We start from the raw sequence: 47,065 nt of genomic DNA, 5'->3' as shown, positions 1-47,065 counted from the left end.
GACGCCACAGTTTCAACAATCAGCTGTCACCGGTAGAGTTTGAAAAGCGTTACGCAGCGAGCCTGGAGAGTGTCTAGAAAACCCGGGGCGATTCACACCCCCACCTTGAACATCGATTTAGCAAGCGTTGGGATTATCGGAGCAACGTTCAGGTCGAGCGAGAGCGTCGAGTGAAAGACCCGGTCGGCAAGGTGTTTGTTATCCGATTTTGATGTGTCGAAAGCCTGTGAATTGGCTTTCTTGGCGGTTTACCGCTTAGTCCGGCATCTGACAGCTTTGCGCTGACGCACTCCGAACGAGGAGAACGGTGAGGCCTGGATTGGGGGTCCAGGCCGTTTCATGATTGAATCCAAGCCTATCTTTGCGGGAGATGATGCCTAGATCCGCAACCCGCCATCCAGCTCCAGAATGCGCCCGGTGTAGTAGTCGTTTTCAAAAATGTACGCTGCCGAATGAGCGATTTCTTCAACCTTGCCCATACGCTTGAGCGGAATGCCCGAGGTCATTTTTTCGAGGGCTTCGGGTTTCATGCCCAGGGTCATTTCGGTTTCGATAAAGCCCGGTGCAATCCCGGCTACTCGAATGCCGTAACGCGACAGTTCCCTGGCCCAGGTCACGGTGGCAGCAGCAACCCCGGCCTTGGCCGCCGAGTAGTTGGTCTGGCCGACATTGCCGGCACGGGAGATCGACGAGATATTGATGATCGCGCCCTCGCTGTTGAGCTCGATCATTTTCGCCGCTACCTCACGGGTGCACAGGAAAACCCCGGTCAGGTTGACATCAATTACCGCTTGCCATTGCGCCAGGCTCATCTTGGTCATAACGCCATCCTTGACCTTGAGCAGCAGGCCGTCACGCAAAATGCCGGCGTTGTTGACCAGGCCGTTGATCGCACCAAAATCTTCTGCAATTTGGCCAACGGTTTGCGTAACCTGTTCTTCGTCAGCGACGTTGCACAGGTAGGCTCGGGCCTCGACGCCGTGCGCCTGGCAGGCTGCCACCGCCAGTTCGAGTTTTTCCGGGTTGAGGTCGACCAGTGCCAGTTTGGCGCCCTTGGCAGCCAGGTACTCGGCCATGGCGCGACCCAGCCCCTGGCAGCCGCCAGTGATAATGATTACTTTGTCTTTAAGTTGCATGAGTGCCCTGATCTCGACCGTTATCTACGGATTTTTATTAAGGAGTCATAAGTTGAGCGTTGAAGCTGCCAAGCATGCCCGAGAATTACTGCTCAAGGAATACCGTGGCGCCCTGGCTACCCAGTCCAAGGCCATGCCGGGATTTCCCTTCGGCTCCGTGGTGCCTTATTGCCTGGATGAGCTGGGGAGGCCACTGATCCTGATCAGCCGCATCGCCCAGCACACCCACAACCTGCGCAAGGATCCCAAGTGTTCCCTGATGGTGGGGGAGCGGGGCGCTGAAGAGGTGCAGGCTGTTGGCCGTCTTACCGTGCTGGCTGAGGCCGTGCAATTGAGCGATCCCGCAGCCATTGAAGCCGCAGCCGAGCGTTACTACCGCTACTTTCCCGAGGCGAAGGGCTATGACACTGCCCATGATTTCGATTTCTGGGTGCTCAACCCGGTTCGTCATCGCTACATAGGCGGTTTTGGTGCCATCCACTGGCTGGACCAGGTCACGCTGGCAAACCCTTTCGCCGGGCAGGTCGAGGTGCGGATGGTCGAGCATATGAACAGCGATCACGCCAATGCCATTGAACACTACGTCAAACTGACCGGCCTGCCGCAAACAGCGCCAGCTATGCTGGTGGGCATCGACAGCGAAGGCATGCACCTGCGCATCGGCGAAGGCGTGCACTGGTTGGCTTTTCCGGAGCCTTGCAACACTTCGACACAGGTGCGCGAAGCCTTGGTTTTGCTGGCCCGTGCCAGTGAGTGGCCGAAAAAACAGACGGTCTGACCTTGAATTTGCACAAGCGCGCCGTCATCTAGTCTTGGTTGGAAGATATTCTTCCGGAGAGGAATCATTTGATGCGCGCTTTTCTATTGCTCTTTCTGTTGTTTCCAGTGCTAGAGCTGTACGTCTTTTTCAAGGTCAGCACCGCCATAGGGTTTTTCCCCGCGTTGCTGCTGATCATTGCCGGCTCCATGCTGGGTGTTCTGGTCGTTCGCGTCGCAGGCTTGGCCACGGCGCTCAAAGCGCGCGAAAGCCTGAATCGCGGCGAGCTGCCTGCTCAGCAAATGCTTGAAGGCCTGATGCTGGCGCTGGGTGGTGGACTGTTGGTTCTGCCTGGTTTTATCAGCGATGCGGCCGGTCTGTTGTTGCTGTTCCCGCCAGTTCGCCGGTTTCTGGTCAACCGCCTGCGCAAGCGTGCTGAAGAACAGGCCATCCGCCAGCGTGCGTTTGCCGAAGACTTCGAAGCCGCACGACCACGTGCCCATCAGCCTTTGGGGCGTGAGCCCAATGTGATCGAAGGCGAGTTCGAGCATCGCGATAAATAAGGCTTTGGCGTTATCAACACGGCACCTTGGGTGCCGTGTCTGTTTCAAGTGGCACGCCAGGTTAAAAATTTCGTGGGCGTGCCCTTGTAATAAGTGGATGCGCCCTTATGTAACGGACACCGCAGGGTTTTACTGGCAACAGCAAAATCCCAACCGCGAATCGCACCCGGCATTTCCGGACTTGTAAACCCAGCCGGTATTGACACCGGCCGATGAACACCTCAATTAGGAGAGATCGACAATGAAGCTTCGTCCTCTGCATGACCGCGTCGTAATCCGTCGCAGCGAAGAAGAAAAGAAAACCGCTGGTGGTATCGTTCTGCCGGGTTCTGCTGCTGAAAAAGCTAACAGCGGTGAAGTGATCGCCGTTGGTACGGGTCGCGTTCTGGACAACGGTGAAGTGCGTGCACTGGCCGTTAAAGTGGGTGACAAGGTTGTGTTCGGCCCTTACTCCGGCAGCAACACTGTAAAAGTCGACGGCGAAGACCTGTTGGTTATGGCTGAGAACGAGATTCTCGCTGTAATTGAAGGCTGATTTCCCGCTCCTTTTCCCGTTACTACAAAGTATTTAAGGAAGAACGAACATGGCTGCTAAAGAAGTTAAATTCGGCGACTCCGCCCGCAAAAAAATGTTGGCTGGTGTAAACGTCCTGGCTGACGCAGTAAAAGCGACCCTGGGCCCTAAAGGCCGTAACGTGATCATCGAGAAGAGCTTCGGCGCTCCGACCATCACCAAGGACGGCGTGTCCGTTGCAAAAGAAATCGAGCTGAAAGACCGCTTCGAAAACATGGGCGCGCAGCTGGTTAAAGACGTTGCCTCCCGTGCCAACGATGACGCTGGTGACGGTACTACCACTGCAACCGTTCTGGCTCAGTCGATCGTCAACGAAGGCCTGAAAGCCGTCGCTGCCGGCATGAACCCGATGGACCTGAAGCGCGGTATCGACAAAGCGACCATCGCTATCGTCAAAGAACTGCGTCAACTGGCCAAGCCATGCGCTGACGGCAAGGCAATTGCCCAGGTTGGTACCATTTCTGCCAACTCCGACAGCTCCATCGGCGAAATCATTGCCGAAGCCATGGAAAAAGTCGGTAAAGAAGGCGTGATCACCGTTGAAGAAGGCTCGGGCCTGGAAAACGAACTGTCTGTTGTTGAAGGCATGCAGTTCGACCGTGGCTACCTGTCCCCTTACTTCGTGAACAAGCCAGACACCATGGTGGCTGAGCTGGACGGCCCGCTGATCCTGTTGGTTGACAAAAAGATCTCCAACATCCGTGAAATGCTGCCAGTTCTGGAAGCCGTTGCAAAAGCCGGCCGTCCACTGCTGATCGTGGCTGAAGACGTTGAAGGCGAAGCCCTGGCGACTCTGGTTGTGAACAACATGCGCGGTATCGTTAAAGTCGCTGCTGTCAAAGCACCAGGCTTCGGTGACCGTCGTAAAGCAATGCTGCAGGACATCGCTGTTCTGACTGGCGGTACCGTAATCTCCGAAGAGATCGGCCTGAGCCTGGAAAGCACTACCCTGGAGCACCTGGGTAACGCCAAGCGCGTGATCCTGTCCAAAGAAAACACCACCATCATCGATGGTGCTGGCAACGATGCGGACATCCAGGCGCGTGTTACTCAGATCCGTGCTCAAGTGGCTGATACCACTTCGGACTACGACCGTGAAAAACTGCAAGAGCGTCTGGCCAAGCTGTCTGGCGGCGTTGCAGTGATCAAGGTTGGCGCTGGTTCCGAAGTAGAAATGAAAGAGAAGAAAGCCCGCGTTGAAGACGCTCTGCACGCTACTCGTGCAGCCGTTGAAGAAGGCGTGGTACCTGGCGGTGGCGTGGCACTGGTTCGCGCTCTGCAAGCCATCTCCGAACTGAAAGGCGACAACGCTGATCAGAACGTGGGTATTGCTCTGCTGCGTCGTGCTGTTGAAGCACCTCTGCGCCAGATCGTTGCCAACTCCGGTGATGAGCCAAGCGTAGTTGTCGACAAAGTGAAGCAGGGTTCGGGTAACTACGGTTACAACGCAGCCACTGGTGAATACGGCGACATGATCGAAATGGGTATCCTTGACCCGGCTAAAGTGACTCGTTCGGCTCTGCAAGCGGCTTCGTCGATTGCCAGCCTGATGATCACCACTGAGGCGATGATCGCTGAGATCCAGGAAGACAAACCAGCTGGCGGCATGCCAGACATGGGCGGCATGGGTGGTATGGGCGGCATGATGTAAGCCAGCCTTACCCCGCTACGCAAAAGCCCCGCCTGAGTAATCAGGCGGGGCTTTTTTGTAGGTCTGTTAAAAGCCCCTCACCCTAGCCCTCTCCCAGAGGGAGAGGGGCTTGACCGAGCCGATGCAGGATTCAACTCAATGCATTCAGGCTGTAGAGGGGCTGGGGTTTGCCCCAATCAGCCCCCTCTCCCTATGGGAGAGGGTTGGGGTGAGGGTCGTGGGTCAATTAGCGTTCTGAAACCTGCACATGTCCCTTTTGCGCCGGCTTCCAGCCCAGCAACTGCTGCTTGAAGCCATGACTGGCACCCTGGTAGTAGGCTATTGCCCGCTCAATCAGCGGATCAGTCGCCGCTACCCGCGATTCAATACTGGTGCTCAGCGCATCATCATGGCGGCGCAGCCCCTGACGCGGGCTGAGAATGGCCAGGTCTTTGCCGTCAAACAAGCCCAGGTGCTGGTAGTTGCCCACGACCACGCGCGGCGGCAGCGGGTTGTCCTGCAACAGGTTGCGGCCAAAGAAGGTCGACTGGTAATCCAGGTTCAGCAAGCCGAGCAAGGTGGGCGCCAGGTCGATCTGGCTGGCCAGTTGCGAGTTTTCACGGGCGTCGATCAACTTGGGCGCATAGATAAACAGCGGGATCTGATAGTTGGTGATCGGCAAGTCTTCCTTGCCGGCACTGCCCGCCGTGTGGTCGGCAACGAAGACGAAAATCGTATTGTCGAACCACGGCTTTTTGCGCGCATCGTTGAGGAATTGGCCGATGGCGTAGTCGGTGTATTTCACTGCGCCGTCGCGGCCGTTACCCGATTTGATGTCGATCCGGCCCTCAGGGTAGGTGTAAGGACGGTGGTTGGAGGTCGTCATCAGTTGCAACAAAAACGGTTTTTGTTGCGCGTAATTGGCATCGGCCAGTTTCAGGGTTTCGCGGTACAAGTCTTCGTCAGCCATGCCCCACGCATTTTTGAAGTGGATATCGGCCTCATTAACGCTGCTTTGGTCGACCACGCGGTAGCCGTTACCGCTGAAGAAGGCGTTCATATTGTCGAAGTAACCGCGCCCGCCATAGACGAACACGCTGTCATAGCCCACGCCATTGAGCTGCTGGCCCAGGCTCGCAAAGCCGCTTTCACGGCCGATACGCTTGACGATTGAACGCCCGGGCGTCGGCGGAATGGCCAGGGTAATGGCTTCCAGGCCCCGGTCGGTACGCGTGCCGGTGGCATAAAAGTTGTTGAAGTACAGGCTCTCTTTACGCAGCTGATCCAGATTCGGCGTCAGGTTGCGGCCATCACCGTTGCTGCCCAGGTACTTGGCACTGAGGCTTTCGATGGTCACCAGTACGATATTGGGCTGGCGCACAGCACCCGGGTTATCGATGTTGCGGCGGATATCCAGTGGGTCCTGGCCCACAAAGGTGGCGTTGGGCTCGGTCAGTTCGGCGCGCAACTGTTTGGCCACTACATCGGTGGGCAGGCTGGCGTAAAACTGCTGGTAATCCAGCTCGTTGTTACGGAACGCAGCGAAGAACTGGTAAGGGCCATTGCTCGCCAGTTCATGCTGGTAGGCGTTGCCGCCCTGGCCGCGCGGGCTGTCCTGGTCGAGCAGTTGCAGGCTCAGGCCCGCTACCAGCAGCAGGCCTGCAAAGGTGGCGATACGTCCACCCAGTGTCGGTAGCTCGGCATTCATGGCCGCATTGAACGGTTTACGCACTATCAGGCTCAATACAATGGCAGCCAGGGCGATGGCGCTGAGCAGGATGCCGATTGGATAGGATTCCAGTACGTTATTCAGCACTTCATCGGAGTAGACCAGGTAGTCCACGGCGATAAAGTTGAAACGCACGCCGAACTCATCCCAGAACAGCCACTCGGCCACGCCAGTAAAAAGCATGGCAAACAAGCTGACCGTCAGCAGGCCCTGCAGGAACCACTGGTGGCCGCGGCGACGCCACAGGGCTGGTGGGCATAACAGCAGATAGCCCCCCAGCGGCACGGCGGCATAGGCTAGAAAGCCAAGGTCGTAGAGCAAACCAATGCCAAACACGGGCAGCCAGTTGTTGCCGGCCTCTCCCAGGTGTGTAACTAGCAGAACGCCTCGGGTGATTAGAAAGGTCGCCAGCCAACAGCCAGTCAACAGCAGGAGATAGCGCATAGGCGCGGTGTGCAGCAGACGCATTAGTTGTTTTTCCTTAAACGCGGGGGTGCGAAAGTGTGCCGGCGCCACTGTATTGAGTTTGTGAACCGACAGTAAAAAAAATGTCATTTATGTGAGAGTCGTAACTAAATTGTCTGAGCGCCCTGTGGTGCTGGCCCTGCGGGGTTCTTGGCCTTAAGCTGCGCGGGCCAAGACGGCCGTAACTGTGAACGGAGAGAGTGCCCATGCGAATTCTATTGGTTGAAGACAACCGCGATATCCTCGCCAACCTTGCCGACTACCTGGGTCTCAAGGGCTATACCGTTGACTGTGCGCAAGATGGTTTGTCGGGCCTGCACCTGGCGGCCACCGAGCATTACGACCTGATTGTGCTCGATATCATGTTGCCCGGCATCGACGGCTACACCCTGTGCAAGCGCCTGCGTGAAGATGCCCGTCGCGATACCCCGGTGATCATGCTGACCGCCCGCGACCAGTTGGATGACCGCCTGCAAGGCTTCAAGTCAGGTGCCGATGACTATTTGCTAAAACCCTTTGCCCTGTCCGAGCTGGCTGCCCGCATCGAGGCGGTTTTGCGTCGTGCCCAGGGCGGCGGGCGACGCGAACTGCAGGTCGGCGAGTTGCGTTACGACCTCGATACCCTGGAAGTGACACGCGAAGGCCGTCTGCTCAAGCTCAATCCGGTGGGCTTGAAATTGCTGGCGGTACTCATGCAGAAAAGCCCCCATGTATTGCGCCGCGAAGTGCTGGAAGAAGCCTTGTGGGGCGATGATTGCCCGGACAGCGACAGCCTGCGCAGCCACGTCCACCAATTGCGTCAGGTCATCGACAAGCCGTTCGACAAGCCTCTGTTGCACACCGTACATGGCGTGGGCTATCGCCTCGCCGAGGTTCGTGATGGAGTTTAGGCAAAGTCTTTCCCAGCGGATCATCATCGCTTTTGCATTGATGAGCGCGCTGGTGGCAGGGACATTCGCTGTGGGCATTATTGCCACCGTGCACCTGGTCGAAGAAAAACTCATATCGGCAGGGCTGGGCGGGGATTTGCAGCGCCTGTTGCTGATGGACAACGGCGCGGAGTGGAACCATCGCCCCAAGCCGAGCCAGCTGTTTTATTTCAGTGGCGGGCGTGGCGACTTTGCCCTGCCCAAGGACCTGCGTCATCTGGATCCGGGCTTTCATGAAGTGTTCCGTGACCAGTTGTCGTATCACGCGATGGTAGAAGTGGTCGATGGCCGGCGTTATGTCCTGCTGCAAGACCAGAGCGATTTTGAAGAGCGCGAGCGCGTGTTGTTTGCTGTGGTCGCCGTCGGTTTTGTCCTGGCGCTGGCGCTGGCGGTGTTCCTGGGTTGGACCCTGGCGCGGCGAGTGATGGCTCCGGTTATCCGTCTGGCACGTCAGGTTCGCCATCGCGATCAGTTACTGGGGCTGGCGCCGCCGTTGGCCCCGGATTATGCGGCCGATGAAGTGGGCGAGCTGGCAGTGGCGTTCGATGCCACGCTGGGTCGGTTGCGCGACACCCTGACCCGCGAGCGTTTGTTCACCAGTGATGTCAGTCACGAGCTGCGTACTCCGCTGATGGTGCTGGCCAGTTCCTGCGAGCTGTTGCTGGAAAGCCCGTCGCTGGATCAGCGCAGTCGTTCACAGGTCGAGCGTATTTCCCGTGCCTGTGAGGAAATGCGCGAACTGGTGCAAACCTTCCTCATGCTGGCCCGTGCCCAGCATGAGGATGCCAACATGTCGCCTACGGTGACCTTGACTACCGTGGCCGAAGGCCTGATCAGCCTGTGGCGCGAGCCGATTGAAGCTAAGGGTCTTGAGCTGATCTACGACCCCGGCAATCCGCTGGATACCCGTTATAACGCCACTTTCCTGCATGCCGTCATGGGCAACTTGTTGCGCAATGCCTTGCACTACACCGACAGCGGGTTTATCCGGCTGACCCTGGAACCCAGCGGTTTTGTGGTGGAAGACAGCGGCGTGGGCATCCCTGAAGAAAAGCGCCAGGCGATGTTTCAGCCCTTTGTGCGCGGCAGCGAAAAACGCGGTGAAGGCCTGGGGCTTGGCCTGTCACTGGTGCAGCGCATCTGCGATAGCCAGGGCTGGCGGGTCACACTGACCACCATGGAGCCAAATGGCTGCCGTTTTCGTGTCGAGCTTGGTCCGGCCGAGGTTTGAAGTCTTTTCTGCGGCCTGCGTTCTGCAGGCCGCACACCCCGAAAGTCTGGGCGTAAGTGGCCCTGCGCCAGTACTTTCAACCTGTAAAACCTTGAAATGTTTGTATGAATGGTCTGACAGAATTTTCACCTGTCCATGACCTGATGCACACGTCCCGCTGATTAAGGTAGTGCTCATTAGCTTCTGGAGCACTTGCATGAACTCGATCATCAAACTCAAATTTTCTGAAAAGTACGACCAGCATCACGCTACGCAATACCTGATCAAGCATCAGGACGGCCTGGCCCGACGTTTGTCGCACAAGCGCGATGAACAATTGGCGCGTCGCGCTTTGCAGCTGGCAGGCGAACCTCAGGTCGTTCTCGATTTGCCTTGTGGCGCGGGCCGTTTCTGGCCGTTGCTGGCACAAATGCCAAGCCGCGAGATCATCGGTGCCGATAACTCGGCGTCCATGCTGGAGGTGGCATCTTTGGCCCAACCCGCCGACGTAGTGAAACGGGTACGGCGCTTGCAGATGTCAGCTTTTGAAATAGATTTGCCTGACAACTCGGTTGACAGTGTTTTTTGCATGCGCTTGTTGCACCACATTGGCGATGCAAGCCACCGGATGGCTCTATTACGGGAGCTTCATCGCGTTAGCCGGGACAGTGTGATTATCTCGTTGTGGGTAGATGGCAATTTTAAGGCCTGGAAACGCAAGCGTCTCGAGCGTCAACGCGCTGCAGAGGCAGATCAATACGGTTACCAAAATCGTTTTGTGTTACCTGCTGCTACAGTGGAGGCGGAATTCAAAAAGGCAGGTTTCACCGTTCAGGACCATTTGGACTTTATTCCGCTCTATGCGATGTGGCGGGTTTACGTATTACGAAAGAGATAACTCATGACCGTTGATTTTGTACAGCAATCCCCCTCTGCGACTGAAGACCCATTCGAGTTTTACTGGAATCAGCAAGGCGAATGGGTTGAAGAGCCCAATCAGCGTCGTGGTGGCGAGAGTGGTGTACAACGGATTCATGATGGTGAAGGGCGCTTGCTCTACGCCAAACGACAGGTGGGGCATACCTACCGTAGCTGGCGTTACCCGCTGGGTCGCCCGACGGTGTTGCGTGAACAGGATGCGTTGCTGGCCTTGAGCGCTTTGTCGGTTGGTGTGCCGGAGCTGGTGTACTGCGGAGCGCAACAAGCGACAGACAAGCAATGGCGTGCATTGCTGGTGACCGTGGGCCTGGAAGGCTTTGTTGAAATCGATAACTGGTACGCCGCCGGTGAGCGCGAGCGCTGCGGTGAAGCGGTACATGACCGAGTGCTTGAAGCGATAGGCCATACCTTGGCTCGTATGCACCTGGGCCGTTGGCAGCACGGCTGCCTGTACGCCAAACATGTCTTTGTACGGGTGACGGGGCAGGGCGAGGGAGCCGAGGTTGACGTGGCTTTGCTGGACCTGGAAAAAAGTCGGCAACGCCTGACGGCCCAAAAAGCCGCTTCTCACGATCTTAAGCAATTGCGCCGCCATTCGTCGTGGAGTGCAACAGAGTGGGACAGACTGATCTACTTTTATAAGACAGTGTTTGGCAGCGCTATCAAAGGTTTACGGTGATGAAGCGAGAAATAGCACGAAGTTTGTTTCTGCTGGGTGCCCTGGTCATTGCTGGCGTGGCGTTTGCCGCATGGGAACAGCCTGTGACTCGAGTGTTGAGCGGGGCCCAAATAGGGGCTCATTGTCCGTTGCCGCGGGTGGTCAAAGCTGCGGTAGCAACCCGGCCCGACCACGACCTGTTGCTGTTTATGTTTGGAATGAGCCAGGGGCTGAAGAAGTAATAGCCAAGTCCCTGTAGCAGTTGACGAGCCGTGCGAGGCTACGTCCGGCTGCGCAGCAGTCGTAAAGCCATCCAGCGTTGGTGTATCTGATACACCGTGATCTTTGGGTTTACGACTGCTGCGCAGCCGGACGCAGCCTCTTTCCTTAGGCAGCGACTACAAGTGTTTCTGCAGCTCTACATGATATGCAAATGGTTGTCCCAAAGCCCCGAGGGTAAATCCAATGGCTTGGCTATCAGCTCGCTCTGACGGCAATCGTAGAAACGGCAACGGCCCTGGCCGGACGTAACCACAAAGCCATCCTCCACTGCACCCACCCCAGCACAATCCGGTAATGGCGCATCCAGGCGCAGCACGCCACTGTCCAGGTCCCAGATAAAGAACCGATTGCCCCGCGGAGCCGTCAGCGCAACCAGACGCAACTCACTGTGAACCGCGACACTGGCGGTGTAATGGCCCATGGCGCGCAGTTGCTGCTCGGCCACCGGGAAGGGTTCAAATGGCTGGCCGGGACGCTTGATGGCCAACAGTTCCGACAACTCATGGGCATCCCCCATAAATTGCTGGCAAGCGACGATGGTGCCGTCACTGGCAATGCCCAAATGGCGCACACTGTTCATCTGCTGGCTCAGGGTTTCCTGGCTGATCAGGCTGCCATCACGGTGCATCAGCACCAGGCTGGGTTCCATCGCGTTCAGGTTCATTTCGACCCGGCTTTCGGCTTCGGTACGAATACCGCCGTTGGCCACCACCAGTGTTTCACCGTCAGGCATCCACGACACCTGATGCGGGCCGACGCCGTGGGTGGGAATTTCACCGCTGTGGATCAGGCGCTCGCCTTCAAAGCGATAAACCCCAAGCAAGCCACGGCCCGGATCAGTGGTGTCGTTTTCAGTGGTGTACAGCCACTCGCCGTCTTTATGGATGACCGCGTGCCCATAAAAATGCCTGTTGGGCCGGGACGTCAGGGTTTGCAGCAACTCCCCGTCTGTCAGGCTGATCAGGTAGCTTTCGGTACCGGGGCGCCGCGCCACGAACAGGGCAATGGGCAGTGTCGGATGGTTAATGATGTCATGGCAGCGCTGGCCGACCCGGGTGCTGAACACCTGAGTGCCATCCAGACGATAACCAACAGCCAGGTGATTGCCGTCTGCATCGTCGCGGGCACTCAGCAGCAACGGGCTTTGGCCTTTCTGTTTAAACAGTGACCAACCGCCCAGCGTGATTGCACTGAGCAATAAGCCACCAAGCTTGAGTGCTTGCCTGCGCATCATCGAACCTTCCTTTATCAATCGCCGTCGTTGGCATTAAAGCCCAGCTGGATGCCCAGGGCCTTGGCCAGTTCGCCTTCGTGCAGGCGGTGAACCACGTTGAGGCTGTCGTAGATGGCGTTGAGCTGGGCGCGCCCGGCATCGTCAGCCAGCAACTCGTTGAGGGTGCGCTGGTTGTCATTGAACAGCTTGAGCGAGGTGGCGTAGGCCGCGTCGATCTTGTCAGCCAACGGCTTTTGTTCAGCGGGTAGCAGGCTGCGCAGGCCCTTGTTGTCGACACCGGCCCAAACGGTCTGGGCTGCGGCCAGGCTGGCGGCCAGGCTTTTGAGTGACGACTCGCTGCGCCATGCATCAGCCTGGAACGGTTGCGGGATGCCTTTGCTCTGGCGGCCCATTGGCGTGCCGAGTTTTTTCTTCAGGGTATCGAGTGCGGTGACCTGCACGCGCAGCACGTCAGCGATGGCTTCGTGGGAGTCGGCGTAGCGCTGGTTGGGGAACTTGCTCATTTGCGCGAGCATGCCGTCCGTGCTGTTCCAGCTGGCCAGAATCTCTTCGGCCAGTTGCTTCTGACGTTCGCCGATGGCAGTCAGCAGCGGGCAGTAACGGGCTTTTTGCGCATCGTCGGCCAGGTTGATATTGCTGTCGAACAGAATGTATTCGTAGGCAGACAAGCCTTGCACCACAACGCTGGACTTGGCCAGGGCCGCGGCATCGATCTGCGGCTGAGCGATCACCAGTTGTTCGACCTGACGGCCGACCAGGTTCTTTTTGTCCGGCCAGAACTGTACCTGCCACGAACGATTACCCTCGGCCAGAGGCCCGATCAGCAAAGGTTGCAGCTCGGCCCAGGCTTTTTGCGCATGCAGGAAGTCGGCGCGGGCCGTTTCCAGGGTTTCCTTGCCCTGGCAGTAGGCCAGTGCGCTGACGGCCAACTGGCGGTCAGCTTCAACCCAGCGGCTGTAGGTAGGCAGGATCACTTGTTTGGCGATGGCTGCCGAGGTGACGGCCTGCGGGTCTTGTGGCGAGCAGGCCGCCAGGGCGATGGCGGCAAGGCTGGTGAACAACAGCTTGGGTCGAAACATGTCGGGGTCCCCGATCTTGTAAAGCGTTAAAGAGAGTTCAGGAACGCCAGCAACGCGGCGCGTTGCTCGGCATTAAAGCGTAACACCTGCTGCCTGGCCGGTTCGGCCTCGCCGCCATGCCAGAGCACGGCTTCCAGCAGGTTGCGGGCACGACCATCGTGCAAAAACTGGGTGTGGCCACTTACCGCCTGGGTCAAGCCGATTCCCCACAACGGCGGCGTACGCCAGTCCTGGCCGCTGGCGGCGAATTCGCTGCGGTTATCGGCAAGGCCCGGGCCCATGTCGTGCAGCAGCAAGTCGCTGTAGGGGTGGATGACCTGATTGGCCAGCTCGGGCTCGGCGGCGTTGGCCGATGTGGTGAACGTTGGCGTATGGCATGAGTTGCAGCCGGCCTGGTAGAACAGGTTTTTCCCGGCCAGCACCTGGGGTGCGCCGACATCACGGCGGGCGGGTACGGCCAGGTTACGAGTGTAGAACTCCACCAGGCGCAGAATATTGTCGCTGACCTCGGGTTCGCCACCGGGGCCATTGCCGTTGGGCGCCTCGAGGCAGGCAGTTTGGGCCTTGGTGCAGTCATCGAAGGGCCTCAGGGAAGTCGTGAGCCCCATATCACCAGAAAAAGCGTGAACATTTTGTTGATTGAGGTTCGGTTGCCCGGCTTTCCAGCCAAAACGGCCCAACACAGTCTTTTGTTGCGCGTCATCCCACACCCAGTTCGGGCGCCCGGCAATACCCTCACGTTTGTCGGCATTGGCCAGAATGGCTTCGTTGGGGATGGCCTCGAGCAGCCCCAGGCCGATCATCGGGGGTGCAATGCGGGCCGACATGCGGGTGTCGGGATGCATCGGGCCATAACCCAGCTGGGTAATCTGCAGGGTGGGCTTGCGCAGTTCGACTTCAGTGCCGTCCTTGAAACGCACGGTGACCGGCTCGTAATCGACCCGAACCTTGCCTTCGGGAGCTACACCGGGCACGGCCATATCCTGCAACTGGCCACCATAGACCGGCTCGGGCACGATGCCTGCTTGCTCGATCAGCGTGGCGTAAGCAGGGTCGTTGGGGATCGATAGGCGCACCAGCATCGACACCGAGTTCTTGGCGCCCGGAGCGGGAGGGTGGCCGCGACCATCCTTGATGTGGCAGTTCTGGCAGCCGTTGGTGTTGAACAACGGGCCCAGGCCATCACGGGCGGTTGTGGTGGACGGGGCTATGACCCAGGGGCTGCGAAAGAAGCTGTTGCCGACGCTGAAATCCAGGCGCCGGGTGGGCGACAAGTTGGCCGAGGGCATGGAAAACGAGTTCTGATCGGTTTTGCGCACCGTAGTAGCCCCGCCTGAGCGGGCTTCGCCGGGCTCGGGTTTGGTAAAGCGCGGGGCATTATCACAACCGCCAAGGCACAGGGCCATGAGCAGCAGAGACAGGCGAAGAGGCAACGAAGGCATCAAACGTCCAGATCAGCGAGCAAAATCGAGGGCGCAAAGTTTAGCAGGGAAGGGGAATTGAAATAAGAGGGATTAGCGTTTGCTGTGACTTGGGGCAGACAAATGACCCTGTAGAAACTCTGTTGCCGATCAAGCCCGTCTGTTGTTCGCAAATCCCTCATCCAAACCGGCCGCTCGGCCGCCTCGACCGCTTTTGATCTGGCTTTTGATTTTGATCTGCTCGCCCCATCGGCAGGCCGAGTGGAGGTTCTGCGCAGTGGGTCGACCGGCATGGATGCCGGGAGAGCCGCGATGGGCCATGGATGGCCCGTGGCGGCGTGCCCACGGAGCGGGACCGGAGCGAGGGAACCTGAGCGCAGCGAAGGCCGTACGCCAGGGGCAAGCCTTTTTGGTTACTTTTTCGGCGTCTGGAAAAAGTGACTCGCTGTAAGAGCGAAACCAATATCCCAGTTAGACATGAATGCCGGATATGTACTCAAAGTTCAAGTTAGAGCCACCAAGTACATATCCATTCGATGTGCCACGGCTCTCTACGGGTTCCGCCCTCACTCCGGCACTGTTATGGGGGCACGCCGCGACGGGCCATCCATGGCCCATCGCGGTTGGCGCGGCGTCCTGCCGCGCCACCCCCATAACAGCACCTGCGTTCGGCCTTCTGTGAGGGGCATTCACGTCGCTTGGCTAATCGAGTGGCCACAGCAAAAGCAAAGGCAAAGGCAAAGGCAAAACCTTGTCGTAGCGAGCAGGCTCGATGTTGAAGTTCTCTTGCTCGCGCCGAAGCGGCCTACAAAAAAGGCGACCCGAAGGTCGCCTTATTGTTCATTCACTCAAACGTTGCAGATCAGAAATCGTGATCGGCGTTGTCCGGGTTCAGGTCGCTGATGCCCAGCTTGCCAGCGGCTTGCTCGATGGCTCCGGTCTGCTTGACCAGGGCAGCGATGGCATCACGCACAACCTGGTTGCCCGCAGCGTTGTCAGCTGCGATCAACTGGTCGTAGTGCTCGCCCTTGTTGGCGCGGTCAACCATGACCTGGATCTTGGCTTCGGTGTCGGCCAGATCGGATTTGAGCGTGGCGTCGGTAGCCGGGTCAATGACCACCACCAGCGACGACAGGCTTGGGCCGGTCATTTTTGTGCCGTCAGCACGCACGTACTCACCCAGATACACGTTGCGAATGCCCTTGGCATCGTAGAAGTGCGAGTTGTGGGTGTTGTCGCTGAAGCAGTCCTGCTCGTCTTCAGGGGAGTTGGCTTCCAGGGACACTTTCATCCGCTCGCCGGCCAGTTCGCCCAGCGACAGGCTGCCCATGCCGAACAGCATTTTGCGCAGGCCGTTTTGTACCGGCTCGGCTTCCAGCGTGGCGCGGTAGTTGTCAGCCACGTTTGGTGCCCAGTTGCCGACCATTTCGTTGAGGTCGTTGACCAGCAGTTGGGTCACGGCTTTCAGATAGGCGCGACGACGATCGTTATGACCACCGGTGGCGCCTTCGCCTTCCAGATAGTCCGAAGCAGGACGGTTGCCTGCACCCGGGCCCGTACCATTGAGGTCCTGGCCCCACAGCAGGAATTCGATGGCGTGGTAGCCGGTGGCTACGTTGGCTTCGGAGCCACCCAGCTCGTTGAGGCTGGCCAGGGTTTCAGGGGTGATTTCGGTTACGTCGACCTTGTCTTCACCAATCTGGATCTGGGGGTTGGCGATGATGTTGGCGTTGGCACCCGGGTTGCCCAGTGCGCCGGCGTAGTTGGCGTCAACGTAGTCGATCAGGCCTTCGTCCAGGGGCCAGGCATTCACCTGGCCTTCCCAGTCATCGATGATGGTGTTACCGAAGCGGAACACTTCGCTCTGCAGGTAAGGCACGCGAGCTTCAACCCAGGCGGCACGGGCAGCTTTGAGGGTCTCGTCGTTGGGCTTGGCCAGGAATGCATCGATGGCGGTTTGCAGTTTCTTGGCAGTGCTTTCGGCGTCGCTGTACACGGCGTGAACCATGTCGGCGTAATGGGCAACGACGGCCTTGGCGGCAGCTTCGTCGACTTTTGCCGCCGTGATGTCAGTGGCAGGCGTCGCGGTACTGGTGGCGGCTGCTGGCGTAGGGGTTGCTGCGGTTTTTTCCTTGTCCTTGTCGCCACAGCCGGCGAGTGAGATAGCAATGGCCAGCAGACTGGCGGTAGCCAGAGGCATACGAATCATGGCGAAAATCCTGCTTCGAGAGGTGGGACAAGCGTGCGGCTGCACGCGAAACTGCCACATGATGCGAAAGATATGCATTTTCTGTAAAGGGCTACTGTTGGAAATATTTCTTATTTACTTCAGCTCTGCCCCGGGTCTTTCGTGAATCTCGAAATAAGGACTTACATAATGACGGCCTTGTTACGTCGGGCCTGCTTGAGATAAGCCACCAGCTCCCGTGCCCCAAGGGGTTTGCTGTACAGGTAGCCCTGGCCTTCATGGCAGCCCTCGGCGATCACATAGGCTTCCTGTTCGACCGTTTCGACACCTTCGGCGATGACCTGCATGCCAAGGCTTTTACCGAGCTGGATGATGGCGCGCACGATGGTGGCATCGTCACCGTCATCGATGAGGTCCTGCACAAAGCTTTTATCAATCTTGATTTTGTCCAGCGGCAGGCTTTTGAGGTAACTCAGGGATGAATAACCGGTACCGAAATCATCAATCGCAATCAATGCACCGGAGCGTCGCAGGCTCAGCAGGTGCTGGGCAGCGGTGCTGATGTCTTTCATCAGGCTGGTTTCAGTCACTTCCAGCTCAAGGCTGCGCGGGGCCAGGCGGTGGCGTTGCAGCAGGTTGTTGACCACCCGGGGCAGGTCTATGTGGTGCAACTGCACGGTGGACAGGTTGACGGCCATGCGCAATTCACTGAAACCCAGGTCGTGCCATTCGCGCAGCTGGCCGCAGGCCTGGTCCAGCGCCCATTCGCCAATGGCAATGATGCTGCCGTTTTTCTCGGCCAGCGGAATAAACAGGTCGGGCGGCACCATGCCGTGCTCCGGATGCTGCCAGCGCAGCAGGGCTTCTACGCCGACCACGCGGTGATCGCTGTAGCGGATCTGCGGTTGATAGACCAGGTAAAGCTGGTTGCACAGCAGGGCTTCGCGCAGGTCTTTTTCCAGTTCGCGCATGCGTCGCATCTCGCGGTCGACGCTGGCGATATAAAACTGATAACGGCTGCGCGAATAGCTTTTGGCCAGGGTCATGGTCTGTTCGGCTTTTTGCAGCAACTGCTCGGTGGTATCGCCGTCTTCAGGGAACAGGGTGATGCCGATGGTGGCGCGCAGGCGGATATTTTGCTGGTCAAGGCTGAACGGCGATTCGAGGTCGTCGAGAATGCTCTGGGCCAGTTCGGCAGCTTCATAGGGCTGTTCGATATGGGCCTGCACCAGGGCAAATTGATCGCCGCCCAGACGGCCAAGCGCACCGAGGCTGCCGCTGTGGGCGCGCAAACGGTCGGCCAGGGCCTGGAGCAACTGGTCGCCGGTTTGATAACCAAACTGTTCGTTGATGCCCTTGAAGTCGTCCAGGCCCACGCACAGCACGGCGACACGGCGTTGCAGGCGGCCGGCATCGGTGAGGATCTTGCCCAGTTGCCCCTGCAATTGCTGGCGGTTGGGCAGGCCGGTCAAAAAGTCGTACTGGGCCATGCGCAGCAACGAACTTTCGGCTTCGTGACGCAAACGGTTGTTGCGCTCGATCGAGGCCAGCAACTGGTTGGATGTATTGACCCACACCCCTAGCTCGTTGTGCTCGTGGCCCTTGAGCAGAGGGATCACATGTTCGCTGGGGCGATCGGGATTGATGCTGGTCAGGTGCCCGATGATTTTTGACAGCGGCTTGGTCAGCAGCCAGTGATAGACCAGATACAACACCAGCCCCATGAGCAGAGCGCGCAACAGGCCGGAAAACAGCATCACCGCCGAATCGGTCAACAGGCCCTGACCGTAAGTTGCGGTGTCGAGGGTGATGCTCAGGTCGCCGTAGTACTCGCTGTATGGGCCTTGGCCAACTAACGGAATGCGGAACCTGTGCTCCTGACCCAGTATCAGGTCGGTCACCCAGCGGCTCGATGAGCTTTGCAACTCGCGGTTTTTTTCGGCCAGCGGCGCTTCATTGGGATGGCCGATGGAAGCCTTGCGCACCGCTGGGTCCTGGAACAGACCTTCGATAACCTGCATGGCCATATCGCGATCCAGGCTGTAAAGCGCCTGGGTTGAGGGGTCGCGAAACATGTCGAGGATTCGTTCGGCATCTGCCGTAACGGCTTGTCGGACTTTGTAGGCGTCGAACACGATCTGTGCGCAGCTCAGCACGCCTCCAACGACCACTGCTGAAAGCAGCACGATGCGGAGCAACTTGAGTGACAAGCTGTTTTTGAATTGCCGCTTCAAAGCGCTATTCCCTGTTCCTGCCATTAATGCCTGTGGCCTTGTATGTGAACGATTTTTTGCCAGAGTGCAAGTGACCAATGTGCAGCGCTTGTAACGGCTACTGTGTCGGTATCTTCACCTTGAACTTGAGGCGCAGCCTGAAAAATTCCCGCCGCTTTCATACTAGCTGGCCCGGATTGGATGGGCTTTTTAGCAAGCCAAAAAAAACCCGGCAATGCCGGGTTTTTTTATCTGGAGCGAGACTTAGGCAGTGAAGGGTTTGCCTTCGAACTGCTCAGCAACGAACTTCCAGTTAACGAGGTTCCAGAACGCTTCTACATACTTCGGACGCACGTTGCGGTAGTCGATGTAGTAGGCGTGTTCCCAAACGTCGCAGGTCAGCAGCGGGGTGTCGCCGCTGGTCAGCGGGTTGCCGGCGCCGATGGTGCTGGCCAGGGCCAGGGAACCGTCAGCTTTCTTCACCAGCCAGCCCCAGCCGGAGCCGAAGGTGCCGATGGAAGTCTTGCTGAATTCTTCTTTGAACTTGTCGAACGAACCGAAGGCAGCGTTGATGGCATCAGCCAGCGCGCCAGTCGGTTGGCCGCCGGCGTTTGGCGCCAGGCAGTTCCAGTAGAAGGTGTGGTTCCAGACCTGAGCGGCGTTGTTGAAGATACCGCCCGAAGAGGTTTTGACGATCTCTTCCAGGGTTTTGCCTTCGAACTCGGTGCCTGGCACCAGGTTGTTCAGGTTCACGACGTAGGTGTTGTGGTGCTTGTCGTGGTGAAACTCCAAGGTTTCTTTGGAGATGTGCGGCTGCAGGGCATCGTGTGCGTACGGCAGCGGCGGCAATTCGAAAGCCATGATGATTCTCCTAATCAGGTCAGTTGCGATGAGCGCAAGGCCGATCACGGGCGGCCAAACACGCGCCGATGAGTTTTTACTCTTTGCGGCGCAGGGTCAGGATCATAGCACCGGGGTGACGGCATAACCACGCGACAACTGTGTGGGATAGACGTTTCAGCACATGTGGGACTATTTTTTTTTGCCTGTGGGAACAGGGTTATGCTCAGCCTGAAACAATTAACTGCAGCGCCACTGCATACATCATCACCGCTACCAGCAAGTCCAGGATACGCCAGGTGTTTGGCCGTGCCAGCCACGGTGCAAGCCAGGCCGCACCCAGCGCCAGGGTGAAAAACCACATCAGCGAAGCACTGGCCGCGCCCACCACATAAGCGCCGGGCACGCTTTGCTGGGCGCCAAGGGAACCGATCAGCAACACTGTATCAAGGTAAACGTGGGGGTTGAGCAGGGTGACGGCCAGTGCGCTGAGCATCACTGCCTTGAGCGAGCGAGCAGTCTGGCTGGCAGAATGCTCAAGGCTCGATGTGGAAAACGCCCGGCGCAGTGCCTGGGTGCCGTACCAGAGTAAGAACACCGCCCCGCCCCAGCGCGCAACACTGAGTAATAGCGGGTTTTGCGCCAGAAGGGTCGCCAGGCCAAACACCCCGGCCGCCACCAGCAGGGCATCGCACACTACGCAAAATGCCGCCACGGGCAGGTGGTGTTCACGGCGCAGGCTTTGCGCCAGCACAAAGGCATTCTGGGTGCCGATGGCCATAATCAGGCCGAACGCGACCAACAGGCCATTAAGGTAGCTTTGCCACATAAGGATTACTCGTTGTACTGCAGGCGGGGTTGCTGCTGGCTATTCTCCTGCCCTTGGATGTATAAGAAAAACCAATATTGCTGATCGCTCATTAGGAAAACTGATGTTCGACTATAAGTTGCTCTCGGCCCTGGCCGCCGTTGTGGAACAGGCCGGTTTTGAACGGGCGGCGCAGGTGCTTGGGCTGTCCCAATCGGCCATCTCCCAGCGCATCAAATTGCTTGAAGCCCGTATCGGCCAGCCGGTGCTGGTACGCGCGACGCCGCCAAGCCCGACCGAAATCGGCCGGCGCCTGCTCAACCATGTACAGCAAGTGCGTTTGCTGGAGCGTGACTTGCAAAGTGCGGTGCCGGCGCTGGACGATGAAGGTTTGCCCGAGCGCCTGCGCATCGCCTTGAATGCCGACAGCCTGGCCACCTGGTGGGCGCCGGCCGTGGGGGATTTTTGCGCCGAGCAGCACCTGTTGCTAGACCTTGTGGTTGAGGATCAGACCGTTGGCCTCAAACGCATGCGCGCCGGTGAAGTGGCTGCCTGCCTGTGTGCCAGTGAACGGCCGGTCGCCGGGGCCCGCAGTGTGCTGCTGGGCGCCATGCGTTACCGGGCGCTGGCCAGCCCAGAGTTTATTGCACGGCATTTTCCGGATGGCGTCAGCGCTGCGCAGTTGCCCAAGACCCCTGCGCTGGTGTTCGGCCCGGATGATTTTCTGCAACATCGCTACCTGGCTTCGCTGGGTGTGGATGGCGGTTTTGAGCACCATTTATGCCCATCTTCCGAAGGCTTTATCCGTTTGGCTGAGGCCGGCCTGGGGTGGGGGCTGGTGCCTGAGCTGCAAGTGCGCGAACAACTGGAAAATGGCCGCCTGGTGGAGCTTTTGCCAGATAAACCCATCGACGTGCCATTGTACTGGCATCATTGGCGCAATGGCGGACAACTGCTGGGGCAACTGACCGAACATTTATCTCGTTCGGCAGCCCGTTGGTTAGTGCCTTTGGCCTGATAACCGGCGTTTAAAGAGCAAGCAGCACGAATTACAGCATTTGGAGTGATTGATGAAGATTCTGGTCACCGGCGCAAGCGGCTTCATTGGCGGACGCTTTGCGCGTTTTGCCCTGGAGCAGGGCTTTGACGTACGGGTCAGCGGGCGTCGGGCCGAAGGTGTCGAACACCTGGTACGACGCGGCGCTGAATTTATCCCGGGTGATTTGACCGATGGCCTGCTGGTGCGCGACTTGTGCGTGGATGTCGATGCGGTGGTGCATTGTGCGGGGCATGTGGGTGCCTGGGGGCGCTACCAGGACTTCCACCGCGACAACGTGCTGGTGACTGAAAACGTAGTTGAAGCCTGTCTGAAACAGCGGGTGCGGCGTCTGGTGCATTTGTCATCGGCAGCGTTGTACTTCGATGGTCGCAACCACACCGACCTGACCGAAGAACAGTTGCCCAAGCGCTTCAGGCACCCTTTTGCCGCCACTAAAAACCTGGCGGAGCAGAAGGTGTTCGGTGCCCAGGAGTTTGGCCTTGAAGTGATTGCCCTGCGCCCGCGTTTTGTGACGGGGGCAGGGGACATGAGCCTCTTCCCGCGATTGATCAAACAGCAGCGCAAAGGTCGTCTGGCCATTGTTGGCAACGGTTTGAACAAGGTCGATTTCACCAGTATGCAAAACCTCAACGAAGCGCTGATGAGCAGCCTGTTGAGCAGTGCAGCGGCGTTGGGCAGGGCCTACAACATCAGTAATGGCACGCCGATACCGTATTGGGATGTGGTCAATTATGTGATGCGCCAGATGAACGTGCCGCAAGTGACCCGTTATCGTGGTTACGCCACGGCCTACAGCCGTGGCGCGCTTAACGAAGCTGCCTGCAAGTTATGGCCGGGGCAGCCCGAACCGTCACTCTCGCGTTTGGGGGTGCAGATCATGGATAAAGACTTTACCCTCGACATCAGCCGCGCCCGGCACTACCTCGACTACGATCCCAAGGTGAGTCTGTGGTCCGCGCTTGATGAATTCTGTGGTTGGTGGAAAGCTCAGGAATCCCCTTACCGCTGACCGCTTGCCGCCATTTTTAAAGGTTTACGATGCGTAACGATGCCCGCGACGACTTTGACAATGTGCCGACCCTTCGCGCCGATACCGATGACCATGACGAACCGGCGTCCAGCTTTGGTGCCCGTGAGCGCACTACGGTGTATTCGCGCAATACCCCGGTGATCAAGGTCAAGGGTCCGAGTACCGGGCCTTTGTGGGCCATGATCTGCGCCTTGCTGGTGGCCGTTGGCGGGCTGGGCTGGTGGAGCTTCCAGCAGATTTCGCTGATGGAGCAGCAGTTGGTGGCCACCCAGGAGAGCTTTGCCCGTATCAGCGAAGAGGCAGCCGGGCGCCTGCAGGCCATATCCGGCAAGGTGGTTGCCAGTGAATCGACAATCAACAATGGCAGCGAAGCCTTGAAGTTGCAGATCAAGCAGCTAGAAGAACAGCTGCTTGAGCAGAGCAAGCGTCAGCAAGGGCTGGTGGCGGGGCAGCAGGGGGATCTGGATCAGCGCTTTGAGCAAATCAATGCCGCGATGTTGATGCAAGTGACTGCCCAGAAAGAAAGCCAGGCCAGGCTCGAAGCCGATATCAAGAGTCTGGGTACTGAACTGGCCACGCTCAAGGCAGGTGTCGCCCAACAGGCCACGGATGTGGCGGCCTTGAAGAAACAGGGCAACCCGGGCGCGGCGGTGGAGCGCCTGGAGCAGGATATGATCGTGCTCAAAAGCGAACTTGAGAACCGCCCCGCACCAGCTCAAGGTGCCAATGCTGCCGAGTTCGATGTGTTCCGTGCCCAGATGACGCGCAACATCAACACCCTGCAAAGCCAGATGCAGAACCTGCAGAAGCAGATCAGCGCTCGACCTTGAGCCTGTGCTGAGGGTTTGCCCCTCACCCCGGCCCTCTCCCGCAGGGAGAGGGGGCTGATGTGTGGCGTCAGTCATACCTGCATGTGCCTGTCGGCGGATTTCCGCTTATTGCAACGCTGAAAATCAGCGGATTCCCGCCTACCCATCTCCCGCAAGCCATGTAAACCGTGGTCTCAAGCGTTGGCACAAGTTCTGCTATAGCCCAGCAAGCTCGCGTTTTGACGCGCTATAAAAAAACAATGAAAGAAGGATCCATTCAATGGATAACTCCAGCACCCTGCCTGCCGGGGCCGTGTCTGCGGCGCCTAAAGAAAAGACCACCTCCAGCCGTATCAAATCGATTTTCAGCGGTTCCGTCGGCAATATGGTCGAGTGGTACGACTGGTACGTTTACGCCGCGTTTTCGCTGTACTTCGCCAAGGCCTTCTTCCCCAAGGGCGACACCACCGCACAACTGCTCAACACCGCCGCGATCTTCGCCGTGGGCTTTTTGATGCGCCCGATCGGCGGCTGGCTAATGGGCCTGTACGCGGATCGCAAAGGCCGCAAGGCCGCGCTGATGGCTTCGGTCCTGTTGATGTGCTTCGGTTCGCTGGTAATTGCCCTGTCGCCGGGTTACGAAACCATCGGCGTGTGGGCGCCTATCCTGCTGGTCTTCGCCCGCTTGCTGCAGGGCCTGTCGGTGGGTGGCGAATACGGCACCTCGGCCACTTACCTGAGTGAAATGGCGACCAAGGAACGTCGCGGTTTCTTCTCGAGCTTCCAGTATGTAACCCTGATCTCGGGGCAGCTTATCGCTTTGGGCGTGCTGATCGTGCTGCAACAGACCCTCACCGAAGAGCAACTGTACAGCTGGGGCTGGCGCGTACCGTTCGTGATCGGCGCCCTGTGTGCCGTGGTCGCGCTGTATCTGCGTCGAGGCATGGAAGAAACCGAGTCGTTCAAAAAAACCAGGGTCAAGCCTAAAGAAAGCGCCATGCGCACCCTGCTGCGCCACCCCAAAGAGCTGATGACCGTAGTTGGCCTGACCATGGGCGGCACGCTGGCGTTCTACACCTACACCACCTATATGCAGAAGTACCTGGTGAACACGGTGGGCATGAGCATCTCGGATTCCACCACCATCTCGGCCGCCACGCTGTTTCTGTTCATGTGCATTCAGCCGCTGGTGGGCGCGCTTTCCGACAAGATCGGCCGTCGTCCGATCCTGATCGCCTTCGGTGTACTGGGTACCCTGTTTACCGTACCGATCCTGACCACTCTGCACACCATTACCACCTGGTGGGGTGCGTTCTTCCTGATCATGGCCGCGCTGATTATTGTCAGTGGCTACACCTCGATCAACGCCGTGGTGAAAGCGGAACTGTTTCCCACGGAAATTCGCGCACTGGGTGTTGGTTTGCCTTACGCACTGACCGTGTCGATCTTCGGCGGTACAGCTGAATATATCGCTCTGTGGTTCAAGAGTGCAGGTATGGAAACCGGTTACTACTGGTACGTGACAGCTTGTATTGCCTGCTCGCTGGCGGTGTACGCCACCATGAAAGACACCCGCAAGCACTCGCGCATCGAGACTGACTGACAGCCCACCCGCTCCCACAGGGGTTAGCCGATACTGCTATTTGACAGGCTGGCCAATTGGCCGGCCTGTTTGCTTTTCAGATCCGCCTCCCGGCGATCATGGCCACCAATATCCCCGCCAGTACCCGCCAAGGGCCGATGGTGCCGAAATCCAGCTCCGAATCATCCGCCAGGTAGTCACCCAAGGCAGTTCCCAAGCCGTGGCGCAAACTTTTATCACCCAAAACGCCAAGGTGAACTGAGGAAGTTCGTTCATTCCAGGCTCCAGTTCTCGAGGGGTACAAAGCCGTTTGGGTACCGGCTTTTTTGCCGGCGAAGACGGGTGCTCGCGCAGCAAAAAATGGGTAATGGACTGATGAAAGCCTGTCTGTGAGTGCGATTTATTTGAATTAATAGTCAGTTAATTCTGTTAGCCCACTATCAATCTCAGCAACACCTCTATGGCCGGCAGAACATGTGTGCCGCCCCACCGGGAGCTGGACGTCGTCAAGAGCCTGGTTCGGCGCGGGCCTACATATCGAATTAATCGATTCCTTAGCGCTATTTTTTGCGCTTTTTAATCAAATTAATCGGCGTAGTCTTAAGCCCATACCCACTGAACACCCCAAACACGAAACAAGGAGCTTTATCATGAAAACCAAACTTATCCTCGCTGCTGCTTTTTCTGCCCTGGCCTTCAACGCTTTTGCCGCCGATGGTTTCGATAAAACCCATTCGTCGAGCTTTGCTGAAGATGGCTACAGCCGTACAGGTTCTGCTGCAGTTGCTGCTGACGGTTATGACCGCACAGGTTCGGCTACGTTTGCAGAGGACGGCTACGACAAAACCGGCTCGGCCACCTTTGCAGAAGACGGTTTCAGCCGTACCAAATCGGACACCTTCGCTGCTGATGGCTACGATCGCACTCACGGCGCCCACTTCAGCTAACACCTGAATCAGGCACTCCAGCCCGGCCTTGGCCGGGCTTAGTCGTTTTTGGGGGTAAGACAGTGGAGATCCAATCCTTAGCAGCCTCGTTCCTACGGCAGTTGCTACAAAACCTCGCAAGCTTTTGTAATCCCGGCAAATGCCTTGCACTATAGGCCCTCTATCTCAGCCGTTTGCGGACACTTCCCATGCATGACGATATCCATTTCTATGAACCTTCCCAGGGCCACGGCCTGCCCCATGATCCGTTCAATGCCATAGTCGGCCCGCGACCTATCGGCTGGATTTCGTCACAGGATGCCCAGGGCCGTCTGAACCTTGCGCCTTACAGTTTTTTCAACGCGTTCAACTACATCCCGCCGATCATCGGGTTTTGCAGTGTGGGCCGCAAAGACAGTCTCAATAACATTGAACAAACCGGCGAGTTTGTCTGGAACCTCGCCACCCGGCCGCTGGCCGAAGCCATGAACCAGAGCTGTGCCATGGTTGGGCCCGAGGTCAATGAGTTCGAGCTGGCCGGGCTGAGCACCGTACCGTCACGGGTGATCAGCGTGCCACGGGTGGCCGAGACGCCGGTGTCGTTCGAATGCAAGGTCACCCAGATCATTCAGTTGCAACGGGCAGACAAGGAACTGGTGCCGAGCTGGCTGATTCTGGGGGAGGTGGTGGCGGTGCATATTGCCAGGCACCTGCTCAAGGACGGGATTTACGATACCGCGGCCGCCGAACCGATCCTGCGTGGTGGCGGCCCGGCGGACTACTTCCAGCTGGGCCCTGAAGCACTGTTCAAAATGCATCGCCCACGCTGATTACCAAACCAGTTCGGCGTCATCAGTGACGCCTTGCAGGGCTTCAAGTTGCTCGGCCGCGGCGGCATCGGCGGCGGTCGCAGTCTTGAAGGTGTGCTCGGTGAGAATTTTGTGAAAGCGCGGCGCTCCACCTTCGTACAAGGCTTTGACCGCAATCGCTGCGTGATAAACGCCGGGCTCAACCGGAACTACAGCTGATACCGCTTCAAACTGTGCAAATTCTTTACGCGCCATGCTTCAACTCCCGGCCTATGGAAAAACCGGCATTCTACCTGTTCAGCCCGCCCACATCGCTGAAGGTCTGAAAATCGAGACTGTCCACCACTTGCTGGTGCACCAGCGCGCCGTATATTTCCATAAGCGATGAATTGAAATACGCGAGCATCGAGGGTTCATCCTGCCAGTAGCCCGCCACCTGCCACAGTTGCGGGTCGTTATCACAATGCTGCAAGGCAAAGTGCAGGCAGCCGGGGGTCTGGAGCGTCGGTTCGATCAACTGGCTCAGGCAAGCCTCGACCCGGGCCGAACACCCTGCGCGGGCGCGAACCAGTGTCAAATGACTGACGGCATTAAGCTGGGGCATGCAGGCCTCCACAAAGCAAAGTGGTGTTGGGGGGAGGTTCAAAGCTTAGGGGCCGGCCCCTGTACGCCGTTAGTCGATTCCTGCCCCAGGCTTGCACGATTCTGCAAAAGCGCACCGAACCGCTGCCTCATGGCATGATCGGGCAAAGGGCCAGTTCATCAGGGTTTCGAGCAAGGTCAAGCGTCTGCAACGGCTTGGGCAGGCCTGTGCCTTCAGGCAATGACAGGATCAGGCAAGACAACGACAGAAATCAGCTACCCCTTGGCCTTGCACAAACTTAAGCTGTGCCTGCCCTGTTGCTTTGATGAGGATGCAACCCATGTCACTGCTGGAACCGCCGCGACCCGCGCTCGAGCCCGCGCTTGAAAAACAGCGCGTGGAACTGGCTGACCTGATTTTTCGCCATGCCCCGCAAGACGGTTCGTTCACCACCGGTGTCGACGCGCTGTTTGTGTCGCGCCACAGTCATCCCAGCGATTTCGCTCCCAGCCTGCCAAAACCCGCGCTGTGCATCATGGCCCAGGGGCGCAAGGAGGTGCGTCTGGCGGACGAGTACTTTGCCTACGACCCGCTCAATTATCTGGTGGTGTCCGTGTCGATGCCGATCAGTGGCCGGGTGCTGGAAATCTCCCCCGAACACCCGGTACTGGCCTTGCGTCTGGATATCGATCCGGTGGAAATCACCACGTTGATCAGCGATGCCGGCCCCCTGGGCGTGCCGTCGCGACCCACCGGGCGCGGGCTGTATGTTGAGCCTATAGACCAGCCAATGCTCGACGCAGTCTTGCGTCTGACACGTCTGCTCGACACACCCAAAGACATTGCCATGCTGGCGCCATTGATTCGCCGTGAGATTCTGTATCGGTTGTTGCGCAGCCCCCAGGGCTATCGCTTGTATGAAATCGCCAGCCAGAACAGCCAGAACCATCGCGTCAGCCGAGCTATTTCCTGGCTTAACGGCAACTTTGAGCAGCCGCTTCGTATCGACAGCCTGGCGCGCGAAGCCAATCTCAGCGTGTCGACCTTGCACCACAGGTTCAAGGCCATGACCGCCATGAGTCCGTTGCAGTACCAAAAGCAGCTGCGTCTCAACGAAGCCCGGCGACTGATGCTCAGCGAGGGGCTCGATGCCTCGGCGGCGGGTTACCGTGTGGGTTACGAAAGCCCGTCGCAGTTCAGCCGCGAGTACAGCCGCCAGTTTGGCGCGCCCCCGGTTCGAGACCTGGCGCGCCTGCGCATGAGCCTATAGCGTCAGCAATTCTTGCCAGCGCGCCTCGTCGATTTCAATCACGCTTGGCCCCTGGCGGTCGGCGGCACTGGCCAGGGCGGCGCGCAATTGCGCCTCGCCCTCGACCACCTGCGCGGCGCAGCCCAGCGCCTTGGCCACAGCGATAAAGTCCGGGGTGTAGATATCGACCCCCACGGGTTCGATGGCGCGATTGAGCATGTATTTTTTGATCTCACCATAGCCCTGGTTATTCCACAGCAGCACGATGATCGGGGTTTGCGCTTCCACTGCGCTGGCCAGTTCGGCGAGGGTAAATTGCAGTCCGCCATCACCTATCAGGCACAGCACCGGGCCACCCGTTTTGCCATTGGCCCGCCGCCCCAACCAGGCCCCCACTGCCGCTGGCAGGGCGTAGCCGAGGGTGCCGTAGCCGGTCGATGAGTTAAACCAGCGCCGTGGTTGCTCGGGGTTAAACGTCAGGTTGCCGGTGTACACCGGCTGAGTCGAATCGCCGACGCACACGGCATCCGGTAGAACATCGAAAACCGCCTGCAAAAAACGCGTCTGGGCGCGGGTCGGGGCATCCCATTCGGTGGCCAACTGCGTCTGCAGACGGCTGACCCGCACAGCACCCCACTGCGGATCCCGTGCTGGCAACTGCGCCAGACTTGCCACTAATGCCTCGCTCGCCAGGTTGGCATCGGCCACCAGCGCCAGGGTCGGCGGGTAATTGCGTACGGTCTGGTCCGGGTCGATATCAATACGTAGCAACGCGCCCGGGATCTCGAAGCCGCCAGCAAAAGTCACATCGTAATCGGTCTCGGCCAGCTCGGTGCCGATCGCCAGCACCACATCCGCTTCGGCCACCAGCGCGCGGGTGGCGACCAGGGTTTGGGTCGAGCCGATCAACAGCGGGTGAGAGGAGGGCAGCATGCCCTTGGCGTTGATGGTCAGGGCCACCGGCGCGCCCAGTCGCTCGGCCAGTTGCAACAGGGCAGGCGCTGCATCGATGGCGCCGCCACCCGCCAGAATCAGCGGGTGTTTGGCCTGGGCCAGAAGCTGGCCCATCTGTTCAATGGCAGCAGGCGCGGCGCCGGGGCGGGCAATGCTCACCGGCAGGCTGGCGAGCAGGGCGTCGGCATTCTCCACCAGCACGTCCAGAGGTATTTCAATATGCACCGGCCGCGGTCGGCCGGCCTGAAACAGGGCAAAGGCCCGGGCCAGTACGCCTGGTAGTTCCGTCGCCGACATCAGCGTATGGGAAAACGCCGCCACCCCGGCCACCAGCGCGCTCTGGTTCGGTAGCTCGTGCAGCTTGCCGCGCCCGCCGCCCAGTTGGCTGCGCGACTGCACACTGGAAATCACCAGCATCGGGATCGAGTCGCCATAGGCCTGGCCCATTGCGGTGGTGATATTGGTCATTCCCGGCCCGGTGATGATAAAACACACCCCCGGTTTGCCGCTGGTGCGTGCATAGCCGTCGGCCATAAAGCCAGCACCCTGCTCATGACGCGGGCTGATGTGGTTGATCGTCGAACCGGCCAGCCCTCGATACAGCTCAACGGTATGCACTCCCGGAATGCCGAACACCTGTTCGACCCCGTACGCCTCCAGCAACTTGACCAATACTTCGCCGCACGTCGCCATGTGTCCTGTTCCTTTTTTGTTCTGGAAAAGACCATTGAAACGGCCGGCTGTGGTACGCACAACGCAAACGTGCTCATACTAGCCATGTCCTGGACTCATGGCTGACCATTGATGAAACGCCTTCCACCACTTCCTGCGCTGCATACGTTTTTGATCACGGCCCAGTGCTGCAACTTCACCCGTGCCGGCGAACAGTTGCATATCACCCAAGGGGCGGTGAGCCGACAAATTGCCGGGCTGGAAGAGCATCTGGGTTACCCGCTGTTCCACCGCCAGGCCCGTGGGCTGAGCCTGACCGAGCAGGGCCAGGCGCTGTACCCGCGTATCGAACAGGTATTCGACCTGATTGGCGAGGCCGTGGAGTACGCCAGCATTCGCCGTACCCCGCTGCAGATCAAGGCACCCACCTGCATGCTGCGCTGGCTGCTACCCAAATTGCTGCATTGGCAAACATTGCGCCCGGATGTGCCGGTGGAACTGACCAGTAGTGTGCAGCACGGGGTGGATTTTCGCCGTGAGGCGTTTGATGCGGCAGTGGTGTACAGCCCGCAGCCAGGGCCCAAGCGACAGGGCAGGCACCTGTTTGACGAACAACTGACCCCGGTGTGTGCCCCGCAGCTGCTGGAGGGTCGCGATGCCATCAACCAGCTGGGCGATCTGACGCAGCACACCCTGCTACATCCCAGCCGAGACCAGCAGGACTGGACCCAGTGGCTGAATGCGGCGGGGGGCGAGGTGTCGGCGATCCGCAAGAGCCAGTACTTCGACACCCTGGACCTGGCCATGACCGTTGCCGCCCAGGGCAACGGTGTTGCGATAGGCGACTGGTCATTGATTGGCGACGACCTCAAGGCAGGCCGACTGGCCATGCCTTTCGATTTCAAAGTGCATACCGGCGCCGCCTACCTGCTGGTGTGCTCACCACGCCACGAGGCGTCTGCGCCGTTGCGCGAGTTGCTGGACTGGCTGGTGGAGCAGACGCGCTGCACGGATTAACCCTGTATCGATACAGCCCATTCTCCTGGTGCGGAAAAAATCGCTGTAACAGTTTAAAGGGGGTATTTCTTGAGTAAATGGGGTAAAAACAGTCAATAAAGCCCCATTTAATCCTTTGGATTACCCTATTTAAGGACGTTTATGCACTCGCTCACCGTCGAACATCTGACCCAACTTCGCTTTGACGGCCTGCAGCTTTCAACCCTGAGGGCGCTGGGCGAGTACAGGGGCAAGCAAAAGCTGTTTGTCGCCCAATCGGCAGAAGCGCTCGCAGATCTCAAGCAGCAGGCAGTAATTGAGTCCGCAGAATCATCCAGCCGTCTGGAAGGCGTAATCGTTTCGCCCAGCCGCCTGAAATCCTTGATGATCAAAAATGCCCAGCCTAAAAGTCGCTCCGAGCAGGAAGTTGCCGGCTATCGGGATGCGCTGTCGCTGATACACGAAGCCTGCGATGCCATGCCTTTCTCGGAAGGCACGGTACGCCAGTTACATACGATTCTTTATCGATACTTGCCACAAGAGGGAGGCAGCTGGAAATCAACCAACAACGACATCATCGAGCGTCATCCTGATGGTAGTCTCAGGGTGAGATTCACACCCACTCCCGCTCATCTGACGCCGATGGCCATGAGTGATCTGCTAAGCCGCTATTACAGCGCAAATCAGCAAAAACTTGCCGATCCACTGGTTTTGGTTCCGTTGTGTGTTTTGGACTTTTTGTGTATCCACCCCTTTGCAGACGGCAACGGTCGCGTTGCACGCCTGCTGACTCTCTTGCTGCTCTATCAGTTTGATTACGTCGTAGGCCGTTTCATCAGCCTTGAGCGGATTTTTGAAGACAGCAAGGAGAGCTATTACGAAACCCTGGAGGCCAGCTCTGTTAATTGGCATTCAGGCACTCACGATGCAGGGCCTTGGCTCAATTACTTTTGGGGCGCGCTGATCAAAGCCTATAAAGAGTTTGAAGCGCGGGTTGGAACCATCGAGAAAAAGTACGGTAACAAGAGCAGCCGCGTTCGCATAGCCGTACTGAACCGTTCACTGCCCTTTTCAATCAGCGAGATTGAGCAGGCATGCCCCGGTACGAGCCGAGACACGGTGCGCCTGGTGTTACGCGCTTTGAAATCCGAAGGTTTGATTGAGTCCACCGGCAAGGGGCGAAGCGCGAAATGGCGCAATCGCCCCGTACCCTGAAACTTAATACCCCACCGTAAAGCGCTGGCGGGAATGCTTGGGCTGTTCGACCTCATCGAGCATGGCGATGGCAAAGTCGGCGAAGCTGATCCAGCTTTTGCCTTCGCTGTTGATCAGCAGGCGGTCGCTGCCCAGACGGAACTTGCCCGTGCGTTCGCCTTCGACAAATTCGGCCGAGGGTGACAGGAAGCTCCAGTCCAGGTCTTTTTCGCCGCGCAAGGTGTCGAGGTAGACGCCGCCTGCCGTGGCTTCAGGCCGGTATTCGTCGGGGAAGCCCGGGCTGTCGATGACTTTGGTGTCACCCGGCAGCAACAGTGAGCCTGCACCGCCCACAAACAGCAGGCGTTTGACCCCGGCTTTTTTTACCGGCTCGATAATGGCCGAGGCCGGCAGGGTCGAGAAATGCGCGGCGCTGAGCACCACATCATGGCCAGTGACGGCATCTTGCAGGGCCTGGGCGTTGTTGACATCGACATCCTTGACCACCACTCCCGTACGCTCACCCAGTTTTTTCGAGGCATTGCGGGCAATGGCCGTGACGCTGTGACCACGACGCAGGGCTTCTTCCAGCAGTTGGCTGCCGGCACGACCGGTAGCCCCGATGATTGCGATTTTGCTCATGATATTCTCCAGTGAGTAGGTAGTAGCGTTCACCACTTCATTTCGCCTTTGGCCACCTTGGCACTCAGTTCCAGCGAAGATTCTTCGCCCAGGTCCGGGTAGCGTTTTTTCATGGCCGCTATCAATTCGCCCGAGTTGCGGGCCTTGAGCGCCTCTTCGTCAAACGCCTTGATGTAGTCGCGGGTGAAGTACACCGCTTTCAACGAGCGGTCGCTGTCACCCAGGTAATGGCCCGGTACCACGATTTTCGGTTGCAGGCTGTCGATACGTTTAAGGGTGGCCAGCCATTGCTTGTGCGATTGCGGTGTCTGGGTGTCGGCCATCCATACGTGCAGGTTGTCGGCCACTACCACTCCGCCCACCACCGCCTTGATGGAAGGGATCCATACAAAGGTGCGGTCCGGTTGACGTCCGCTCAGGCCGACGATATCCAGTTCACGCCCTTCAAGGTCCAGGGTGTTGCCCTTGAGCACCTGCGGCACGATCAACTGTTGCGGCATATCGGCCCCCATCTGCGGGCCCCAGAACGCCAGCTTGGCGTCTTTGGTCTGGTTGATATGCTCAACCACCGGCCCCGGGGCCACCACCTTGGCGTCAGGGAACGCCTGGGTCAGGGTCTCCAGGCCGAAGTAGTAGTCCGGGTCGCCGTGGCTGATATAGATGGTGGTCAGGTGTTTGCCGCTGGCGCGAATCTTGTCGACCACCTGGCGGGCCTGGGCCTTGCCAAATTGGACATCGACCAGGATGGCGTCCTTGTCACCACTGATCAGCACCGAAGAAACCGGGAAAATCGCCGCTGCACCGGGGTTGTACACGTCAAGGGTCAAAGGCGCCGGGGCCGCCGCCGCATGGGCTGCAAAACCCAGCATTGCAGCGCTGAGGGCAAAACGGCGAAGGGTGGAAAATCCGCTCATGGGTGATTCCTGAATCAGTGGCCAGGGTTGGCGATGGACAGAGCTTAGTTGCCCGATCGCGAACTAAAAATGCGATGCTTGAACATAGTTTGTTTCAGATATCGGGCAGATCATGGATCGTCTTATTGCAATGCGGGTGTTTGTCACCGTCGTCGACCTCGGTAGCCAGTCTGCGGCAGCCGACCACCTGGATCTGTCGCGCCCCGTGGTGTCGCGTTACCTGGCCGAACTTGAAGAGTGGGTGGGCGCACGCCTGATGCACCGCACCACGCGCAAGCTGAGTCTGACGGCAGCGGGCAATGAAACCCTGCCGCGCTGCCGGCAGTTGCTGGAACTGGCCGACGACATGCAGGCCGCGGTGGAGGTGCCCAGTGATGCGCCGCGGGGGCTGTTGCGGATCAGCGTCAGCACCTCGTTCGGCCAGGCGCAATTGGCGGCGGCAGTCACCGACTACGTACGGCTTTACCCCCAGGTCAGCATCGACCTGCAGATGCTCGATCGTACCGTGAACCTGGTGGATGAACGCATCGACCTGGCAATTCGTACCAGCAATGACCTGGATCCGAGCCTGATTGCCCGCAAGCTGACCGTTTGTCGCTCGGTGCTGTGCGCATCCCCGGCCTATTTACGCCAACACTCGGCGCCGCAGCAGGTCGATGACCTTAGTGGGCACAACTGCCTGACCCATTCCTACTACGGCAAGAGCATGTGGCATTTCACCTGCGAGGGTGAGGAGGTGTCGGTACCGGTGCAGGGCAATATCAGCGCCAATGAAGCCAGCACCCTGTTGAGTGCCACACTGGCTGGCGCGGGAATTTCGCTGCTGCCCAGCTATCAGGCCGGGGTGTTTGTACAGCGCGGTGAGCTGGTGCGCCTGTTGCCCGAAGCAGAACCGCGCCTGATGAACATCTACGCGGTGTACGCCTCACGTAAACATATGCCGGCCACGCTGCGCAGCATGCTCGACTTCCTCGCCGAGCGCTTTACCGACGAACCGGTGTGGGATAAATATCTATAGATACGCTGTTGCAGATCAAGCCCTATTGTGGGAACGAGCCTGCTCGCTCCCACAAGTGCAGTTTTCCCTCGCTGCAGCGGCTACAGGAATTACATGTCTAGTCCATTTGAAGGATGAAATCGGGCACGACCACTCGTACAACTGGCATGGCAAGAACCTGTGTCTGAACTAGCCTCAAAGCTGTGACGTCAAGGGAGCCAATGCCATGACTACCAAAACAAAAACAACATGTATGACTGTTTTTATCGTTTTCGCTGCCGCTGTCCTGTTTGCAAGCGCTTGCTACCGCGCCGAGCAAACCCGCCAGGCAGCCGGATTGATCGCCAGTTGCAATGGCGCGCACTGCAATGCCATGTTCAGCGCTCTGAGGTAGGATGCCCCGGAGTGTCAGGGCGGGCTGATTATGTCAGTCCGCCCGGTTCGAAAAGTACTGGGTGATGTCCCACTCAGGCGTCGGAAAAACCGCGCAAAGTACGCCGGATCTGCAAAACCCAGGCTATCAGCCACTTCGCTGATGGTCATCGGTGTATAAATCAAATGACGCTTGGCCTCCAATAACAACCGCTGGTGAATGATCTGCAACGCCGACTGTCCCGCCAGCTCGCGGCAGATGCTGTTCAAGTGCGCCACTGAAATCCCCACCTGATGTGCCAACTGCTCAACACTGGGCTGCTGGCGAAACTGCGCCTCGACCCGTTGATTGAACAGGCCCAGATACTCGTGCCCCCGTGGTAGCAACTGTCGCGCCTCACGCCGCTGGAGCACCTGGCGTGCCACCCACACCAACAGCACGCTGACCAGCGACTGCAGCAGCATTTCGCGGGCAGGGCGTACGCTGTCGTATTCGCTTTGCAGCTCACTGAACAGGTTGTTGAGGTAATCACTGTCCTTGCCTGCGGGGTAACTGGCGACCCGCTGCAACAGACTGATGTTGTCGCCCAGCTGGGCTTGCAACTGCGCCACCAACGGCGCGGCCAGGGTCAGGACAAAGCCTTCTACGTTGGGCGAAAACTCAAACCCGTGCACGCACAAAGGCGGGATAACCTGAACCGCCGATTGCTCCAGGATATGGCGCTGCCCCTCGACCTCAACCTGCGCCCGACCCTGGTGGACATAGAGCAACTGGCACAGGTCGGCGTGCCTGTGCGGGCGGATCTCCCAATCGTGGACGCGGCTGCGCAGCGATATGGTTTCGCAGTGCAGCAGATCGGGGCCAAGCCGGTCTTGCTGCTCGCCATAAAGCTTGAACACCGGGACTGAAGGAATCATTGGCGTCGTACCTGTTGTCGTATCGTCGGCCGATAATCGCACTAATTGGCGAAAAGTACCGGTAATCCCAGGGTTATCACCTTCAATTGCTGCTCTCGCAAGCGAAAAATACAGGCACTAACCTATAAGAATCTACTCACCCCTTGGGGTCGAGTCTGCGAGAGACAACAATAATGAGAACTCAAGTCGCTATTATCGGTGCCGGTCCTTCAGGGCTGCTGCTTGGCCAACTGCTGCACAACGCCGGGATTGATAACGTCATCATCGAGCGCCAGACCGGCGAATATGTCCTCGGGCGGATTCGCGCCGGGGTGCTGGAGCAGGGCATGGTCGACCTGTTGCGCCAGGCCGGTGTCAGCCAGCGCATGGACGCCGAAGGGTTGGTGCATGCGGGCTTTGAGCTGGCGCTGGATGATCGCCAGGTGCATATCGACCTCAAGGGCCTGACCGGCGGCAAGACCGTGATGGTCTATGGCCAGACCGAAGTCACCCGCGACCTGATGGACGCTCGCGAGGCCGTCGGCGCACAAACCCTTTACAGCGCCAGCAACGTCCAGCCCCACGATATGAAAACCGATACGCCTTATGTCACCTTCGATAAAGAGGGCGAAAGCTGGCGCCTGGACTGCGATTACATTGCGGGCTGCGATGGTTTTCACGGGGTGGCGCGCCAGTCGATTCCGAGTGATGTACTGAAAATTTTCGAACGGGTGTATCCCTTCGGCTGGCTCGGTGTATTGGCCGAGACTCCACCGGTCAATGACGAACTGGTGTATGCCCGCCACGAGCGCGGTTTTGCCCTGTGCAGTCAGCGCTCGGCCAGCCGTAGCCGTTATTACCTGCAGGTTCCTGCTGGGGAGAAGGTCGAGGACTGGTCCGACCAGCGCTTCTGGGACGAGCTGAAAACCCGCCTGCCCACGGCTCTGGCCGAACGCCTGGTGACCGGGCCTTCCCTCGAGAAAAGTATCGCGCCGCTACGCAGTTTTGTCGTTGAGCCGATGCAGTACGGGCGCCTGTTTCTGCTGGGGGATGCCGCTCATATCGTGCCGCCGACCGGGGCCAAGGGTTTGAACCTGGCGGCCAGCGATGTCAGCACCCTGTTCACTATGTTGTGCAAGGTCTACACCGAGGGCCGCACCGACTTGCTGGAGCGCTATTCCGAGGTGTGCCTGCGGCGTATCTGGAAGGCCGAGCGCTTCTCGTGGTGGATGACCTCGATGTTGCACCGTTTTCCGGACAGCGACGGCTTCAGCCAGCGCATTACTGACAGCGAGCTGGCGTATTTCGTCGACTCCGAGGCAGGCCGCACCACCATTGCAGAAAATTACGTCGGGCTCCCTTACGAAGCTATCGAATAGGATCCTATCGAGTACACTGAGGGCCATCCGATACAAGCTTCGCCTACAGGTGTTCACGTGACCAGTCTGAACCAGCCTCCCCAGGCCAAACCGGCCATTCGCAGCATTTTGATTGCCCTGATGCTGGCGATTTTTCTGGGGGCGCTGGATCAGACCATCGTCGCCGTCTCCATGCCCGCCATTTCCGCCCAGTTCAAGGATGTCAGCCAGCTGGCGTGGGTGATTTCCGGCTATATGGTGGCCATGACCGTGGCGGTGCCGATCTACGGCAAGCTCGGTGACCTGTACGGGCGCCGCCGCCTGATGCTGTTCGGCATGGGCCTGTTTACCCTGGCTTCGCTGTTTTGCGGGCTGGCACAGAACATGGAGCAGTTGGTGCTGGCGCGGATCATTCAGGGCATTGGCGCCGGCGGGATGATTTCGGTCAGCCAGGCGATCATCGGCGATATCGTCCCGCCCCGTGAACGCGGCCGCTACCAGGGGTACTTCAGCAGCATGTATGCCCTGGCCAGCGTTGCCGGGCCGGTGCTGGGCGGTTATATGACCGAGTACCTGTCATGGCGCTGGGTATTCCTGATCAACCTGCCGCTGGGGCTGGCGGCCTGGTGGATCTCCCACCGTACCCTGGTCGGCCTGCCGGTGCCGCAGCGCAAACCCGTGATTGACTACCTGGGCACTATGTTGATGATCCTGGGCCTGACTTCACTGCTGCTGAGCATCACCTTTATCGGTCAGGGCCAAAGCTGGCATGACCAACAGGTCGCAGGCTTTCTGGTGGTGGCGCTGATCGCCCTGGCGCTGTTTGTCTGGCATGAACGGCGCACGCCAGAGCCGTTGCTGCCCATGCACCTGTTTGCCAACCGCCATGCGGTGCTGTGCTGGTGCACGGTTTTTTTCACCAGTTTTCAGGCTATTTCGCTGATTGTGTTGATGCCGCTGCGCTATCAGAGCATCACTGGCGCCGGTGCCGACAGCGCGGCCCTGCACCTGTTGCCGCTGGCCATCGGGTTGCCGATGGGGGCTTATTTTGCCGGTCGCATGACTTCGGTAACCGGGCGCTACAAACCGATGATCTTGAGCGGGGCGGCGCTGATGCCCCTGTCCATTTTGGGCATGGCATTCAGCCCGCCCGGCGCCGAGTTGTTGAGCGGGGTGTTTATGCTGTTCAGCGGGATAGCTTCCGGCATGCAGTTCCCGACGTCGCTGGTGGGCGCGCAGAACTCGGTGCAACAGCATGATATTGGCGTGGCGACCAGCACCACCAACCTGTTTCGTGCCCTGGGCGGGGCGATGGGGGTGGCCTTGATGTCGGCCCTGCTGCTGGCATTGCTGCATGACTCGTTACCGGTACCGGTCATGGGCCAGCCGCTGATTGGCGAAGGCAGCTCGGGCAATGTACTGCTCGACAGTCTGAGCGCGGTTCAGGGGCCGGCGCTGCAAAGCCTGAGAGCAGAACTGCTGCTGACCTTCCGTCATCTGTTGAGCATCAGTGCGGCAGTGTCATTGCTGGGGCTGGCGGCGGCGCTGGCGATGCCCGACCAGGTACTGCGCGGGCGTGAGGACAAGGCGCGCTAGGGCTGAACAAAAGCCCCGCGTCCCTCTCCCGAAAGGCCAGGGGGGTGGTTTATTCGGCACTTAAAAATGCTTCACGCGCCAACCCGTGGCGTTGCATTTTCTCATTCAGGGTACGTCGCGGCAGCTGCAGCTCATTGAGCACTGCCTTGATATCACCTTTATGCCGGGTCAGCGCCGCGCGCAGGCACTGCGCCTCGAAGGCTTCCTGTTGCGCCACCAGTGATTGCCCCGCGTCGGTGTCGGGCAATTGCGGCTCGCCCAAACCCAGCACATCCCGCTCGGCTACGTTGGCCAGCTCGCGCACATTGCCTGGCCAGGCATGGCTGAGCAGACGCGACAGCTGCGGGCCGCTCAGCACTTGTGCACTGCGCCCCAGGCGTTCAGCGGCATTGCGTGAAAAGGCGTCGTACAACAAGGGAATATCCTCGCGCCGCTCACGCAGCGGCGCCAGGCGTAATTCGGCCACGGTCAGGCGATAGGCCAGGTCTTCACGAAAGCGTCCGGCGCGGGCTTCGTCGAGCAGGTCGGGTTTGGTGGCGGCAACCACCCGCAAGTTCACGTTGATGCTCTGGTTGGAGCCCAGACGCTCGAGTTTTTGCTCCTGCAGCACTCGCAGCAGTTTGGCTTGCTGGGCCAGTGGCATGCTTTCGATTTCATCCAGAAACAAGGTGCCACCATCGGCGTACTCCAGCTTGCCGATGCGCTTGCCCTGGGCGCCGGTAAAGGCGCCGCTTTCATGGCCGAACAATTCGGCTTCAAACAGTTGCTCGGGGATTGCCGAGCAGTTGAGGGCCACAAAGGGCTTGTCGGCACGTGGGCCAAAATCATGCAGGCAGCGGGCGACCAGCTCCTTGCCGCTGCCGGTCTCGCCGCGAATCAACACATTGACGGGCAGAGGCGCCAGTTCCAGGACCTGACGGCGCAAGGTCTGCAAGCTGCGCGATACCCCAAGCAGGCGCCCGTCGATCTGCTCACGCAGGTCTGCCTGCTCATGCAAACGGCGGTTTTCCAGTACCAGTTGGCGCTTTTCCAGCGCGCGGCGCAGGCTGCTGAGCAGGGCTTCGGGGCTGAAGGGCTTTTCCAGAAAGTCGTAGGCACCATCACGCATGGCCTCCACGGCCATGGGTACATCGCCATGGCCGGTCAGCAAGATCACCGGCAAATCCGCGTCCAGTTGCTGCAACCGGGTCAGCAGGGCCAGGCCGCCCATGCCCGGCATGCGCACATCGCTGACAATCACTCCGGCAAAATGCGCAGGCAACCGGTGCAGACAGTCTTCGGCGTTGTTGAAAAGCTGCACGTCAAAGCCGCTCAAGCTCAGCCACTGTTCGACGGCATTGCGAATACTGGCCTCATCATCGACCACGATCACCGAGTTGAGCATGTCTCAAGATTCCTGTGCGATGGGCAGTGTCAGCGTGAATTGCGCGCCATCAACGTGATTGCAAGCAGTCAGGCGACCACCGACTTCATGAACAATGGCGTATGACACCGCCAGGCCCAAGCCTAATCCATCGCCCACGGGTTTGGTGGTGAAGAACGGGTCGAAAATTTTACCCAAATATTCATCGGCAATTCCGCCGCCGCTGTCAGTGACGGTCAGGCGCCACAGTTGCTGGTCGGCTTCGATACGGATCTCAAGGTGTTTACGCGGTTTGTCGCCCATGGCGTCCAGGGCATTGCGCAGCAGGTTGATCAGTACCTGCTCCAGGCGAATTGCGTCGCCACGCACCCAGGCCGGACGCTGCAGATTGACGCGCAAGTCGATCTGTTCGTCCTTCAGGCGCGGCTCCAGCAGTTGCAGGGACTGATCCACCACATTAGCCAGATCCAGTTTTTCACGCAGGCCGCTGGGGCTTTGCCTGGCGTAGGTTTTCAGGTGGCCGGTGAGGGCGGCCATACGTGTGAGCATCTGCTCCAGGGGTTCCAGGGCTTTGTAGGCGTCATCGATACGACCGTGATCGAGCAACAGGCGCAAGGTCGCCAGCTGCATGCGCTGGGCGGTGAGGGGCTGGTTGATTTCATGGGCCAGCGCCGCTGACATTTGCCCCAGCGCCGCCAGTTTGGCGGATTGCACCAGGCCATCCTGGGCGGTGCGCAGATCCCGGGTACGGGCCTCGACCAGTTGTTCAAGTTCTGCCCGATTGCGCTGGCGCAAACGGGCGAGCCGCCAGCGCTGGAGTAAAAACAGCCCCAGAAATACCAGCGTCAGCCACAGGCCGATTGCCGCCAGGGCGGCATTGCGGCTGTCTTCGGCCGGTATTGCCGGGCGACGCAGCAAGTGCAGCGTCCAGCCCTCGATGTTCAGGGGTTGCGAGCCCCACAGGTAGTCGGCCTGGCCCTGCGGGCCATTGACGCGGCTCAGGTAGCTGTTTTCACCAAAACTGTGCAAGGTCTGCGAGGTCATCAGCGTTAGCGGTTGCTTGTCGTATTGTCGCGTCACGCTGATGGCGCTGCGGTCGCGGTCGTTCAGCTCGCGCAGGTGGCGATAGCGCCAGCCGGGCTGATTGGCAATAAATACAATGCCCCGGTTGTCACTGACCAGCAGCGTGTCGCTGCCGTGGCTCCACTCGCGCTCCAGTTCCGGAAACTCCAGTTTGACCACCATGGCGCCCAGAAACCGGCCGTCGGCACCCTGTACCGCGCTGGACATAAAGTAACCCGGTATGCCGCTGGTTACGCCCACGGCATAAAAGCTGCCGGTACCCTGGCTGCGTGTCTGGCTGAAATACGGGCGGAACGCGTAGTTGTGACCGACGTAACTATTGGACGTGTTCCAGTTGCTGGCGGCTACTGCCAGGCCGGTGCTGTCGAGCAACTCCAGTGTCGAAGATTGTGCTGCACCGTTGATACGTTCCAGCTTGCGGTTGAGCAGCGCCTGCACCTGTGGCGTCATGGGGTGCGCCAGTGCGTCCGACAACTCCGGGTCCAGTGCCAGTACGGCTGGCAGGGCGCGATAGCGTTCGATCACCGTGTACAGCGAATTGGCATACAGGCTCAATTGTTCAGGCCCGCGCCTGGCGCTCTCTTCCAGTGCGTGCTGTTTGGCCTGACGCATCGCCCAGCCGCCAGCCAGAATGGCTCCGGCCAGGATCAACAGGCAATACAGCGCCAGACGCAGGGCGCGAGACGTCACAGGCATGGTGGCAAACCGTTCGAACAGGGGCGCGCACGATAGCATGGCGGGCGTATCCCGCGGCCACAGGGCAACGGGGTCAGGCTTTTATCGCCACCACGCTGAGCAGTTGCCCGTCCAGCAGGCAAAACTGCGCATCCAGCTCACTGCCATGTTGCCACTCAGGTGACAAGTCGGTGAGCAGGCGCAGGCGTACATGCCCTTGGGGGGTCCAGTTCAACACTTCGGCGTGTTCAAAGTAGAAGCGTTTTTGCACCAGCGGGTATAGCGCCTTGAACAGGCTTTCCTTGACCGAAAACGTCAAGGTGACCAGCAGCGCAATCTGATCTGCAGGCCCGGCGGCCATACGCACAAGCTCATCGGGAGTAAGGATTTCCTTGGCCAGGCGCCTGGCGCGTTCGAGACTGAGCAGGGTTTCCAGGTCGATGCCCAGGGCCTGCCAGTCACGTTTAAAGGCTACCAGTGCCCCGGCGCGGCCGTTGCTGTGGGTGATGGCGCCGCTGATATGGTCTGGCCACACGGGCGCGCGGTCTTCACCCAGGGCGGGAGCCACGCAAGTGCCATCCAGTTGCCGCAGCGCTGCGCGGGCGCACAGGCGCCCGGCCAGAAATTCGGCTTGGCGTTTGGCCACTGAGCGTTGAATACTCGCAGGCATATCGATTGCACTGCGGGCAAAGTCGTCGTCTTCAAGCTGTGCCGGGATAAAGTCTGTGCTCAGCCACACACTGGCGGGCAGGACCTCTGGCAAGGGCCAGTCGTCACGCAATGGCGTGCAGCAGGCAGGCAGGGCGGGGAGTCGGTTCATGCCGGGCATTGTGCCGGGGCTTGGCCCGGCTGTGCAATTGTTCAGAGTATGTTCAGGGCACACAACTTACTGTGTGGCTAGGCTGTATGGGACACACGTCCTTCGAGACGCGGATTGGCTTGGGAGAGCGCGATGAAATTGCTGGTGGTTGAAGATGAGGCGTTGCTGCGCCATCACTTGCAAACCCGTCTGACAGAAAGTGGCCATGTGGTCGAAGCGGTGGCCAATGCCGAAGAGGCGCTGTACCAGACCGAACAGTTCAATCATGACCTGGCGATGATTGACCTGGGTTTGCCGGGGCTCGGTGGCCTGGAACTGATTCGCCAGTTGCGTGCCCGGGGCAAGACGTTTCCGATCCTGATTCTCACCGCCCGTGGCAATTGGCAGGACAAGGTCGAAGGGCTGGCAGCGGGCGCTGACGACTATGTGGTCAAGCCCTTTCAGTTCGAAGAGCTGGATGCGCGGCTCAATGCCTTGCTGCGCCGCTCCAGTGGCTTTACCCAGCCGACGATAGTGGCGGGGGCGCTGGTGCTGGACATCAACCGCAAGCAGGCGGTGCTCGACGGCGAGCCGCTGGCGCTGACCGCTTATGAATACCGGATTCTTGAATACCTGATGCGCCATCACCAGCAAGTGGTGGCCAAGGACCGACTGATGGAACAGCTGTACCCGGATGACGAGGAGCGTGATCCGAATGTGATCGAGGTGCTGGTCGGGCGCCTGCGACGCAAGCTGGAGGGGGCAAACGGCTTTAAGCCAATCGATACGGTGCGCGGCCTGGGGTACTTGTTTACTGAGCGCTGCCGATGATTCGTTCGCTTCGCGTTCGATTGATGCTGGCGGCAACCCTGTTGGCCGTGTTGTTTATGCTGGCGCTGTTGCCGGCGATGCAGGGAGCGTTCAGTCTGGCGCTCAAGGACGCCATAGAGCAGCGCCTGGCGTCAGATGTCACCACGCTGATTTCAGCGGCAAAGATGGAAAAGAACCGCCTCAAGATGCCGGCGTTGCTGCCCGATGAGCAGTTCGATCTGCCGGACAGTCGCCTGCTGGGTTATATCTATGACCGCGACGGGCACCTGGTGTGGCGCTCGCGGGCCACTCAGGAAGAAACCATCAATTACCGGCCGCGCTATGACGGGCGCGGCAACGAGTTTGCAAGTATTCGCGAAGATAACGGCGAAGAGTTTTTTGTCTACGACGTAGAGGTCAAGTTGCTCGGTGGCAAAAGTGCTGCCTTCAGCTTTGTCGCCCTGCAACCGATGCGCGAATACAACCGCACACTGGAAGGCCTGCGGGAAAATCTTTATCTGGGGTTCGGCGCAGCTTTGATTGTGCTGCTGGCATTGCTATGGATTGGTCTGACGTGGGGGTTACGTGCCTTGCGACGTTTGAGTCAGGAACTGGATGAAATCGAAACCGGCGAGCGCGACAGCCTCAGCGAGCAGCACCCGCGTGAGCTGCTGCGCCTGACCGGCTCGTTGAACCGCTTGCTGCAAAGCGAGCGCGAACAGCGCTCACGTTATCGCGATTCTCTTGATGACCTGGCCCACAGCCTGAAAACCCCGCTGGCGGTATTGCAGGGCGTGAGCGAAAGCATGGCCCAGCGCCCGGCTGACCGTGAACAGGCCTGGGTCCTGCAAAGCCAGATCGAGCGCATGAACCAGCAAATCGGCTATCAGTTGCAGCGTGCCAGCTTGCGCAAGAGTGGTCTGGTACGTCACCAGGTCGAACTGCTGCCGGTGGTACAGAGCTTGTGCAATACGCTGGACAAGGTCTATCGCGACAAGGGGGTCAAGGTCAGCTATGACATCCCTGAGCTGAGCCATGTGCCGATCGAGCAGAATGCCTTGTTGGAATTACTGGGCAACTTGCTGGAAAACGCCTACAGGCTGTGCTTGAGCCAGGTACGTATCAGCCTGCACCGTAACGTTCACGGCATTGAGGTCTGCGTCGAAGATGACGGTCCTGGAGTGCCGCCGGATCAGCGTGCGCGCATCCTGCAGCGCGGCGAACGGCTTGACCGCCAGCATCCGGGGCAGGGCATTGGTCTGGCGGTGGTCAAGGACATCATTGAAAGCTATGACGCCACCTTGACCCTGGAAGATTCCTCGTTGGGCGGCGCGGCGTTCAGGATTTATTTCCCGGCGGGCTAATCGACGAACCCTGGTAGCTGCTACGGGAGTACGTGGGGTTCAGGCGGATATCCGCCACCTTCTGCGTTTCAACACGCCCAATGGGCGGAATCCCGCCAAACCCTGACCTGCAAAATATATAAGAATTTTCCTTCAAACTCAGGCGCCATGGGCTATTGCGCGGCATTTGCGCAATGTGGCCCACGGCTTGCAATAAGTGCGAGAGGGCTGCCGTAAGAGCAGCCCCAAAAACAAATCCCTCCAAGTACAGGAGGGTTCGCGCTTTAGGTGTCACCAGTCTCAGACGGAATGATGATTGAGTGATGCACTTGAGGAACTTTGCAATGACGACTCGTCAGCCACTGTACAAATCCCTGTATGTGCAAGTAATCGTAGCGATCGCTATCGGTATCTTGTTGGGCCATTACTACCCGGAAACCGGTGTTGCCCTCAAGCCGTTGGGTGATGGCTTTATCAAACTGATCAAGATGGTCATCGCGCCCATTATTTTCTGTACGGTGGTGAGCGGTATTGCCGGCATGCAGAGCATGAAATCGGTCGGCAAAACCGGCGGCTATGCCTTGCTCTACTTCGAAGTCGTGTCGACTATCGCGCTGCTGATCGGCCTGGTTGTGGTTAACGTGGTTCAGCCTGGCGCAGGCATGCATATTGACGTGTCGACCCTGGATGCCAGCAAAATTGCCGGTTACGTGTCGGCAGGTGCAGACCAGAGCATCGTAGGCTTTATCCTCAACGTGATCCCGTCGACCATTGTTGGCGCCTTCGCCAATGGCGATATCCTGCAAGTGCTGATGTTCTCGGTGATTTTCGGTTTCGCCCTGCATCGCCTGGGTGCCTACGGCAAGCCGGTACTGGACTTTATCGATCGCTTCGCTCACGTGATGTTCAATATCATCAACATGATCATGAAGCTGGCACCCCTCGGTGCGCTGGGCGCGATGGCCTTCACCATCGGCGCTTACGGCGTAGGCTCGCTGGTTCAGCTGGGTCAGTTGATGATCTGCTTCTACATCACTTGCGTGCTGTTCGTGCTGATCGTGCTGGGCGGTATTGCCCGCGCTCACGGTTTCAGCGTTTTGAAGCTGATCCGCTACATCCGTGAAGAGCTGCTGATCGTACTGGGTACGTCCTCGTCGGAATCGGCCCTGCCACGCATGCTGGTGAAAATGGAGCGCCTGGGCGCGAAGAAATCGGTAGTGGGTCTGGTGATCCCGACCGGTTACTCGTTCAACCTCGACGGTACTTCGATCTACCTGACCATGGCGGCCGTGTTTATCGCCCAGGCGACTGACACCCATATGGATATCACCCATCAGATCACTCTGTTGCTGGTGCTGTTGCTGTCGTCCAAAGGTGCTGCTGGCGTCACCGGTAGTGGTTTTATCGTACTGGCGGCAACCCTGTCGGCTGTAGGGCACTTGCCGGTAGCCGGTCTGGCGCTGATCCTGGGTATCGACCGCTTCATGTCCGAAGCCCGCGCCCTGACCAACCTGATCGGTAACGCGGTAGCAACCCTGGTGGTGGCCAAGTGGGTCAAGGAACTGGACACCGACACCCTGCAAACCGAGCTGAACTCTGGCGGCCGTCCGCTGGAGGATACCCGTCCGCAAGATGATCTGGGTGTGGCTGAAGGCCCGGCCCCGGTGTTGCTCAAGTAAGTTTGAGTGCATAAAAAA

Annotated in this window: 42 protein-coding genes; 24 read left to right on the top strand and 18 right to left on the bottom strand. The window is 58.9% G+C overall.

Annotated features, from left to right (window positions below):
• Positions 1-377: 377 nt before the first annotated feature.
• Positions 378-1,136, bottom strand: coding sequence for an SDR family oxidoreductase (locus GHN92_RS13400; RefSeq protein WP_095019396.1), 759 nt, complete (start codon positions 1,134-1,136; stop codon positions 378-380).
• Positions 1,137-1,188: 52 nt separating this feature from the next.
• Between GHN92_RS13400 and GHN92_RS13395 the strand changes: the two genes are divergently transcribed.
• From GHN92_RS13395 to groL, 4 genes are all read left to right on the top strand, one after another.
• Entirely contained in the window at positions 1,189-1,914 is a 726-nt protein-coding gene (locus tag GHN92_RS13395; RefSeq protein WP_095003355.1) for a HugZ family protein, read from the top strand.
• Positions 1,915-1,985: 71 nt separating this feature from the next.
• A complete protein-coding gene (locus GHN92_RS13390) occupies positions 1,986-2,456 on the top strand; it encodes an FxsA family protein (protein WP_095003356.1) in 471 nt (156 codons plus the stop codon).
• 241 nt (positions 2,457-2,697) lie between these two features.
• Positions 2,698-2,991 carry a co-chaperone GroES gene (locus GHN92_RS13385; protein ID WP_016779794.1) on the top strand — a complete coding sequence of 98 codons (294 nt, stop codon included), beginning with the start codon at positions 2,698-2,700 and terminating at the stop codon, positions 2,989-2,991.
• A gap of 49 nt (positions 2,992-3,040) precedes the next feature.
• Complete coding sequence (gene groL, locus GHN92_RS13380) at positions 3,041-4,681, top strand: chaperonin GroEL (protein WP_016779795.1); 1,641 nt, start codon at positions 3,041-3,043, stop codon at positions 4,679-4,681.
• Positions 4,682-4,907: 226 nt separating this feature from the next.
• On the opposite strand, the gene GHN92_RS13375 is transcribed toward groL, so the two are convergent.
• On the bottom strand, positions 4,908-6,857 hold the full coding sequence (locus GHN92_RS13375; RefSeq protein WP_095020922.1) for an LTA synthase family protein: 1,950 nt from the start codon (positions 6,855-6,857) through the stop codon (positions 4,908-4,910).
• A gap of 203 nt (positions 6,858-7,060) precedes the next feature.
• On the opposite strand from GHN92_RS13375, the gene colR reads away from it, so the two are divergent.
• The 5 genes from colR (at position 7,061) to GHN92_RS24175 (ending at position 10,832) form a co-directional block, all read left to right on the top strand.
• The gene (gene colR, locus GHN92_RS13370) at positions 7,061-7,744 is read left to right on the top strand and encodes a two-component system response regulator ColR (RefSeq protein WP_016779797.1); all 684 of its coding nucleotides are present in this window, start codon (positions 7,061-7,063) and stop codon (positions 7,742-7,744) included.
• On the top strand, positions 7,734-9,014 hold the full coding sequence (locus GHN92_RS13365) for a HAMP domain-containing sensor histidine kinase (protein ID WP_095003358.1): 1,281 nt from the start codon (positions 7,734-7,736) through the stop codon (positions 9,012-9,014). Before colR ends, GHN92_RS13365 begins: the two co-directional genes overlap by 11 nt.
• A gap of 196 nt (positions 9,015-9,210) precedes the next feature.
• Positions 9,211-9,891 (top strand): class I SAM-dependent methyltransferase, encoded by a 681-nt coding sequence (locus tag GHN92_RS13360; protein WP_095003359.1) that lies wholly within the window; start codon positions 9,211-9,213, stop codon positions 9,889-9,891.
• A 3-nt stretch (positions 9,892-9,894) separates the two neighbouring features.
• Entirely contained in the window at positions 9,895-10,611 is a 717-nt protein-coding gene (locus tag GHN92_RS13355; protein WP_095019398.1) for a lipopolysaccharide kinase InaA family protein, read from the top strand.
• Complete coding sequence (locus GHN92_RS24175) at positions 10,611-10,832, top strand: hypothetical protein (protein WP_095003361.1); 222 nt, start codon at positions 10,611-10,613, stop codon at positions 10,830-10,832. Before GHN92_RS13355 ends, GHN92_RS24175 begins: the two co-directional genes overlap by 1 nt.
• Positions 10,833-11,008: 176 nt before the next feature.
• On the opposite strand, the gene GHN92_RS13345 is transcribed toward GHN92_RS24175, so the two are convergent.
• From GHN92_RS13345 to GHN92_RS13315, 7 genes are all read right to left on the bottom strand, one after another.
• Positions 11,009-12,106, bottom strand: coding sequence for a DUF1513 domain-containing protein (locus tag GHN92_RS13345; RefSeq protein WP_095003362.1), 1,098 nt, complete (start codon positions 12,104-12,106; stop codon positions 11,009-11,011).
• A 14-nt stretch (positions 12,107-12,120) separates the two neighbouring features.
• Positions 12,121-13,185, bottom strand: a complete 1,065-nt coding sequence (locus GHN92_RS13340; protein ID WP_095003363.1) for an imelysin family protein — start codon at positions 13,183-13,185, stop codon at positions 12,121-12,123.
• 26 nt (positions 13,186-13,211) lie between these two features.
• The gene (locus tag GHN92_RS13335) at positions 13,212-14,627 is read right to left on the bottom strand and encodes a di-heme oxidoredictase family protein (RefSeq protein WP_153380360.1); all 1,416 of its coding nucleotides are present in this window, start codon (positions 14,625-14,627) and stop codon (positions 13,212-13,214) included.
• An 841-nt stretch (positions 14,628-15,468) separates the two neighbouring features.
• A complete protein-coding gene (locus GHN92_RS13330) occupies positions 15,469-16,815 on the bottom strand; it encodes an imelysin family protein (protein ID WP_095003032.1) in 1,347 nt (448 codons plus the stop codon).
• A gap of 161 nt (positions 16,816-16,976) precedes the next feature.
• The gene (locus tag GHN92_RS13325) at positions 16,977-19,052 is read right to left on the bottom strand and encodes a putative bifunctional diguanylate cyclase/phosphodiesterase (protein WP_372239747.1); all 2,076 of its coding nucleotides are present in this window, start codon (positions 19,050-19,052) and stop codon (positions 16,977-16,979) included.
• Positions 19,053-19,271: 219 nt separating this feature from the next.
• On the bottom strand, positions 19,272-19,868 hold the full coding sequence (locus GHN92_RS13320) for a superoxide dismutase (RefSeq protein ID WP_095003034.1): 597 nt from the start codon (positions 19,866-19,868) through the stop codon (positions 19,272-19,274).
• A gap of 205 nt (positions 19,869-20,073) precedes the next feature.
• The gene (locus GHN92_RS13315; RefSeq protein WP_095003035.1) at positions 20,074-20,676 is read right to left on the bottom strand and encodes a LysE/ArgO family amino acid transporter; all 603 of its coding nucleotides are present in this window, start codon (positions 20,674-20,676) and stop codon (positions 20,074-20,076) included.
• Between the two features lie 103 nt (positions 20,677-20,779).
• Here GHN92_RS13315 and GHN92_RS13310 point away from each other — a divergent pair, with 103 nt between their 5' ends.
• From GHN92_RS13310 to GHN92_RS13285, 6 genes are all read left to right on the top strand, one after another.
• Positions 20,780-21,673, top strand: a complete 894-nt coding sequence (locus GHN92_RS13310) for a LysR family transcriptional regulator ArgP (RefSeq protein ID WP_095019404.1) — start codon at positions 20,780-20,782, stop codon at positions 21,671-21,673.
• Positions 21,674-21,725: 52 nt separating this feature from the next.
• On the top strand, positions 21,726-22,724 hold the full coding sequence (locus GHN92_RS13305) for an NAD(P)-dependent oxidoreductase (protein ID WP_095003037.1): 999 nt from the start codon (positions 21,726-21,728) through the stop codon (positions 22,722-22,724).
• A 29-nt stretch (positions 22,725-22,753) separates the two neighbouring features.
• Positions 22,754-23,575 (top strand): ATPase, encoded by an 822-nt coding sequence (locus tag GHN92_RS13300; RefSeq protein WP_095019405.1) that lies wholly within the window; start codon positions 22,754-22,756, stop codon positions 23,573-23,575.
• Between the two features lie 259 nt (positions 23,576-23,834).
• Complete coding sequence (locus GHN92_RS13295) at positions 23,835-25,157, top strand: MFS transporter (protein WP_095019406.1); 1,323 nt, start codon at positions 23,835-23,837, stop codon at positions 25,155-25,157.
• Between the two features lie 629 nt (positions 25,158-25,786).
• Positions 25,787-26,083 (top strand): hypothetical protein, encoded by a 297-nt coding sequence (locus GHN92_RS13290; protein ID WP_095003040.1) that lies wholly within the window; start codon positions 25,787-25,789, stop codon positions 26,081-26,083.
• A 188-nt stretch (positions 26,084-26,271) separates the two neighbouring features.
• Positions 26,272-26,892 carry a flavin reductase family protein gene (locus GHN92_RS13285; protein WP_095003041.1) on the top strand — a complete coding sequence of 207 codons (621 nt, stop codon included), beginning with the start codon at positions 26,272-26,274 and terminating at the stop codon, positions 26,890-26,892.
• Here the strand turns inward: GHN92_RS13285 and GHN92_RS13280 are convergent, their stop codons facing one another.
• The gene (locus tag GHN92_RS13280; RefSeq protein ID WP_095003042.1) at positions 26,893-27,126 is read right to left on the bottom strand and encodes a hypothetical protein; all 234 of its coding nucleotides are present in this window, start codon (positions 27,124-27,126) and stop codon (positions 26,893-26,895) included.
• A gap of 34 nt (positions 27,127-27,160) precedes the next feature.
• Positions 27,161-27,475 (bottom strand): putative quinol monooxygenase, encoded by a 315-nt coding sequence (locus GHN92_RS13275; protein WP_095003043.1) that lies wholly within the window; start codon positions 27,473-27,475, stop codon positions 27,161-27,163.
• 319 nt (positions 27,476-27,794) lie between these two features.
• Here GHN92_RS13275 and GHN92_RS13270 point away from each other — a divergent pair, with 319 nt between their 5' ends.
• Positions 27,795-28,724 carry an AraC family transcriptional regulator gene (locus GHN92_RS13270; protein ID WP_095003044.1) on the top strand — a complete coding sequence of 310 codons (930 nt, stop codon included), beginning with the start codon at positions 27,795-27,797 and terminating at the stop codon, positions 28,722-28,724.
• Here the strand turns inward: GHN92_RS13270 and GHN92_RS13265 are convergent.
• Positions 28,719-30,350 (bottom strand): 5-guanidino-2-oxopentanoate decarboxylase, encoded by a 1,632-nt coding sequence (locus tag GHN92_RS13265; RefSeq protein ID WP_133144857.1) that lies wholly within the window; start codon positions 30,348-30,350, stop codon positions 28,719-28,721. The genes GHN92_RS13270 and GHN92_RS13265 overlap by 6 nt on opposite strands.
• A gap of 111 nt (positions 30,351-30,461) precedes the next feature.
• Between GHN92_RS13265 and GHN92_RS13260 the strand changes: the two genes are divergently transcribed.
• Both GHN92_RS13260 and GHN92_RS13255 read left to right on the top strand, forming a co-directional pair.
• On the top strand, positions 30,462-31,346 hold the full coding sequence (locus GHN92_RS13260; RefSeq protein WP_095025568.1) for a LysR substrate-binding domain-containing protein: 885 nt from the start codon (positions 30,462-30,464) through the stop codon (positions 31,344-31,346).
• 141 nt (positions 31,347-31,487) lie between these two features.
• Complete coding sequence (locus GHN92_RS13255) at positions 31,488-32,540, top strand: Fic family protein (protein ID WP_095003047.1); 1,053 nt, start codon at positions 31,488-31,490, stop codon at positions 32,538-32,540.
• A gap of 3 nt (positions 32,541-32,543) precedes the next feature.
• Here the strand turns inward: GHN92_RS13255 and GHN92_RS13250 are convergent, their stop codons facing one another.
• Positions 32,544-33,161 carry an NAD(P)-dependent oxidoreductase gene (locus GHN92_RS13250; protein WP_095025569.1) on the bottom strand — a complete coding sequence of 206 codons (618 nt, stop codon included), beginning with the start codon at positions 33,159-33,161 and terminating at the stop codon, positions 32,544-32,546.
• A gap of 29 nt (positions 33,162-33,190) precedes the next feature.
• A complete protein-coding gene (locus GHN92_RS13245) occupies positions 33,191-34,075 on the bottom strand; it encodes an MBL fold metallo-hydrolase (RefSeq protein ID WP_133144858.1) in 885 nt (294 codons plus the stop codon).
• A gap of 112 nt (positions 34,076-34,187) precedes the next feature.
• Here GHN92_RS13245 and GHN92_RS13240 point away from each other — a divergent pair, with 112 nt between their 5' ends.
• The gene (locus GHN92_RS13240; protein ID WP_095024300.1) at positions 34,188-35,093 is read left to right on the top strand and encodes a LysR family transcriptional regulator; all 906 of its coding nucleotides are present in this window, start codon (positions 34,188-34,190) and stop codon (positions 35,091-35,093) included.
• 387 nt (positions 35,094-35,480) lie between these two features.
• Here the strand turns inward: GHN92_RS13240 and GHN92_RS13235 are convergent, their stop codons facing one another.
• Positions 35,481-36,362 (bottom strand): helix-turn-helix domain-containing protein, encoded by an 882-nt coding sequence (locus tag GHN92_RS13235; protein ID WP_095019411.1) that lies wholly within the window; start codon positions 36,360-36,362, stop codon positions 35,481-35,483.
• Between the two features lie 173 nt (positions 36,363-36,535).
• Here GHN92_RS13235 and pobA point away from each other — a divergent pair, with 173 nt between their 5' ends.
• Both pobA and GHN92_RS13225 read left to right on the top strand, forming a co-directional pair.
• Positions 36,536-37,720 (top strand): 4-hydroxybenzoate 3-monooxygenase, encoded by a 1,185-nt coding sequence (pobA, locus tag GHN92_RS13230; protein ID WP_095019412.1) that lies wholly within the window; start codon positions 36,536-36,538, stop codon positions 37,718-37,720.
• Between the two features lie 57 nt (positions 37,721-37,777).
• Positions 37,778-39,295 (top strand): MDR family MFS transporter, encoded by a 1,518-nt coding sequence (locus GHN92_RS13225; RefSeq protein ID WP_095019413.1) that lies wholly within the window; start codon positions 37,778-37,780, stop codon positions 39,293-39,295.
• Between the two features lie 49 nt (positions 39,296-39,344).
• On the opposite strand, the gene GHN92_RS13220 is transcribed toward GHN92_RS13225, so the two are convergent.
• The 3 genes from GHN92_RS13220 to GHN92_RS13210 all read right to left on the bottom strand — a co-directional run bounded on the left by GHN92_RS13220 (position 39,345) and on the right by GHN92_RS13210 (position 43,236).
• Positions 39,345-40,679, bottom strand: coding sequence for a sigma-54 dependent transcriptional regulator (locus GHN92_RS13220; protein ID WP_095019414.1), 1,335 nt, complete (start codon positions 40,677-40,679; stop codon positions 39,345-39,347).
• Between the two features lie 3 nt (positions 40,680-40,682).
• Entirely contained in the window at positions 40,683-42,437 is a 1,755-nt protein-coding gene (locus tag GHN92_RS13215; protein WP_153380356.1) for an ATP-binding protein, read from the bottom strand.
• Positions 42,438-42,510: 73 nt separating this feature from the next.
• Positions 42,511-43,236 carry a 4'-phosphopantetheinyl transferase gene (locus tag GHN92_RS13210; protein ID WP_095024303.1) on the bottom strand — a complete coding sequence of 242 codons (726 nt, stop codon included), beginning with the start codon at positions 43,234-43,236 and terminating at the stop codon, positions 42,511-42,513.
• A gap of 132 nt (positions 43,237-43,368) precedes the next feature.
• On the opposite strand from GHN92_RS13210, the gene GHN92_RS13205 reads away from it, so the two are divergent.
• The 3 genes from GHN92_RS13205 to GHN92_RS13195 all read left to right on the top strand — a co-directional run bounded on the left by GHN92_RS13205 (position 43,369) and on the right by GHN92_RS13195 (position 47,047).
• The gene (locus GHN92_RS13205) at positions 43,369-44,046 is read left to right on the top strand and encodes a response regulator (protein ID WP_016779832.1); all 678 of its coding nucleotides are present in this window, start codon (positions 43,369-43,371) and stop codon (positions 44,044-44,046) included.
• Positions 44,043-45,389, top strand: a complete 1,347-nt coding sequence (locus GHN92_RS13200; protein ID WP_095019415.1) for an ATP-binding protein — start codon at positions 44,043-44,045, stop codon at positions 45,387-45,389. The genes GHN92_RS13205 and GHN92_RS13200 overlap by 4 nt, the downstream gene beginning before the upstream one ends.
• A gap of 323 nt (positions 45,390-45,712) precedes the next feature.
• Complete coding sequence (locus GHN92_RS13195; RefSeq protein WP_095003057.1) at positions 45,713-47,047, top strand: dicarboxylate/amino acid:cation symporter; 1,335 nt, start codon at positions 45,713-45,715, stop codon at positions 47,045-47,047.
• The last annotated feature ends 18 nt before the right edge of the window (positions 47,048-47,065 follow it).

It is taken from the genome of Pseudomonas sp. FSL R10-2964, from assembly GCF_009600035.1.
GTDB classification, from domain to species: Bacteria; Pseudomonadota; Gammaproteobacteria; order Pseudomonadales; family Pseudomonadaceae; genus Aquipseudomonas; species Aquipseudomonas bubulae.
This window is presented reverse-complemented; position numbering and strand designations above follow the sequence as displayed.

What these genes read in the sequence shown, in the direction of transcription:
- GHN92_RS13400 (WP_095019396.1), bottom strand. Translation starts at nt 1,136, where the DNA reads ATGCAACTTAAAGACAAAGTAATCATTATCACTGGCGGCTGCCAGGGG.
- GHN92_RS13390 (WP_095003356.1), top strand. Translation starts at nt 1,986, where the DNA reads ATGCGCGCTTTTCTATTGCTCTTTCTGTTGTTTCCAGTGCTAGAGCTG.
- GHN92_RS13385 (WP_016779794.1), top strand. Translation starts at nt 2,698, where the DNA reads ATGAAGCTTCGTCCTCTGCATGACCGCGTCGTAATCCGTCGCAGCGAA.
- groL (WP_016779795.1), top strand. Translation starts at nt 3,041, where the DNA reads ATGGCTGCTAAAGAAGTTAAATTCGGCGACTCCGCCCGCAAAAAAATG.
- GHN92_RS13375 (WP_095020922.1), bottom strand. Translation starts at nt 6,857, where the DNA reads ATGCGTCTGCTGCACACCGCGCCTATGCGCTATCTCCTGCTGTTGACT.
- colR (WP_016779797.1), top strand. Translation starts at nt 7,061, where the DNA reads ATGCGAATTCTATTGGTTGAAGACAACCGCGATATCCTCGCCAACCTT.
- GHN92_RS13365 (WP_095003358.1), top strand. Translation starts at nt 7,734, where the DNA reads ATGGAGTTTAGGCAAAGTCTTTCCCAGCGGATCATCATCGCTTTTGCA.
- GHN92_RS13360 (WP_095003359.1), top strand. Translation starts at nt 9,211, where the DNA reads ATGAACTCGATCATCAAACTCAAATTTTCTGAAAAGTACGACCAGCAT.
- GHN92_RS13355 (WP_095019398.1), top strand. Translation starts at nt 9,895, where the DNA reads ATGACCGTTGATTTTGTACAGCAATCCCCCTCTGCGACTGAAGACCCA.
- GHN92_RS24175 (WP_095003361.1), top strand. Translation starts at nt 10,611, where the DNA reads ATGAAGCGAGAAATAGCACGAAGTTTGTTTCTGCTGGGTGCCCTGGTC.
- GHN92_RS13345 (WP_095003362.1), bottom strand. Translation starts at nt 12,106, where the DNA reads ATGATGCGCAGGCAAGCACTCAAGCTTGGTGGCTTATTGCTCAGTGCA.
- GHN92_RS13340 (WP_095003363.1), bottom strand. Translation starts at nt 13,185, where the DNA reads ATGTTTCGACCCAAGCTGTTGTTCACCAGCCTTGCCGCCATCGCCCTG.
- GHN92_RS13335 (WP_153380360.1), bottom strand. Translation starts at nt 14,627, where the DNA reads ATGCCTTCGTTGCCTCTTCGCCTGTCTCTGCTGCTCATGGCCCTGTGC.
- GHN92_RS13330 (WP_095003032.1), bottom strand. Translation starts at nt 16,815, where the DNA reads ATGATTCGTATGCCTCTGGCTACCGCCAGTCTGCTGGCCATTGCTATC.
- GHN92_RS13325 (WP_372239747.1), bottom strand. Translation starts at nt 19,052, where the DNA reads ATGGCAGGAACAGGGAATAGCGCTTTGAAGCGGCAATTCAAAAACAGC.
- GHN92_RS13320 (WP_095003034.1), bottom strand. Translation starts at nt 19,868, where the DNA reads ATGGCTTTCGAATTGCCGCCGCTGCCGTACGCACACGATGCCCTGCAG.
- GHN92_RS13315 (WP_095003035.1), bottom strand. Translation starts at nt 20,676, where the DNA reads ATGTGGCAAAGCTACCTTAATGGCCTGTTGGTCGCGTTCGGCCTGATT.
- GHN92_RS13310 (WP_095019404.1), top strand. Translation starts at nt 20,780, where the DNA reads ATGTTCGACTATAAGTTGCTCTCGGCCCTGGCCGCCGTTGTGGAACAG.
- GHN92_RS13305 (WP_095003037.1), top strand. Translation starts at nt 21,726, where the DNA reads ATGAAGATTCTGGTCACCGGCGCAAGCGGCTTCATTGGCGGACGCTTT.
- GHN92_RS13300 (WP_095019405.1), top strand. Translation starts at nt 22,754, where the DNA reads ATGCGTAACGATGCCCGCGACGACTTTGACAATGTGCCGACCCTTCGC.
- GHN92_RS13295 (WP_095019406.1), top strand. Translation starts at nt 23,835, where the DNA reads ATGGATAACTCCAGCACCCTGCCTGCCGGGGCCGTGTCTGCGGCGCCT.
- GHN92_RS13290 (WP_095003040.1), top strand. Translation starts at nt 25,787, where the DNA reads ATGAAAACCAAACTTATCCTCGCTGCTGCTTTTTCTGCCCTGGCCTTC.
- GHN92_RS13285 (WP_095003041.1), top strand. Translation starts at nt 26,272, where the DNA reads ATGCATGACGATATCCATTTCTATGAACCTTCCCAGGGCCACGGCCTG.
- GHN92_RS13280 (WP_095003042.1), bottom strand. Translation starts at nt 27,126, where the DNA reads ATGGCGCGTAAAGAATTTGCACAGTTTGAAGCGGTATCAGCTGTAGTT.
- GHN92_RS13275 (WP_095003043.1), bottom strand. Translation starts at nt 27,475, where the DNA reads ATGCCCCAGCTTAATGCCGTCAGTCATTTGACACTGGTTCGCGCCCGC.
- GHN92_RS13270 (WP_095003044.1), top strand. Translation starts at nt 27,795, where the DNA reads ATGTCACTGCTGGAACCGCCGCGACCCGCGCTCGAGCCCGCGCTTGAA.
- GHN92_RS13265 (WP_133144857.1), bottom strand. Translation starts at nt 30,350, where the DNA reads ATGGCGACGTGCGGCGAAGTATTGGTCAAGTTGCTGGAGGCGTACGGG.
- GHN92_RS13260 (WP_095025568.1), top strand. Translation starts at nt 30,462, where the DNA reads ATGAAACGCCTTCCACCACTTCCTGCGCTGCATACGTTTTTGATCACG.
- GHN92_RS13255 (WP_095003047.1), top strand. Translation starts at nt 31,488, where the DNA reads ATGCACTCGCTCACCGTCGAACATCTGACCCAACTTCGCTTTGACGGC.
- GHN92_RS13250 (WP_095025569.1), bottom strand. Translation starts at nt 33,161, where the DNA reads ATGAGCAAAATCGCAATCATCGGGGCTACCGGTCGTGCCGGCAGCCAA.
- GHN92_RS13245 (WP_133144858.1), bottom strand. Translation starts at nt 34,075, where the DNA reads ATGAGCGGATTTTCCACCCTTCGCCGTTTTGCCCTCAGCGCTGCAATG.
- GHN92_RS13240 (WP_095024300.1), top strand. Translation starts at nt 34,188, where the DNA reads ATGGATCGTCTTATTGCAATGCGGGTGTTTGTCACCGTCGTCGACCTC.
- GHN92_RS13235 (WP_095019411.1), bottom strand. Translation starts at nt 36,362, where the DNA reads ATGATTCCTTCAGTCCCGGTGTTCAAGCTTTATGGCGAGCAGCAAGAC.
- pobA (WP_095019412.1), top strand. Translation starts at nt 36,536, where the DNA reads ATGAGAACTCAAGTCGCTATTATCGGTGCCGGTCCTTCAGGGCTGCTG.
- GHN92_RS13220 (WP_095019414.1), bottom strand. Translation starts at nt 40,679, where the DNA reads ATGCTCAACTCGGTGATCGTGGTCGATGATGAGGCCAGTATTCGCAAT.
- GHN92_RS13215 (WP_153380356.1), bottom strand. Translation starts at nt 42,437, where the DNA reads ATGCCTGTGACGTCTCGCGCCCTGCGTCTGGCGCTGTATTGCCTGTTG.
- GHN92_RS13210 (WP_095024303.1), bottom strand. Translation starts at nt 43,236, where the DNA reads ATGAACCGACTCCCCGCCCTGCCTGCCTGCTGCACGCCATTGCGTGAC.
- GHN92_RS13205 (WP_016779832.1), top strand. Translation starts at nt 43,369, where the DNA reads ATGAAATTGCTGGTGGTTGAAGATGAGGCGTTGCTGCGCCATCACTTG.
- GHN92_RS13200 (WP_095019415.1), top strand. Translation starts at nt 44,043, where the DNA reads ATGATTCGTTCGCTTCGCGTTCGATTGATGCTGGCGGCAACCCTGTTG.
- GHN92_RS13195 (WP_095003057.1), top strand. Translation starts at nt 45,713, where the DNA reads ATGACGACTCGTCAGCCACTGTACAAATCCCTGTATGTGCAAGTAATC.